Source organism: Actinotignum schaalii, assembly GCF_028864145.1.
Lineage (GTDB): Bacteria > Actinomycetota > Actinomycetes > Actinomycetales > Actinomycetaceae > Actinotignum > Actinotignum schaalii_B.
In genome coordinates, this window is the sequence record NZ_JARBHJ010000016.1 from 1 (window position 1) to 46,927 (window position 46,927).

General features: G+C 61.2%; 39 protein-coding genes. 18 read left to right on the top strand and 21 right to left on the bottom strand.

Features of this window, described 5'->3' with window-relative positions; all coding sequences use genetic code 11:
* Positions 1–533: 533 nt before the first annotated feature.
* On the bottom strand, positions 534–3,161 hold the full coding sequence (gene clpB, locus PWJ82_RS04625; protein WP_274735536.1) for an ATP-dependent chaperone ClpB: 2,628 nt from the start codon (positions 3,159–3,161) through the stop codon (positions 534–536).
* A gap of 196 nt (positions 3,162–3,357) precedes the next feature.
* On the opposite strand from clpB, the gene PWJ82_RS04630 reads away from it, so the two are divergent.
* Entirely contained in the window at positions 3,358–4,377 is a 1,020-nt protein-coding gene (locus PWJ82_RS04630; RefSeq protein WP_274735537.1) for an Fpg/Nei family DNA glycosylase, read from the top strand.
* Here the strand turns inward: PWJ82_RS04630 and PWJ82_RS04635 are convergent.
* Positions 4,331–8,107: an FtsK/SpoIIIE domain-containing protein gene (locus PWJ82_RS04635; RefSeq protein ID WP_274735538.1), complete on the bottom strand. Its 3,777-nt coding sequence runs from the start codon at positions 8,105–8,107 to the stop codon at positions 4,331–4,333. The two genes, PWJ82_RS04630 and PWJ82_RS04635, sit on opposite strands and share 47 nt — an antisense overlap.
* 308 nt (positions 8,108–8,415) lie before the next feature.
* Here PWJ82_RS04635 and PWJ82_RS04640 point away from each other — a divergent pair, with 308 nt between their 5' ends.
* Both PWJ82_RS04640 and PWJ82_RS04645 read left to right on the top strand, forming a co-directional pair.
* A complete protein-coding gene (locus PWJ82_RS04640) occupies positions 8,416–9,855 on the top strand; it encodes a hypothetical protein (RefSeq protein WP_274735539.1) in 1,440 nt (479 codons plus the stop codon).
* A complete protein-coding gene (locus PWJ82_RS04645; RefSeq protein ID WP_274735540.1) occupies positions 9,849–11,234 on the top strand; it encodes a type VII secretion protein EccB in 1,386 nt (461 codons plus the stop codon). The genes PWJ82_RS04640 and PWJ82_RS04645 overlap by 7 nt, the downstream gene beginning before the upstream one ends.
* A gap of 121 nt (positions 11,235–11,355) precedes the next feature.
* Here the strand turns inward: PWJ82_RS04645 and PWJ82_RS04650 are convergent, their stop codons facing one another.
* The 4 genes from PWJ82_RS04650 to PWJ82_RS04665 form a co-directional block, all read right to left on the bottom strand.
* The gene (locus tag PWJ82_RS04650; RefSeq protein WP_274735541.1) at positions 11,356–14,574 is read right to left on the bottom strand and encodes a VaFE repeat-containing surface-anchored protein; all 3,219 of its coding nucleotides are present in this window, start codon (positions 14,572–14,574) and stop codon (positions 11,356–11,358) included.
* Between the two features lie 157 nt (positions 14,575–14,731).
* Positions 14,732–15,019, bottom strand: coding sequence for a WXG100 family type VII secretion target (locus PWJ82_RS04655; protein WP_274735542.1), 288 nt, complete (start codon positions 15,017–15,019; stop codon positions 14,732–14,734).
* Positions 15,020–15,065: 46 nt separating this feature from the next.
* Positions 15,066–15,401 (bottom strand): WXG100 family type VII secretion target, encoded by a 336-nt coding sequence (locus PWJ82_RS04660; RefSeq protein ID WP_274735543.1) that lies wholly within the window; start codon positions 15,399–15,401, stop codon positions 15,066–15,068.
* A 284-nt stretch (positions 15,402–15,685) separates the two neighbouring features.
* Positions 15,686–15,916: a hypothetical protein gene (locus tag PWJ82_RS04665; protein ID WP_016441840.1), complete on the bottom strand. Its 231-nt coding sequence runs from the start codon at positions 15,914–15,916 to the stop codon at positions 15,686–15,688.
* Between the two features lie 85 nt (positions 15,917–16,001).
* Between PWJ82_RS04665 and ybaK the strand changes: the two genes are divergently transcribed.
* Positions 16,002–16,511 (top strand): Cys-tRNA(Pro) deacylase, encoded by a 510-nt coding sequence (gene ybaK / locus PWJ82_RS04670; protein ID WP_039898146.1) that lies wholly within the window; start codon positions 16,002–16,004, stop codon positions 16,509–16,511.
* A 9-nt stretch (positions 16,512–16,520) separates the two neighbouring features.
* Here the strand turns inward: ybaK and gluQRS are convergent, their stop codons facing one another.
* Together gluQRS and PWJ82_RS04680 are read right to left on the bottom strand one after the other, a co-directional pair.
* Positions 16,521–17,453 carry a tRNA glutamyl-Q(34) synthetase GluQRS gene (gene gluQRS, locus PWJ82_RS04675; RefSeq protein ID WP_274735544.1) on the bottom strand — a complete coding sequence of 311 codons (933 nt, stop codon included), beginning with the start codon at positions 17,451–17,453 and terminating at the stop codon, positions 16,521–16,523.
* A 3-nt stretch (positions 17,454–17,456) separates the two neighbouring features.
* Positions 17,457–18,767 carry an aminopeptidase C gene (locus PWJ82_RS04680; RefSeq protein ID WP_016441843.1) on the bottom strand — a complete coding sequence of 437 codons (1,311 nt, stop codon included), beginning with the start codon at positions 18,765–18,767 and terminating at the stop codon, positions 17,457–17,459.
* 97 nt (positions 18,768–18,864) lie between these two features.
* Between PWJ82_RS04680 and PWJ82_RS04685 the strand changes: the two genes are divergently transcribed.
* On the top strand, positions 18,865–19,635 hold the full coding sequence (locus PWJ82_RS04685; RefSeq protein ID WP_274732366.1) for an HNH endonuclease family protein: 771 nt from the start codon (positions 18,865–18,867) through the stop codon (positions 19,633–19,635).
* A gap of 486 nt (positions 19,636–20,121) precedes the next feature.
* Here PWJ82_RS04685 and PWJ82_RS04690 read toward each other — a convergent pair whose 3' ends face one another.
* The 3 genes from PWJ82_RS04690 to PWJ82_RS04700 form a co-directional block, all read right to left on the bottom strand.
* Positions 20,122–23,574 carry an ExeM/NucH family extracellular endonuclease gene (locus PWJ82_RS04690; protein WP_274735546.1) on the bottom strand — a complete coding sequence of 1,151 codons (3,453 nt, stop codon included), beginning with the start codon at positions 23,572–23,574 and terminating at the stop codon, positions 20,122–20,124.
* A gap of 143 nt (positions 23,575–23,717) precedes the next feature.
* Positions 23,718–24,407 (bottom strand): response regulator, encoded by a 690-nt coding sequence (locus PWJ82_RS04695; protein WP_274734327.1) that lies wholly within the window; start codon positions 24,405–24,407, stop codon positions 23,718–23,720.
* A 4-nt stretch (positions 24,408–24,411) separates the two neighbouring features.
* Positions 24,412–25,770 (bottom strand): sensor histidine kinase, encoded by a 1,359-nt coding sequence (locus PWJ82_RS04700; RefSeq protein ID WP_274734325.1) that lies wholly within the window; start codon positions 25,768–25,770, stop codon positions 24,412–24,414.
* Positions 25,771–25,980: 210 nt separating this feature from the next.
* Here PWJ82_RS04700 and PWJ82_RS04705 point away from each other — a divergent pair, with 210 nt between their 5' ends.
* From PWJ82_RS04705 to PWJ82_RS04730, 6 genes are all read left to right on the top strand, one after another.
* Positions 25,981–26,649, top strand: coding sequence for a DUF4352 domain-containing protein (locus PWJ82_RS04705; RefSeq protein WP_274734323.1), 669 nt, complete (start codon positions 25,981–25,983; stop codon positions 26,647–26,649).
* Between the two features lie 166 nt (positions 26,650–26,815).
* A complete protein-coding gene (locus PWJ82_RS04710) occupies positions 26,816–28,183 on the top strand; it encodes an alpha-amylase family glycosyl hydrolase (protein WP_274734321.1) in 1,368 nt (455 codons plus the stop codon).
* A 3-nt stretch (positions 28,184–28,186) separates the two neighbouring features.
* A complete protein-coding gene (locus tag PWJ82_RS04715; RefSeq protein ID WP_274735547.1) occupies positions 28,187–28,984 on the top strand; it encodes a YaaA family protein in 798 nt (265 codons plus the stop codon).
* 57 nt (positions 28,985–29,041) lie between these two features.
* The gene (locus tag PWJ82_RS04720; RefSeq protein ID WP_274734319.1) at positions 29,042–30,115 is read left to right on the top strand and encodes a methyltransferase domain-containing protein; all 1,074 of its coding nucleotides are present in this window, start codon (positions 29,042–29,044) and stop codon (positions 30,113–30,115) included.
* A gap of 125 nt (positions 30,116–30,240) precedes the next feature.
* Positions 30,241–30,546, top strand: coding sequence for a type II toxin-antitoxin system RelB/DinJ family antitoxin (locus PWJ82_RS04725; RefSeq protein ID WP_274734318.1), 306 nt, complete (start codon positions 30,241–30,243; stop codon positions 30,544–30,546).
* Positions 30,543–30,875, top strand: a complete 333-nt coding sequence (locus PWJ82_RS04730; protein WP_274734316.1) for a type II toxin-antitoxin system RelE/ParE family toxin — start codon at positions 30,543–30,545, stop codon at positions 30,873–30,875. The genes PWJ82_RS04725 and PWJ82_RS04730 overlap by 4 nt, the downstream gene beginning before the upstream one ends.
* 80 nt (positions 30,876–30,955) lie before the next feature.
* On the opposite strand, the gene PWJ82_RS04735 is transcribed toward PWJ82_RS04730, so the two are convergent.
* The 6 genes from PWJ82_RS04735 to dnaK all read right to left on the bottom strand — a co-directional run bounded on the left by PWJ82_RS04735 (position 30,956) and on the right by dnaK (position 37,886).
* Positions 30,956–31,150, bottom strand: coding sequence for an antitoxin (locus PWJ82_RS04735; RefSeq protein ID WP_274734315.1), 195 nt, complete (start codon positions 31,148–31,150; stop codon positions 30,956–30,958).
* A 339-nt stretch (positions 31,151–31,489) separates the two neighbouring features.
* Complete coding sequence (locus tag PWJ82_RS04740) at positions 31,490–33,379, bottom strand: ABC transporter ATP-binding protein (protein WP_274734314.1); 1,890 nt, start codon at positions 33,377–33,379, stop codon at positions 31,490–31,492.
* A 9-nt stretch (positions 33,380–33,388) separates the two neighbouring features.
* Positions 33,389–34,066: a heat shock protein transcriptional repressor HspR gene (locus PWJ82_RS04745; RefSeq protein WP_274734313.1), complete on the bottom strand. Its 678-nt coding sequence runs from the start codon at positions 34,064–34,066 to the stop codon at positions 33,389–33,391.
* Between the two features lie 99 nt (positions 34,067–34,165).
* Entirely contained in the window at positions 34,166–35,182 is a 1,017-nt protein-coding gene (locus PWJ82_RS04750) for a DnaJ C-terminal domain-containing protein (RefSeq protein ID WP_274734312.1), read from the bottom strand.
* Positions 35,183–35,322: 140 nt separating this feature from the next.
* Positions 35,323–36,006, bottom strand: a complete 684-nt coding sequence (locus tag PWJ82_RS04755; protein WP_274734311.1) for a nucleotide exchange factor GrpE — start codon at positions 36,004–36,006, stop codon at positions 35,323–35,325.
* Positions 36,006–37,886, bottom strand: coding sequence for a molecular chaperone DnaK (dnaK, locus tag PWJ82_RS04760; protein WP_274734310.1), 1,881 nt, complete (start codon positions 37,884–37,886; stop codon positions 36,006–36,008). Before dnaK ends, PWJ82_RS04755 begins: the two co-directional genes overlap by 1 nt.
* A gap of 278 nt (positions 37,887–38,164) precedes the next feature.
* Between dnaK and PWJ82_RS04765 the strand changes: the two genes are divergently transcribed.
* The 4 genes from PWJ82_RS04765 (at position 38,165) to PWJ82_RS04780 (ending at position 42,187) form a co-directional block, all read left to right on the top strand.
* The gene (locus tag PWJ82_RS04765) at positions 38,165–39,097 is read left to right on the top strand and encodes an ROK family glucokinase (RefSeq protein ID WP_274734309.1); all 933 of its coding nucleotides are present in this window, start codon (positions 38,165–38,167) and stop codon (positions 39,095–39,097) included.
* Between the two features lie 171 nt (positions 39,098–39,268).
* Entirely contained in the window at positions 39,269–39,778 is a 510-nt protein-coding gene (locus PWJ82_RS04770; protein WP_274734308.1) for a general stress protein, read from the top strand.
* A gap of 102 nt (positions 39,779–39,880) precedes the next feature.
* Positions 39,881–41,233, top strand: a complete 1,353-nt coding sequence (locus tag PWJ82_RS04775; RefSeq protein ID WP_274734307.1) for a DUF4921 family protein — start codon at positions 39,881–39,883, stop codon at positions 41,231–41,233.
* Positions 41,234–41,305: 72 nt separating this feature from the next.
* Complete coding sequence (locus PWJ82_RS04780; RefSeq protein WP_274735548.1) at positions 41,306–42,187, top strand: patatin-like phospholipase family protein; 882 nt, start codon at positions 41,306–41,308, stop codon at positions 42,185–42,187.
* Between the two features lies 1 nt (position 42,188).
* On the opposite strand, the gene PWJ82_RS04785 is transcribed toward PWJ82_RS04780, so the two are convergent.
* Together PWJ82_RS04785 and PWJ82_RS04790 are read right to left on the bottom strand one after the other, a co-directional pair.
* A complete protein-coding gene (locus PWJ82_RS04785; RefSeq protein ID WP_274734305.1) occupies positions 42,189–42,425 on the bottom strand; it encodes a hypothetical protein in 237 nt (78 codons plus the stop codon).
* A 13-nt stretch (positions 42,426–42,438) separates the two neighbouring features.
* Positions 42,439–43,032 (bottom strand): hypothetical protein, encoded by a 594-nt coding sequence (locus PWJ82_RS04790; protein ID WP_274734303.1) that lies wholly within the window; start codon positions 43,030–43,032, stop codon positions 42,439–42,441.
* 364 nt (positions 43,033–43,396) lie between these two features.
* Between PWJ82_RS04790 and PWJ82_RS04795 the strand changes: the two genes are divergently transcribed.
* From PWJ82_RS04795 to PWJ82_RS04805, 3 genes are all read left to right on the top strand, one after another.
* Positions 43,397–44,584: a sensor histidine kinase gene (locus tag PWJ82_RS04795; RefSeq protein WP_274734301.1), complete on the top strand. Its 1,188-nt coding sequence runs from the start codon at positions 43,397–43,399 to the stop codon at positions 44,582–44,584.
* Between the two features lie 3 nt (positions 44,585–44,587).
* Complete coding sequence (locus tag PWJ82_RS04800) at positions 44,588–45,250, top strand: response regulator transcription factor (RefSeq protein WP_274734299.1); 663 nt, start codon at positions 44,588–44,590, stop codon at positions 45,248–45,250.
* Positions 45,251–45,469: 219 nt separating this feature from the next.
* Positions 45,470–45,676 (top strand): hypothetical protein, encoded by a 207-nt coding sequence (locus tag PWJ82_RS04805; protein WP_274734297.1) that lies wholly within the window; start codon positions 45,470–45,472, stop codon positions 45,674–45,676.
* A gap of 54 nt (positions 45,677–45,730) precedes the next feature.
* Here the strand turns inward: PWJ82_RS04805 and PWJ82_RS04810 are convergent, their stop codons facing one another.
* Together PWJ82_RS04810 and PWJ82_RS04815 are read right to left on the bottom strand one after the other, a co-directional pair.
* Positions 45,731–46,375, bottom strand: a complete 645-nt coding sequence (locus PWJ82_RS04810) for an ABC transporter ATP-binding protein (protein WP_274734295.1) — start codon at positions 46,373–46,375, stop codon at positions 45,731–45,733.
* Positions 46,359–46,676, bottom strand: coding sequence for a hypothetical protein (locus tag PWJ82_RS04815; protein ID WP_274735549.1), 318 nt, complete (start codon positions 46,674–46,676; stop codon positions 46,359–46,361). Before PWJ82_RS04815 ends, PWJ82_RS04810 begins: the two co-directional genes overlap by 17 nt.
* Positions 46,677–46,927 lie beyond the last annotated feature (251 nt).

The window sequence follows — 46,927 nt, forward strand, 5'->3', positions numbered from 1 at the left end:
TCGAGGATAGGTAAGAGTTGATTCGAAAGGTACCCGCGATGGTCGCCTTTGTGCATGCCGACACGAGGATCACCGCGGGATACAGATACACCACACTAACGGACGCAACCCGCATACACCCCAACATGAGCCTGGTTGAAGTTGCACTTCTTGTAGCCACCCACCTGGATAGCACTGGCCGATGGCATAAACGCCACGATTGATAGCAATGTTGCCGCGAATGCAGCACCTACTTTCCGGATAGTCTTCATGATCTGCCTCCTTTTCACCGTTGAAAGGTTGGGACTTCTGACCCTTGACGGCGCTCGGATAAGCGCCGTTAAAGCTACGCTAAAAGACGTCGTGACGATCTGTCAATACTTTGACACCACTAAATGTCGGCAACCACATCGCGTGCACCAACATCGCAGATAACGGCGCATCTGTCGCAATATCTCACTCAATGGCGTTGCCGCTACCACACTTCACGGAAACAGAACGTCCGGGGTGTGCCGCTTCGGCACACCCCGGACGTAGGTAGGGCGATTTAGTTATTAGGATTCAGTGCTGAGTCGCAGGGCATAGCTACGGCCCAAAGTCCCACTACTGGCCGTGGTATTTTCCTGGGTATCCACCCGGATGGTATCCCCGTCATGAGCGTCACCGGCGAGGATCATGCGAGCTAGCTGGTCACCGATCTCCCGCTGGATAAGCCGGCGTAGCGGGCGAGCCCCGTAGGCCGGATCGTATCCGTCCATCGTCAGGTAATCGCGCGCCGCCGGGCTCACATCCAGGTGCATACGCCGCTCACCCAGCCGCTGCTCCAGCTGCGTGATTTGCAGATCCACAATCTTGCCGATTTCCTCCATGCTCAGCGGATGGAAAACAATCACGTCATCCAAGCGGTTGAGGAACTCCGGCTTGAAGTGCCCCCGCACCGCAGCCATGACCGTGTCATATTGGGCCGCCGCATCCATGGTGGGATCAGCCAAAGCCTGAGAACCCAAATTCGAGGTCAAAATGAGGAGGGTATTGCGGAAGTCCACGGTGCGGCCCTGGCCGTCCGTGAGGCGCCCGTCGTCCAAAACCTGGAGCAGAATATCAAACACATCCGGGTGAGCCTTTTCCACTTCATCAAGCAGAATCACCGAGTAAGGCCGCCGCCGCACCGCTTCGGTGAGCTGGCCACCTTCCTCATAACCCACGTATCCCGGAGGTGCCCCGACCAGCCGCGAAACCGAGTGCTTTTCGGCGTACTCCGACATATCGATACGCACCATGGCGCGCTCGTCGTCGAACATAAAGTCCGCCAGCGACTTTGCCAATTCCGTTTTCCCCACACCCGTAGGCCCGAGGAAGAGGAAAGAACCATCGGGCCGGTTCGGATCCTGCACCCCGGCACGCGAACGGCGCACCGCATCAGAAACCGCCCGCACCGCGTCCTGCTGGCCAATAAGGCGATGCCCGATTTCCTCTTCCATATGGAGGAGTTTCTCCGTTTCGCCCTGCATGAGTTTACCCACCGGCACGCCTGTCCAGGCCGCCACCACTTCGGCGACTTCCTCAGAATCGACCCGTTCGGCAATCATCGGTTCATGATCGCGAGCCTGGCTATCCGCTTCGGCAGCTTCCGCCGCCGCGATCTGGCGTTCCACCTCCGGAATATCACCATTTTGGAGCCGCCCGGCATCCTCATACCGGCCCTCGCGGACCGCTAACTCAAACTCGGTGCGCAGCTCATCAAGCTTGACCCGCAAATCACCCACCCGGTTGCGCCCGGCCTTCTCATTTTCCCACCGATCGGTCAGGGCAGCTAATTCTTCTTTGCGATCCGCCAATTCCGCACGGATGGTTTCTAGGCGGTCGGCGGTAGCTGCGTCGTCGTCCTGAGTTTCAGAAAGATAGGATTCCTCCATGGTGAGGCGATCCACCTGGCGTTGCAACACGTCGATTTCCTCCGGGGAAGAATCCAATTCCATGCGCAGGCGGGAAGCCGCTTCGTCAATAAGATCAATGGCCTTATCGGGAAGCTGACGGCCGGTAATATACCGATTCGACAACTGCGCCGCGGCAACAAGAGCACCATCCGTAATTGTTACTTTATGGTGCGCCTCGTATTTCGGGGCGATACCACGCAAAATTGTGATGGTGTCTTCCACCGAGGGTTCACCCACGAAAATCTGCTGGAAACGGCGCTCCAAAGCCGGATCCTTCTCAATATTTTCGCGGTACTCATCCAGGGTGGTAGCACCAATGAGTCGCAATTCCCCGCGCGCGAGCATCGGCTTGAGCATATTTCCGGCATCCATAGCACCTTCGGAACCTCCACCGGCCCCCACGATAGTGTGGATCTCATCAATGAAGGTAACGATTTCACCCGCGGCCTCCCGAATCTCATTTAGGACAGCCTTGAAGCGTTCTTCGAATTCACCGCGGTATTTTGCACCGGCCACCATCGCGGCCACATCCAATTGGATCAACCGCTTACCACGCAAAGATTCCGGAACATCGCCATTGACCATGCGCTGCGCCAGCCCCTCCACAACGGCGGTTTTCCCAACACCCGGTTCCCCGATAAGCACCGGATTATTCTTGGTACGCCGAGAAAGGACCTGGACCACGCGGCGAATTTCGCTATCGCGGCCGATCACCGGATCCATTTTCCCTTCCCGAGCCATCGCGGTGAGATCCTGACCGTATTTCTCCAGTGCCTGGAATGTGCCTTCCGGATCCGCGCTATCCACCTTCGAGGTGCGTACGCGCGGCAGGGTAGCCCGCAGCGCCTCATGCGAGGCACCCGCGTTCCGGAGGATCTCCCCCGCCTGGGACTGCGAAGCCGCAATCGCCATGAGGAGATGCTCGGTAGAAATATAGGCATCCCCCAAGCTGGTTGCTTCCTTGCCGGCCTCCGAAATCACCCGCGAGAGCGGGCGCGAAGCCCCGGGATTTTGCACCGAATCCCCCGCCGAACGCGGCAGCGAAGCCAGCGCCCCGGATACTCGCTCCGCGATCTCCACCCGATTAGCCCCCACCGCTTCGAGCAGGGCAAGAGCAATCCCACCTTCCTGGGCGAGCAAAGCGCTCAAGAGATGCACCGGCTCCACCTGGGGATTGCCCGCATCCGTCGCCGTGCGAATGGCCTGCGCCAAAGCTTCCTGCGACTTCGTTGTTAGTTTATCCATGACAACTCCTTACATCGGCGGCGGCTACCTGTTCACCACTTCGCCGATCCACTCATAGCAACGCAAGCTTTCTTGAGTCTATTCCACTCAAGTTAGAAGATGTGCTAATTGCGTTGTTCTCCTTACCCCTGCAAGCGACGCACCCAAACCCGTCCGCCTATACTGGATGAATTGCATACCGAATGGAGGAGGAGCGGTGCCGGAAGGTCACGCTATTCATCGTCACGGACGTATTCTCACGGCGCTTTTTGGCGGGGACGCCGTGGCCGCCAGTTCCCCGCAGGGGCGTTTCGCTGAAGGTGCGGCCCTGCTGGACGGATTGCGCGCCGGGCGGGCCCACGCCTGGGGCAAGCATCTTTTCTGGCCTTTCCTTTCCACTTCCGAACAAGCCGCGGCGGGTGGTATTCCTGCCGTTGAGCTTGGCGACCCGCAGGCCACCTGGCTCCATATTCATTTAGGCCTTTACGGAAAATGGGCTTTTGCGGGGCCGGGGGTGGCCGGTTTGCACGGCGCCGGGATTCGGGTGAGCCCCACCGAAGATTCGGGGATGCGCAAAACCATTGATGGCGGGCAAGATGGCACCACGCGCCTGGTGGAGGCCGCGCCTACGGGTGGTCGCGATGGTCTACCGGAAGACAATATTCAAGTCCTGGGAGAATTGGCGACGACGCCGACAACTCGCTTGCGCCTCGCCGGGCCGGAGGCGGTTGCCCAGCTCACCGGCCCTGCCCGCTGTGAGATTCTCAGCGGGGAGGAAGTCCTGGGGGTGATTGCGCGGCTCGGCCCCGATCCTATTCGCAATGAGGAGGGCGACCGGCAGCGGTTCGTGGCCGGGGCGCGCCGCCGGAAAATCCCGGCCGGCCAGGTGGTGATGGACCAGGCTGTTGTGGCGGGCCCGGGCAATATTTATCGGGCTGATTGTTTGTGGCGCACCGGGATTTCCCCGCTGCGGCCGGCCAATAAAGTTTCCGAATCCCGGTATCGCGAGCTGTGGGATGACCTGGTGCTGTGCATGGGCCGCGATGTGGATTCCGGGATTATTGTGACGATCCCGCCCGAATTCCAGCCCGACCCGATTCCCGAAGGGGATCCGGAGCTCTCACGTTTCGCGGTGTATCACCGCACCGGCCGCCCGTGCGTGCGCTGCGGCGCAATTATCCGGGAGGAACTCATGGCGGGGCGGCGCCTCTTCTGGTGCCCGGGCTGCCAACGTTAGCCCGCGGGTTTTTCGGTGCAGGCGGGGTCCACGCAATCTGTACGGTATCTACTGCCGAGCCGATCACGAGCTGGGCTCGGCCCGGAATATCACGGCGGGAACTCACACCGCGATAACGAAAATCTCCGGAAAGCAGGAAGACCGCCGGGGAGGTGGCCAGGAGCCGCCGCCACAGCGGGAGATGGCTGAGGTGCGCCGGTTCCGCGGTGACCAGGATAAGGTGCCACCCGAGTTCCGCAGCATCCACGAATACCTCGGCGAGGGGTGCGAGCGGAAAACTTTGCGGATCGAGAAGCTCGGCATCATCCACCATGACAATAATCGGCACGGGTGACGAAACTGGTGACGATGCGGACTCGATGCGGCCCGCTGTGCCTGGAGTGTGGGGCCGATCCGCCATGCTGTGCGCTTGGGTGCGACGAGCGGCGAGCACCTGGGCGAGGGCTTCCATATCCGCCCGGGCCTGCGCGGCACTGCGGTAACTTCCCGCGATGAGTTCAGGCGGGAGGCACGTGCGCAAGTGGCCATGCGGGTCGATAAGGAAAAGCCGCGGGAGCGGGGATACGTGCGCGAATTGCCGGGCGAGGAGGCGCAGCACCGCGGTTTTTCCCGAACCTGCCTCACCAATAATAAGAGCGTGCCCGGTAGCGGCAAGATCGAGGAGGGCCGGCCCGCGATACCGGGCGCTCAATCCCAGCTGCAGCGACTGTAGCGAAGGCTTGTGGAGGCCTCCTCCTGCGAGTAATTCCTGGTAGGTGAAGTTGGCGGGTAGTTCCCACAATTGGGGTGCGGGCGGCCCGGACCAAGCCGCGCGAATCTCGGCGAGGAGATCGCCCCTGCCGAGGCCGGGTGAGTCCGGGGGCGGCTGGGTGGTGGCGAGCAAAAAATGTTCCCCGGCGGGAGTTATCCCCCGGCCCGGGCAACCCACCGGCACGGTGGCGGCCCGCCGGTGCGGGGCATGGGAGTCATAGGGATCAGCCAGGCGCAGCTCCAGCCGGGTAGTGAAGAAATCGCGCAGGTGCGCGGGGATCTCGGTGGGGCGAGCTGCCGTGGTAATAATGTGGATGCGGCTGGCCGGGCCGCGCTCGATGAGTTCGGTTAAGGCCTCGTCCACCTCAGGGCGTGCCCGTAGCGCCGACCAACCGCGCAGGAAAATAAATATTTCTCCGAAAGGATCAGAGCTGGGCGCTTCCCCGCTGCGTGAGGCTTCGCGAGCGCGAAGTACGTTCCTCAGCTCGACCAATCCGGCGCGCATTCGCTCCGGCTCGGAATGATCTACCCGGAAACATATATGCGGCACATTAATAAGCGCGGTAAGTTCCGCCCCCGAAGCATCGCACAGGGCGTAGTGCGCTTCGGCCGGGGTAAATCCCAGCGCGATGGCCCCGGCAATGGTCCGCAGCGCTTCATCACATCCTGCTCCCGGTGCACCGAGCACCAAAAGATGAGAATCCGCGAGATCAATATGGAGCGCTTCGCGGCGTTGGAGTAGCGGAAGATCGCGTTCGCCGAGCGTGAGCCGGAGCGGGGTGGCGCGCTGGCTCGGCGCATATATCCCAAACCGGGCTGAGGTACGCACCGCGATGAGCTCGGTGAGGTGACGCGCGCAAGTGAGCGGCTCCAACCAAATCGGGTGGGCCCGCGGCCCGATCCCCCGCAGGGGTTCGAGTGCCGCGGCGAGTGCGGATGGTCCGTTCTGAACAGCGCCCAGCCCGGGAACGGCATTAATGGGAGGAGTGGCTGGCGGCCCGGAGCTGCGTCGTCGTACCGCGGGAACCTGAGCCGGGCGGGCCGCGAGCGGCGCAGAAACATAAAACCCGGTGAAGCGATGCGGCGCGCCGCCGCAGGCAAGGAAACCGCAACCGGGCTGGGGCGGGAGGTGGGCGGCATCCGGGGTGCCGATCACCGCGCGGGATTCGTACTCGGAAAAAGTGCGCAGCGCGATCCGGTAGGACAGGTGCGAATCCAGGCCGCGCAACCGGCCTTCGTCCAGGCGTTGAGTGGCGAGCAGCAGGTGGATGCCGAGCGAGCGGCCCAGGCGCCCAATGGCCACGATGGTGTCGATGAGATCGGGGTGGTCGCTGAGGAGCTCGGCGAATTCGTCAATAATAATAAGGAGTGGCGCAAGACGCGGGCCGCTGTGGGCACCGCGAGCACGCGCCGCCTCGTATTCTCCCAGGTGGGAGTGCTGGCCATGCTCAGCAAGCAGGTGTTGGCGGCGGTTCATTTCCCCGCGCAGGGTTTCCTCCATGCGCTCGCTCAGGGACGTATCGCGTTCCAGGTTGGTGACCAGGGCCGCGGTGTGGGGCAGCTCGGCGAAAGGATGGAAACTCGCCCCGCCCTTGTAATCGATCAGAACCAGGTTGAGTTGCTCGGGTGAATGTGTGAGGCAAAGCCCGAGGAGGAGCGTGCGCAACAGCTCCGATTTCCCGGAGCCGGTTGCGCCCACGAGCAGACCGTGCGGGCCCATCCCACCGGCCGCGGCCTCGTTGAGATCGAGCCACACCGGGGCGCCTTGCGGATCGAGCCCGAGCGGCACACGCAGCGGGGAGTCCGTGCGGTGAGTTGGCGAAGGCGGCGTGAGGGATGCCAATCCGAGCAGCTTCGCAAAACCCTGCGCGCCGGTGGAATCCTGCGAAGCCGAGCCGCGAGCCCGGTAGAGCGCCCGGGCACAATAAGCCGCCCCGTCCAGGTCGAGCAGATCGGGAATGCCCCGGCGCACCCCGGTACTATCGGCGAGGTTGAGATGTGCTGGCTCGGCGCCGGCCGGATAATCCACAAGCACAACGAGACTGCCGGGTTCGGGGAGCGGGCCCGGCTCGCGCTGCACCAGCCAATCGCGTGCGAGCGTGCGAGGTTGATCAACCGGGCTAGGTTTTTCCGGATGTAGATTTTCACGCTCGGATTTTTCCCGGAAATGCAAAGTGACGTGGGAAGAGGAACCTGGGCAATCAGGCTCCCCGAAAGACCCCTTAATAATAAGGTATACGACCTTTCCGAGCCCCGGCTCCGAGACGGCGTACGGGGGCAGCCAACTGAGCCAACCCGCCTCGGCCGCGGGCACGTGCTCCCCCGGGGTAATAGCGAGATCACCAGGCGTAATGCTCGCCGCGAGCTGGCAGAGGAGGGCCCGCGCCCAGGCCCAGGCCGCATCCCCCTCCACCGTCACGGTGGAATACGAGGGCAGGTCGAGGAGTGCGGGGCCGGGAATCGGGCGCTGCACCTCCGTGGCACAGCGGTCCCGCGCCCGGCGGGCGGCGGCGTCGCGCTCCCCGGGTGGATCCTCCGCAAGCGTGACGGTATACGGCGGCGCGAGCAACGCCTGCCCCACCCGGACCGGTCCCGGCGGCGCTGGCTTGCTGCGGCCCAGGCGCAGTGGGAGCACAAGCGGGGCAGGATAGCGTTGCGTTTCCTCGCGAACGCAAGCCTCCAGTATGCGCTCGGCTTCGGCTTCGCACCTGGCCAGGGCGGCGAGGTAATCGCGCCGCGCGCCGTCGCGTTCCCCGGCGTTACGCCGCAGCCCCAGGCCCACGTTGAGCAGCGCGAGCGCGAGCATGAGAACCCCGAGCGTTCCCATGAGGAGAAGCAGGTGGGGAGAGCGCCCGGTAGTGGACGTGAGAATCACGAGCATCACCACGGATAGCAGCGCGGGGAGGAACATGACGGCATTCATTTTCTGCCCGCTGCCGTGATAACACGCGGGTGGCGCGGGAATACACAGGGCCTCCATGGCTTCCTCCTTCCGCGAGCGCGCTCTCCTTCCGGCACACCCTAGCGGGGCTATGGATTCTTGGCGAGGTGCTATCCACAGCTTCGGTACGACGACGCACTTCTCTCGCAACGGGCCAGCTGGGCTTGTGGATAACTCTCTGGCCTGTGGATGAGCTCTGGTCAGGTTGCGGCCTTCTTGATACCGTGCCCTCACCCCGCGCACCTGCGGCCGTGCGAGCAGGCTTCCGGGTGCCGAGGGCGAGGGTGCGAGGTGGCGAGAACGCAGGCGAATAGCCGGGATCAGTAACAGCGCAGAAAGGAGGGCAGATGGCCGGAGAGCTCGAAGGAATACGCGGCGCGCGACCGGTGGATACCACGATTCCCGTCTGCGTGCACTGCGCGGGCCGGCGCGACGAATTCGAGCTGGCCAGTTCGCTCTCACTAACCGCGCTCATTCCCGAGGTGCTGCGCCTCCTCGCCCCGGATTTCGCGGCTCCCAGCTGGACGGTTCGTACCGCCACCGGGAAACGCCTGGATCCGAGCCTGCCGGCGGCCGACCAGCTCTCCCCCGGAATCTGCCTTTTTATTGACGGACCCGCGCCGCACACGCCCCCGCGCAGCGACCCGATTCTCAGCTGTATCCGCCATTCCACCCTGACCGAGCGCGGCGAACTTGCTCCGGCTACGATCCGTATCTGCGCTACCGGAACAGCTGCGGTAGCAGGACTGGGCCTGGCCGGATGTAGCGCCCTGGCTCCGCTTCCCCACGCGCTCGCACTTCCTGTGCTAGCCAGCCTTGCGCTCGTTTTTCTCGGTCTTGCCCCCATGAATTGGACGCATGCTCGCAGGCGGGAAGGCCCGAGCGCGAGCGCACGGGCACAGCTGGTGGTGGTAGCACCGCTTGCAGCCAGTGGCTGGGCGGGAGCCGCCTGCGGGTGGCGGGCTGCCCCGCTGGTATTACCAGAGGCGGAAACTGGCGTGGGACTACGCGGGATAGCAGCCGGCTGTGCTCTTCTCGTCATCGCGCTGCTCGCCCGGATGGTAGTCCCCGTGCCGGGTAGCCGCAGTATGCTGCTGCCCTGGGCACTTGCTTTGCTGGCTTGGGGTGGCAGCGCCCTGCTCGACGCCCGGCTTGCCGAACCGGCCGCCCTCGTGATCGTGGTGGCCCTGGTCTGCACGACCCGCCTGATTGCGCCGCTTGTCTTGCGGTTGAGCGCGCCCCCGCCGGAAATACCCGCCACCGGTATAGCGGAATCACCCGCGGAGCACAGTACGGAAAACTGGGCCCGCATCCTCGTCCTGCGCGCCCTGGGCTGCGAAGCCGGCGCCGTCTTCGTGATCGCCGCGCTGCTACCGCTGGCCTACCGCCCGGATATTCTCAGCGCGGCCATATGTTGCACGGGAGTAACTGTGCTCGGGCTGCGTGCCATAACTATGCGCGCCGACGCCGCGTTTGTACTTCGGCTTGTCTTCTTTCTTCTTCTTTTTATGGAGCTCTGCGTGTTGGCCATGCGGAATCCGGCAACGTACGCAGCACCGGGTCTTCTTGCATGCCTGGCAGCTCCAGCGCTGGTGAGTATTCCCGCTCTTTTCCTCGGGTATGGGAGCCACCGGGAAGCCTCGGAAATCCTGGAGTCTACCGAGGATCGGGACCGCGGCGAGCGTTCCGAGGCTCAGCTTCTTCTCACCCAGCGGGTAGAGATCGCTGAGCAGGCTCTCACCGCGCTGCTCGGAGTCGGGATAGTTATTGCGGTCAGCCCATGGTAAACGCGCGCACTATTGTGAGCTCCCGCCGTTTCCGGTGCCGCGGCATCGCGGGCGCGTTATGGTGGGGGCTGCCGGCTCATGAGGAAGCTCCCCGCCCCGGATTAGCTGGGCTAGCCGGAGCTCTTGGGCTTGCTCTCGTAACCGCGGCTGGTACCGGTGCGGCGCGGGTGCTCTCCCCGCAGCTTCCTGACGGTTGGGAAGATGGCGCGATTGTGATCGCCACGGATAGCGGGGCACGCTATCTCAGTTCCGGTGGAATTCTCCATCCCCTCACCACCCTGGCTGCCGCTTACCTTTTGTACCCCGAAGGGCTGGAAACCCATGCGCTCCCAGCTTCGCGGCTCGCAGATGTACCGCGCGGGGTGCCCGTGGGAATTCCGGGCGCCCCCGATTCTTTACCGAGCGCAGCCGAGCTGCGTGACCCGTGGCTGGTGGCTTGCCCCGCAACTGTTACAGCTTCACGGGAGGACGACAAAGAAAATATGCAGGGCACGGCCACGCCGTTATCCCTGGCGGCCTCAGCTCCGCTCCCGGATTATCGGGGCGCGGTGCTGGTACGAACACCGGGAAGTTTGTGGCTCATTGCTACTGGCCAGCGCTACCGGGTGGACATTCCAGAAGCGGCTTTCCGTAGTGAATTTCCGGGCTTACCTGTGTTTGAGGCGCCACCTGCGTGGGTGGAACTCTGGGCGGAAGGGCCGCCTCTCACGCCGCTCCAGGTTCCCGCCGTTGGTGAGCCGGCCGGGTATCTTCCCGGTATCGGGGAGGCGCGGGTCGGTGACCTGGTTGCTTTTGCTGACAGTGCCGGCACCCGCACCTGGTTCCAGATCAGTTCGGGCGGCGTGCTCGAACCGCTCTCCCCCACCGCGTTCCACCTGTATCGACTCTCCGAGCAAAGTGCCCGAGCGCGAGTGTATGCCCTCGATCCGGCAGCTCGTGCTCATCTGAACTTCCGCGAAACCGGCCCCGGAGCCGCCTGGCCCGCTGATCTCACCGCGCTCACCGACCCGGCTGCCGGCGCGGCTACCGAAACCGCGGATCCCGGCTCCGCTCGGGTATGCGCGGCTTTCCACGCGGGACACTCGTTCTTGGTGCACGTACCTGAATCCCCGCTATCGCACGCTGGTGCTGCGCTCGTGGCCAGCACGGATGCGGGGAGTGCCACCCTGCTCCAGGGAAGCACCCCGGTAGCCATCACCGATCTTGACCTGCTGCGCCGAGCCGCGAACTGGGAAAACATCACTCCGCTTGAGCTCCCGCCCGCCTGGCGCATCCTCCTTCCCAATCCGGCCACTCTTCTCTCCGTGGATGCGCTCTGCACCGATCCACAGGGCACTACCCGAACCGATATTGCTGCCTGCACCCGACATCGCCCATGATCCGCCGCGTTCTCATCGTTTCGCGCATGCACAAGCCCGGGGCGGGGTGTAGATTCTTGCTCCCCGGCCCGGGCTGTGAGTGACATACGTCTGGAATAGTTGGTAGCTGGTTACCCCGCCTTTAGCGGGTGGCGCTGGAGCGGGAATTGGCCCGGTAGCGCAAGGTCAAGCCTCCGGCGAGCGCGGTGAGCCCGGCCAGGAGCCAGCCCGCGAGCGCCGCACCGGTGCGTTGCAGCTCCGGAGGCGCGGGGGGCGTGGCCGGCGGAGTGGTGGGCGGGGTGGCCGGTGGCGTAGCGGGCGGCGTCGTCGGAGGTACCGGTGGTTCTTCGAAACGAACCGTTTGTTCACTATCGAGCGGATCGGTGTGCTCGGAAATGAGCCGGTCGCCCAGGTACACCCATTCGAATAGAACCACCTCGCGGCCAGCTAAGCCGCTCGCATCAAAGCCGAGCTTAATGCGGGCGCATTCGCTGGACGAACCGGGAATGAAATCGCTGACTGTGCGTACCGGGGCACCGTCCTTCCCGAGCACCGGCGTGCCATCGGGGAACATGGCAGCCGTTTCAATCCGGTAGGCCTCCCCGGGGATAAGCGCTCCGCTGAGTTCACATACCTCATCGACAATCACCGCATCCGCGACGGCGCTCAGAGTCTGATCGCCGCCGGCATGATCAGCAGCACTCGCAGCGCCATCCCGGGCACGGGTGGCCAAGCGTGTGAAGGTCACCGTCTGGTTGGTATCTTTCAGGTCAGCATGGATCGCAATATCCCGGCCGTCCTGGCGCAGAGTTTCCGTGGTCACCACCTTGGTGCCGGCCAGAGTTGCGGCGTCGACCTCAAAAACCACCTCCACGCTACCGTTGGGGTGCTCGGGCACGAAACGGCTGGTGCCGGTGAGCGCGCTCCCGCTGGCATCGCGCAGCGGCTGGCCGCTGGTCGGATCCAGGAGTGCCCCGTGGACCTCGTATTCCTTTCCGGGAATCAGGTGCTGGTAGGACACGGTATCCACCAGGGTGACGGTACCGGTATTGGGCGCAATATGGGTGTCTTCATGGTGCATGGTGGTGTGAAGGGACGGTTCGCGGGTCACCGTGAACTGCTCGGTCACATCGGTCACGCTGGTGGCCAGCGGAGCCGCCCGATCATCCCCCGCGAAATCGGAAACCACCACGTAAGTACCCGGCAGGTTCTTCCCGGCCGGATCCTGCTCCATGATCCAGGACGGATCGCCCACACTCGGGTAGAAACCGTTGCGGGCGGGAAGTACCACCGGTTGCCCAATCTGGCGGGCGGCCGCGCGGTTCTCATCGGTTACGGCCTGGCCTTCCGGGAAGAAGAGCAGAGTGTGGGTTAACGTCTGAGTATCAGCCCTAAATCCGGCTCCGCCGGTGAAATCGGGATGGTTGGCGGGTAGGCCGCTCACCCAGACGTCATCAACCAGGTAAGTTCCGGACTTCGTTTGGCGAATCGAGAGAGCCGAATCAATCTTCCCGGGATAGCGCACCGATGTTGTTTCATCGGCCAGCCCGAAAGTATCCGACCAGCCGCTCTCAATCCAGGGTGCGAACTCGGCTGGTTGGTCCTCCTCGAGGACTTCCCACACCCAGGTGTACATTCCAGGTTTGCTCACTGGTTCGCTTAATTCTGCGCGGATCGGGCCCGGGCCTTCGGCCACCACTGTCACGGAGCCAATTTTTTCTGAGCTAGCCGGGACCACACCCGGCTCGGGAATGGCCGTGGGAGACACATACCACACGGTGGCCCGGTACGTAACCGGAATAAAGGGACCGTCTTCAAAAGAACCATTGGTTCCCGGGCGGCGGCTCCACTCCCCATCTCGGAAATTCTCATCCGCGCGGGCCACGAAAGTATCGCTGAGGACCGTGCCGGTATCTACCACTTTCGCATCGGCCACGTGGGATATCCCGAGAGGCCGGAAGGGGAATTCTTCCCGGGAGGTTTCTTCCGGAAGGGCGTAACTATCAGCCCAGTCCGCGTGAATATAGCGGGAGTTCTCCCCCTGCTCGTTTTTACGCACCTCCCACACCCAGGTGACGAAACCGCGTTTGGGGGTGGAAAGTTCCGCGGTGAGCGTCTCCCCCGGGCCCTTAGCTTGGACCGTGACCGATCCCAGAACCTCGGCTCCTTCAGGGACGGTATCGCTGCGTTGCGGGGAGGTGCGCCCTGCCCAATAGGCGGTGGCCCGGTAGGTGACGGGCACATTTTTCCCCTTCACCTGGGTCCATTTTCCGTCCCCGTAATCCTCCTTGACGGCGGTGGTGAGAGTATCGCGAATAACGCCATCGGTATTAATAGGGCGGGTGCTTACCTTCGAGGTTCCCAGCGGCTGGAAATCATAAATAACTTCCCAGGTGCGCCCCGGGACATTGCGGGTGAGGGGATCGCTGACCGGGCGGTGGCCGTAGGTGATGGTGTCTTGAACGGTGCCATCGGCCCCGAAAATAGTCAGGGTGGTGCGAACCGGGGTATCGAAAACAGCCGTATAGCTCACCTGGCCATTCCCGGTGGCCGACCACGCCAGCTCCAGCGGCTTGCTATCGGTCACCCCGCTCCAGGTTGCGCTACCGCTCGCGTCAAAAACTGCCGGGCCGCTGAGGGTAATAGCCACGGGGATCCCGGGCAGCCACGCCTCGGAATTATCCGGGTGCACGCCAATACCGCGGATAACACCGCTGCGCTCCCCTTCGCCTTCCACGATTCCGCTCACGTAGCCGACGGCGGCGCTGGCGCGCGCTTCCCGCACGTAGCTTTGGGCCCGTTCCTCAATATCGGGACGCTGGGTACGCACCGCCTGCACCAGCTCGTTCACGGTCTCTTGAGCGCGCCCCGGACGCCCCGGGTATTCCTTTTCGAAATTAACGTGGATGAGGTAGCTCAGCGCAGCTAGGTTGAGGTCGTCCGTGGTATTTCCTTCATAGCGGTTGAGCAGCCAGGCCATTTGCGGGGTGCTCAGCTGCAACTCTCCCGGGCCGAGCGCTCGGGATTCGGTAAGGGTCGTAATATCGATCATCTCCCCGGGACCGGGATCGGCATATTTCGCTTGGATACACCAAATGGGATAACCCTCCACCGCCACCCCGTTAATTGATTGTGTTTCCGCGTAATGCGGCCCGAGGCGGAGGTGGCCAACAATATTCACCCCTTTAATTTCGATGCCGCGGCCAACAGAATGATCCCAATCGGCACGCGCTCCGGCGCCGCCGAAAAGACCGGCGCCCGCCAAAGCGAACACCATGAGAAAAGCAAGACATACCCGAATCACATATGGGGTGGGTTTCGGGCCCGTGGTTATTGCCATGGTGGATACGAGTCCTTTCACAATATTATTTTTATGCATGCTGAAGAGAGTCATGCGAATCTGCATACACGGCGAATGTGCATGCGTAACGAACGTGGAGCATGCGGAAAACGCGGGCAGAAAATTACCACCGGCGCACAGCCGCTAGCCGTAGCTAACCGCAACTAACCGCCGCCCCCTATCCGAAGAGGCGCGCCACCGCCCGGTCAGCTGCGCGGTAGTTCTGCGAGGCGCATTCCACCTGCTGGCCGATACGCGCGTAAATGTCATTCAGGGAGCGGGCCGCGGCATGCCACCGCATTTGTGCGGCTTCGTAAGCTGCCTGAGATTGCCCGTCCCAATCCGCCATCGCGGCGCGGATACGGGCATCTAGCTGCGCGAGTACCGCCTCGATGCGAGAAGCGTGGGCAGCAATATCAGCTGCCCACGCGGAAAGTTCCCCAAAATGTGCACGAAGTTCGGTCATGACAATCCTTTCCATAAGTGCGTGGGAACACCCGGCGCGGGCGCTGTTACGCCGCCGGCAGATCCCCAACTAGTGCGGCCATACGGGAAAAATCCGCGCGGGTGGCCGTGTCTGTTTCGGTAACGGTGGCATCCGCGCGGCCTAGGCGCACTGCGTAATCAGCCAGGAGCGCGAGCAACTTTTCACTTGCCGCGCGGTATTCTTCCAGAGCGGCGGCGAAGGCCACCGGAGCAGCACCGCGCCAACCGGCATGCCAGCCAGCGATGCGATCCACGGTGGAGTGGAGGTGGGCGCGCAAATCCTCCTGGGCCTGGGCAAGAAGCGCGCGAACGGCGAGAATGGAATCGTTACTGACCCGCAATTGTGCGGTAGATACAGCCATACATCCCCCTGAGATGCTTAGGTGGTGGCGCGCGGGTGGTGAGAATTCCGCGCTTCGGATGCCGGCCGGTGAGGACCGGTGTTCCTATGGTGGCTGATGGTAGTGGTGCTTGTCGAGAGGCGAAAAATGTTATCCACAGGTAGCTGCCCGGCCGGCGTGTCGCCCACAGGCAGGCCGGCCGTGACTAGCCTTGCGCGCCCGTGCCCGGCGGCGCCGTCGTACCCAATGCTGACCGTGTTTCAGAGCGACGCCGCCGCGCCGCTCCCGCGGCGCGCTAGCCGGCGTTACAGGAAATAGGCCACGAGAGCGACCATCGAAATAACGAAAGCGATGCCGATGATGGTGGCACGCTGCCAGAAGAGGCGACGGCGCGGGTAGTAGCTCTGCCCCGGCTGGTAGCCGCCGAAATCATAGCCGCCGCTCAGCTCTTCTTCGGATTCGATGGTGGGATCTTCCCCGGTGGCGCTGCCGCGCTGCTGGTCATCATGCCGGCGGCCGAATTGGCGTTTCCTCACGGTTTCCTCCGTCTCCGGGTGGCTGGCTCCCGGTAGGAATATGGTAGTGCATCCATATGAACATGAGGGCTACTATCCTGGACGTATGTCGTCGAAGAAAAATAAGCCGGCCGGGACCCCGGCCCTCCTCGCCCTCACGAAAGCCGGCGTGGAGTTCACGATTCTTGAGTACGAACAAAGTTTGCATCACGAGCACGGATTCGCCCTCGATTCCGCCGCTGAGCTGGGGATGGATCCCCGTGTTATTTTCAAAACCCTGCTGGCGCAGGTGGATGGGAAGCCGGTATGCGCGGTGGTTCCGGCTGCCGCCATGCTCAATCTCAAGTCCTTGGCAAAAGCGGCGGGCGGGAAAAAGGCCGCGATGATGGATCCGCATGATGCCGAGAAACTCACCGGCTATGTGACCGGGGGTATTTCGCCGCTGGGGCAAAAACACCGCAGCCCTATTTTTATTGATGCCTCCGCGCGCGAGCTGCCGGCGATGGTGGTTTCGGGTGGGAAACGTGGGCTCTCGGTGCGCCTGGCGCCGGCGGATTTAGCGGCCGCGGCCCGCGCGGAATTCGCGCCGGTGGCCGATTTTAGCCGGCACATCTAGCCCGCTAGTCTAGCTGGCCCGGCTATCCGGCCCGGCTTCGAGCGCCGCCACATCTACATACCAGGGCCCGCGGCGGCGCAACGCGCGGGCATCTAGCTGCTGGGCGAAATCCGCGGCCGTGCGCACTTCCAACCCTAGCGAGCGCCCAATAAGGGCCAGCACATCGGCCGGGCTCCAGCCGTACTCCGCGAGCGCCCGCATCGTCACGGCACCATCGCGTTTGGCCAGCCGCGCGCCTTCCCGGTTGAGAACCATGGGCACATGCCAGTATTCCGGGGTGGGCGCCCCGAGCAAGCGCTGCAAATACACCTGTCGGGGTGTGGATGGCGCCAAATCGGCCCCCCGCGTCACCTGGGTAATATGCTCGAGCGCATCATCGACCACAGAGGCAAAATTGTAAGCGTAGCGACCATCGCCACGCCGAATCACAAAATCATCGACGACGCCGCTCACCTCCCCGCACACCTCATCGTGAATGGTTAGTTCTTTCACCTCGGTGCGCAGCCGCAGAGCCGGCTGGCGGCCCACCGCCGCGAGTTTGGCGCGGCCGGCCCGCCGGCCGGCCGCGCTCAGATCCCGGCAGATCCCCGGGTATACCCCGGGCGCCCCGTGGGGCGCCCGGGCGGCGTCGGCCAAATCACGCCGAGTGCAATAGCACTCGTAGAGCAGTCCGCGTTCCCGCAGGGACGCGAAGGCGGCGTCGTACCCACCGATGCGCTGGGATTGGATCTGGACCGGGCCGTCCCAGGTGAGGCCGAGGGCCCGCAGGTCCGCGAGCTGGCGCTCTTGGAACTGCGGGCGGGACCGTTCGTCCATATCCTCCACGCGCATGAGGAAGCCGCGCCCGGACCGCCGGGCCAAAGCCCAGGCGAGGAGCGCGGTGCGGAGATTCCCGAGGTGCAGGTCTCCGCTCGGTGAGGGTGCGTAGCGGCCGTACTCCACGGTTTAGGCCAGCGAACCCATCGGATCCCAGGCGGGCAGCACTTCGGGTTCGGTTTCCAGAGCCGCCAGCAGCTCCGCGGAGAGGCGATCCTTGGTGACCGCGACTTCGAAAACGTGCTGGTCGAACCAGGAATCGTTCATGGTCCAGAAGCCCTTATCGGCGTGCTCATCACCCCAGGAGTTTTCGATACGCCAGCGGCGCGGGCTGCCGTCTTCACGCAGATCAACGCCGGTGAACACCATGGCGTGCGTCATCATTGCTTCGCCGTAGTAGAGCTCATCGGCCTTGGACATGGCCAGGTCAATCCCGTAGGTACCTTCGTAATCGTAAAGCTGGCCGTCCCAAATACCGCGTTCGCGATCCGATTGCTTGCCGGTATCGCACCCCATCCACACGGGCTGGCCGTCCTTGAGGGTGGCGATGGTGGCTTCCCGAATCACCTCGATGGGCACATTGAGGTAGGTGACCGGCTTAGCGCCCACCACATTGCCGAGGCGATCCACCGTGTAGAGCTTGCCGTACTCATTACGCGGATCATTGACGATGCACACGTACTGGTCCAGATCCGGCAGGTACTTCTGCGCGAATTCCACCGGGGTCATCTTCCCTTCGCGGTGGAAGTTTCCGTCCTCATCTTCGTACTGCCAGACGAAGCTTTCCGGCGGGGTACCCAGGTGAATCGCCAGCACCCGGTAGACCTGCTCCATGAACTTTTCGCGCACGGCTTCACGCTGGCCGGCTTCTGCCTCGCGAATATCGTGGGCGGCGCGGCGCAGCAGCATTTCCAGGGTGCGGTTCATGAGCTGGGTATTGGAGGAAGATTCCGTTTCCGGCATCGCGAACTTCGGGCAGGCCCCGTACTTTTCCACCAGTGCCACGAACATATTCCACTGCCCGCCGTCCCCGATGGGATCGGAAAGCAGGTAGTGCACGGTGCGGTCATCAACCGGGCGGTCCGCGAGCTCAATCATGGAGGTGAGGAAATAATTGGCCTTTTCCAGCTTGTCGTAGAAATGCTGGAAGGACTGGGAGAACTCGAAGTTCTTCAGGCCGGTGGCGCGATTGACGAGCATCTTCAGCGAGCTGAGCCCGGAGAAAAGCCAGCAGCGCCCGGACTTCTTCTGGTTATTCACCTTCCAGGTGTCCACCTTCACCGACATGGACGGATCAATCGCGTTAATAACATCGCGATCCTGGGCGACCTTCGTGATCGAGGTCTGGGTGACGGCGTTCTGGACGATGCGAGCGGTGCGATCCGCCGCGAAATCCGCCGCAAACTTCTTCACCATATCGGTCTCAAGTGCCTGGGCCATTCATAACTCCTTCATTGTCGTAACTGTGCCAAGGTCCCTCACTATGCTACCTTGCAGGCGCAGGCCCGCCACGGGCCGGTGTCCCGAAAGGTTGGATATGCGTTTTTCGATGGGTCGTTCCGGCGCGCGCCACGGCGATACACAGGCGTCCGGTACCTCTTCTCCGCACCGGCGCATGTGGACGGTCATCACCGCGCTGCTGATGGTCCTTGCCGCCGCACTCCTGCAACTCTCACGTACCGGTTCCGATTCGGAGCCGGGTGGGATCGGTAGCGCGAGCAGCGGCACACTCACCGCCTCCCAGGCACTTTCCGCCCTGAGCGAGCTACCCGGAGGCCGCCCCGATTCCGGGCGTGGCTATTCCCGCGCCGAGTTCGGGCTGGAGGACGGCTGGCCGGATACCGATGGAGACGGATGCACTGTTCGTAACGAGGTGCTGCGCCGCGATCTTGCGGGAGTTACCTTCTGGTCGGGGAAGTCCACGCCGCCCGGCTGCGTCGTCGCCACCGGAACCCTGCGCGATCCGTATACCGGAACGGAGATTTCTTTTGACCGCGCGCGGGAACCTCAGGCCGTGACGATTGATCACGTGGTCGCGCTTTATGATGCGTGGCGGGCCGGTGCGCAGGACTGGGACGCGGATACTCGCGCGCGATTTGCCACCGACCCGCTCAATTTACTCGCGGTCTCCGGGGCGGCGAATAAGGAGAAAGGGCACGCCACCGCCGCGCGGTGGCTGCCGGATAATCCGGCTTTTGTGTGCGAATACGCCGCGCGGCAGGTGGCGGTCAAGCGTGCTTACGGGCTTCGGGTCGACGACGACGAACGTCACGCCCTGCACGAGGTGCTATCCGATTGCGTCCGGTAAGCCGCGGTTGCGGATGACGCTTTCCATAGTCACTCCCGCTAGCGAACTCCGCTCACACACTTTGCAAGGGTTGGATTCTCTCCAGCTCGTCTCCCAGCGCATCCGCTTCTTTCTCAAGGTCATAACGGGTTTGCAGATTGATCCAAAACTGTGCGCTGGTACCAAAGAACTGACTGAGCCGCAGCGGGGCAGTATGTATTTTCAGAGCTGTACTTCATATGTCGTACATGCGAAGTACACCCCAGAAAAACACCCCTCCCGCCAGCGCGGTGGGACGACTCGCATCGCCACCAGCACCGCAAAAAGCAACGTCCCGACGGGAAGCCCCGTAAAAAGCAACGCCTCAACCGAGAGCCACACAGGATGCAAGTCCACGACACCGAAACAATTTCTTAACGTACTTGCAGTTGCACTTTGTGGCAAACGGGTGGGTGCCCGGAGACACGCGGTCCGAGCACCCACCCGTGTTAGTAGGAAATATGGATCTTAGCGGCGCACCGTTGGGGTATCGGTGCCGTTGCCGTCCCAGTCGCCCATGAAGAGCTCGTCGCTCACGCGCCCGTACGGGAGTGCGTAATCAGCGTTTCCGCTCGTCAGAGAGTTATTGACGTGGATGGTATTGCCGCGGCGGATCGAGAGGGTATCCCGGCCATCACCGTTGAAATCCCCCGCAAGGGTGGTATCGCTAGTCCGACCGTAGGAGAAGGAGGCATCTGCTGCGCCACTGGCCAGAGAATTCTTCACATAGAAAACATTCCCCCGCCGCACCGCAAACGTATCAACACCATCACCATCCCAATCACCGACCAGGACCTCATCACCAACCCGGCCATAGGAGAACACGGCATCCGCCACGCCACTGGCCAGAGAATTCTTCACATAGAAAACATTCCCCCGCCGCACCACAAACGTATCAACACCATCACCATCCCAATCACCGACCAGGACCTCATCACCAACCCGGCCATAGGAGAACACGGCATCCGCCACGCCACTGGCCAGAGAATTCTTCACATAGAAAACATTCCCCCGCCGCACCACAAACGTATCAACACCATCACCATCCCAATCACCGACCAGGACCTCATCGCCGGCCCGGCCATAGCTGAAAACGAGGTCGGCCACGGTGGTCTGCCAGTTATTGGATAGGTAGAACATATTTCCGGTGCTCGGTGCCGGCGCGGGTGCCGGTTCGGATGTTGGCGCCGGCACAGGTGCCGGTTCGGATGTAGGCTCCGGCCGCGTGGGTTCCGGTGCAGGCTGAGTCGGTTCGGGCGCGCTCGGCTCCGGTGAAGTCGGCTCCGGCTCAGGTTGAGTAGGCTCAGGTTGAGTAGGCTCCGGCGCAGGCTGCGTAGGAGTTGGCACCGGCGCGGGATCCTCCTGCTCCGGAATCACCTTGAGCCCCACCTTGAAGGGGTCATGATCCGAGGAACGGAAAGCGCTCTCGTCCCACAGATCCTTGATGTTGTAGTTATAGCGGGAGTATTCCAGGGCCACTGCCTCGGGGGAATTAATATTCCACACCTGCCCGCCGGTGGCGAGCTTCGCGGCGGCTGGATTCGCCAGCACGTGATCGAGCGAACCCACCAGCCCCGAGAATTGATAGGTGTAGGTATCCGGCTGGAAATGCGCGTGCAGGTTGGTATACCCGGCCTTCTCAAAGACCCCGATCGGATCTTCCTTCGAATAAGAGTTGAGATCCCCCACCACGAACACCGGTTTATCGGCAAACTCCGCCGCGATCCAATCGCGCAGCGTCTCCGCCTGCTTGGTGCGCAAAAGGTTGTTATTGCCCTGGTACACATCCTCGTCATTCGCGATCTTCTTGGATAGCGACCCCTTGGACTTGAAATGGTTGGCAATCACCACGAACTCCGGGCCCACGCCTTCGCCATCCACAACCGCCTGGAAGCTTTGCGCCAGCGGCTGGCGCGCGGTTCCGGTGTACCACTCGCTATTGAGGATCTGCGAGGGCCCCACCGCCCGCACCTTGTCCTTCTGGTAGATAAAAGCAAGGCGAATATAGTCCTCATTCTCCCCCACCTTCGCCGGGGAAGGAACATAAGCCCAGCGCTCCGCCTTCGCGTCCGCATTGAGGGCCGCGACTAGCTCCCGCACCGCCGTATCACGATCCCCGCCGGAGACCCGGGCGGTATTCTCAATTTCTTGCAGCCCGAGCACGCTGGCGTCCAGTTCATTGATAGCCCGCACAATCTTGGTTTGCTGACGTGCGAAGGACTCCGGGGTATAGGCCCCGCGCACCTTGCACCGATTCGCCGCGATGGGATTACCTTCGCGGTCGGTGTAGGAACGGCATCCCTTCTCATTTTCACCGAGGCTGGTGAAGTAGTTGAGCACATTAAAGGAGGCGAGGGAAATATCCCCGTCCAGTTTCCCGGGCGCGCCCGCGCGGGTGTTCTCAAAAGTGACGACCTCGGTGGAGCGATCCGTCCCATCTTCCAGGGTCACCGGGAAACGCGGCTGCAATTTCCAGGAATTATTACGGAAGTCCATAATGAGCCCGCCCTGGAGAGTGGCGGCGGCCCCCACTCGCACCGGCACGCCCTTGGCGGAGGCATTATCGGCAAAGAGGTAGGGCACCGGCACATTCGTTTGGGCATTGCGCCCGAAGTAGGCCCGCGAGCGCCCATCATCCAATACCAGCACATTCGCCGCGTTATAGGCATCCAGTGCCTGCACCTGCTCCGGATTCTCGCTCGGGTTGAAACGTTCGCTGGGCTGCCACAGCGGCTGGGTGCCGCAGGCCAGGCCCACTTCGCCGTACTGGTTGGTGGCATAGTTATTGGTCACCGTGAGCGGCCCGGTTACCCGCACGAGCATGCCCTCCACCGCTTCGCGCTGCGCGGCCGTGGCATTGCAGGCAATCTCGACCGGCTCAGGAGCGGCCGGTTTTTCCTCCAGCGCCGTGATAGCAGCGGCATTAATTTCGGTCAGTCCGTAAAATTCGGTAACCGCGCCGCGCACTTCCACATAGGCACCGGCCTCCAGCTGGGCAGCCGCCGTTCCGTAGACGAAAATACCGTGGGAGGCATCGGTATGTTCCACCCCGGGTGTTTGGATATAGGCCCCGTTGAGCCCGCCTTCCGGGTAGGCCGCGGTTACGACGCCGCGCGTGGTCACTTCCTGCCCGGCGAGCGGACTTGCCTGCCCATTTCCCTGGATCTGCGCGATGGGCACGGGCACGGCCGGATCGCTTGTGGTTCCCGTGCCGGGGTCCGTTGTTGGATCGGTGCCGGGACCGGTGCTCGGCTCGGGTTGCGGCTGGGTGCCGGGATCCGGGTGGCCCGGAGTTGCGCCGTCGTTCGCCCGTCCCGGCGTAGCCGGAACAACACTAAAATCGGCCGAATTATTATTCGTATCCGAACCGTTGGGAATGCGAGAAGCGGAGTTCGCGGCCATCTGGGAATTGGAGCCCACGCGGGCTGCCTCGCCTTCCGCCACGCTTGCGTTTCCGTATCCAACCAGGTCAATAGCGGTGGCGGGATCGGCCAGAGCCGCGTCAATACGGGACGACGGCGCCAGCACCACAATCCCGCCCTTGGCCCCAAGGTTGAGCGGGGAAGTGACACCCTCCGGGAGCTGAGAACCGTTGGGGCCATTCGATCCGGCACTTACCACCAGATAAGCCCCGGCCTCCAAGCTGCCGCTCAGGGCCACTTTGGAAGAAATGTTCTTCCCGTGGCTCGCTGAATAGCCCAGGGCCAGATCGCTCAGGTCAACGGCCACCGAGCTCGGGTTATACAGCTCAACGTATTTATGAGTGTAGGTGGACCCGGAGGACCCACCCCGCGTATAAATCTCATTAATAACAATTCCGGAACCGTCCGGCGCGGCGAACGCCGGAAGGAGGCAGACGCCGGGAACCATCAAAGCCGTGGCCGATAGTACCGCAACGCCCGCGAGGGCACGTTTTTTCACGTTGCGACCTTTCTGTGCGATCCGCGCGTGGCGGGCGCGGAGGGTGATTCACGCCGCCTCCACGTTAGCGGTGCCGCATCGCCAACTCTTAAACACCGGGTAAACACCCGGTGACTCTGGCGCGCGGGCGCACCCGTTCCAGGCTAGACCGGGTCGTCGTCGAGCAGCCCGGCGCGCGTCATATCCACCGCAACCCCAATGCGTCCTTCCACACCCATTTTCGCCACGATAGCGGCCAGGTGGGTTTTCACCGTGGATTCGGATAGGTGCAGTTTCTCCCCGATATCGCGATTCGACAGCCCCAGCGAGACCTGCCGGGCTACCTCGAGTTCGCGGGCGGTGAGCCGCGCGATTTTTTCCTGGGCACGCCGGCGCGCGCTCACGGTGCGGGTCGCCGCCAAGTATTCGTATACCTGCTTGGCCGCCCGCGGGGAGAGGGCGCCGTCCCCGGCTGCCACATTGCGGATCGCCTGGAGGAGAACCTGGGGGTCTTCCGATTTGAGAATAAAACCGGAGGCGCCGGCTTCCGCGGCTCGCACCGCTTCATCATCAGCATCCAGGGTGGTCACCACGATCACCTGGGGTGGATGCGGGAAACTCCGCAGCTGGCGCGTGGCTTCGATTCCGTCCATCCCTCCGGGCATCGCCACGTCCATGAGCACGACGTCGACCTTCACCGCGGTGAGAGTTTCCAAAGCTTCGCGGGCCGTACCCGCCTGCGCCACAACCTCACTATCCCGCTCCGGGCTCAGGTTAATAATTTGCACCAGGAGACGGCGAACCATCGGATCGTCATCCACGACCATAACGCGAATAGGTGAGGAAATCGGCACCGAGCTATTTTACCATTCCAGGAGTGCCACCCCGGGTACTCCCGTCCCAGGGTAGGTGCACATGAACTGCGAAAACACCGCCCGTGGTGCTGAAGGTGGCGCGCCCGCCCAGGGCCTGGGCCCGCGCCTGCACCCCGCGCAATCCCGAGCCTGCCCCGCGGACGCTTTCGCCCTGTTCACCTTCAGGTGTGGCAGGCATGGCATTGCGCACCGCGATATCGAGCCCCTGCTCGGGACCACCACTCACCCGCACCCGGGTGGTTTCTTCCGGGGCGTATTTCACCGCGTTAGTGAGCAATTCTTGGACGATGCGGTAGCACGCCGTCGTTACCGCGGCCGGGGCGCGTTCCGCATCCGTAATAAAAACATTGGCGACGACGGGATGCCCCGCCGCCAGCACCTTATCGATATGATCCGCTAATTCGGTGAGGGAACGCGGCGGGCGATAGGCCGAGGAACTCGGATCACGCATCACCCGCACGAGGGAACGCAAATCATCGGTGGCCTGCCGGGAAGATTCCCGCAGCGACCTGGCCGCTTCTTCTAAATCGGCATCCCCGCGCGCCAGCAATTCCAAAGAACCGGCCTGCAGGCTCATAATGGCCAGCTGGGACCCGATGGAATCGTGAATTTCCCGGGCCAGGGCATCGCGTTCTTCTTTGCGGGTGAGCTGGGTTTCCAGCTCCTCGGAGGCGGCGGCCGAGGCTTGGAGTTCCTCGCTGGTGGATTCCAGCCGATCATGGGTTTCTTGGAGTTCTGCGGTGGCACTGCGCCACAGCCCCCACCCGATAGGAAGGAGCACCGCCACCGCGTAGAGAACCAGGAGCGGCACAATATTATTCGGGAAATCATCCAGCGGATTCTGGTGGTTGAGGAAGCCCATCACCCAGGACGAGTTGTAATCTTTCCCGGTCAGTTCGCGGGCGAATTGCCAGGCGGTAATGAGGGCATACATGGCGCAGACGCCCAGGGCGCGGCGTCGTCGCCCCTGCACGCGGGCCCCCGCAAGATAGCGCGGCAGCAAAAACCCGACCACGGGGCCGATAGCGCCCAGCGTGGAACACACGGCCGCAACCGCGAGCGCGCGGCGCGGATAGCGTTCCCGGCGCGCCACCCACACGCCCGCCGTAATGCCGCAGCACATGGAGAGGAAAATAGCGGCTTCGTCGAGGGTGCCGAGCCAGCCGGGAAGCGCGCGGATTTTTGTGCGCTCAATCTGGTAGCCGACCCCCACCGCCATGACGATATATATGGCGGCTGTTTTGAGGTAGAAGGGGATGGCGGCCGGCCCGCGCCGGCGCGCTGGATTCTGGCCCGCACGCGCCGCCGCACCGCTGCGATTCTTCGGCGCGTGATCTGTCATGCCTGTGATTGTACGACCCGCCCGCGCGCTCCAGAACCGCCGTTCGGCCCGCGGATAATACCCGAAGGGATGAGCCGGCTCTGCCCATGTGGAGGATGTGCCCGCCGCGCGGCCCTTCTACCCTGGAGGCGATACGTGAGCGACTCTGGCCGCCGGCTTATGACCGGGCCGGGGCGGCGCCCACCGCTGTAGATAAAGAAAGGTTCTCGCATGTCAGCATCCACGCCGCCGGTGTACGGCGCAGTTCCCGCTCCGGAGCAGAAAAAGAATTGGTTTGCGCGCCATAAGCTCCTTACCGCGCTCCTCGTTATTGTGGTGCTCGCGGTTATCGGTGCCTCGCTCTCGAAGCAATCCGATGGCAAGCCTGCCGCCAGCTCCAGCTCGCAGGCCGCCGATAGCGCCGCCGCTGGGAACGCTGCGGATAGCGCGGATAAGGCAGATAAGAAGGCCGAGTCCGAGGGCGCGCAGGATAATAAGAACGACGACGCAACCGTGGGCATCGGCACTCCTGTCATTCTCGGTGATTTTGAAGTGACCGTGACGAATGTGGACAAGGGCGTGAGCCATATCGGCAATGACGTGCTCGGTAAGGATGCCACGGGTCAGTACGTCATTGTGGACGTAACCGTGAAGAACACCGGGAAGGAAGCGGCTGGATTCTCCGAATCGGAGCAGAAGCTCGTGGATACCGAGGGGCGCCAGCATTCGGTTTCCGGCGATTCCCTGTATCTGGGCGATGCGTCGATGATTTACGAGAAGGTCAATCCGGGGAATACCGTGACCGGGAAGCTGCTCTACGATGTGCCAGCCGACGCGGTTCCGGCCAAGCTGGAGCTGGAAACCGGGTGGATCCATAACGCGACCGTCACCTTGCAGTAAACGCTGATTACTTCGCTGATACCGCTGCGCGGTTATCGCCTGGCGTTTATCTTCGCGGCCCTTCGCTCTAGAATCGAGCGAGGGGCCGCAGCACATTCACCCAGCTGAGCGGGCTCCGCGGCAGCACTCTTAGCCATGAAGAAGCGAAGGAAGGCGGCTCTCAGCTATGTCACAGCTCGACACTATCTGGTGGCAGGTTTTTGCCCTGGGCGCCTGCGGGGCGCCCATTCGCGAGGGGCATAACCCCCTAACCGCGGCCGGGGAGATTCCCGAAGCCACTCCCGGTGAACACCGTTTACGAGCCTTGGATCCGTGGCTGGATTATCTTATTGAGCTCGGCGCGAATGGCCTGCTCCTCACCCCGATTTTCGCTTCCGTTTCCCACGGTTACGACACCCTCGATCATTTCCGCCTCGATCCGCGCCTGGGCGATAACGCGGATATCACCCATCTCATTGAAGAAGCGCACCGCCGCGGCATCCGGGTGCTGTTCGACGGGGTTTTCAACCATATTTCCCGCTTCCACCCGCAGGTGGAGGAGCTGGGCCTGCGCACCGAGAGCGGCGATTTCCACACCTGGGAAGGCCACGGGGATCTCATTACCCTCGATCATTCTTCGCCGCACGTGCGCGAGCTGGTCCGCGAGGTCATGGAATTCTGGCTGGAACGCGGTATTGACGGCTGGCGCCTAGACGTGGCCTACGCGGTTCCGACCGATTTTTGGGCCGAGGTGCTCGGGAAAGTCCGCGAGCGATTCCCGGAAGCTCTGTTCCTGGGCGAAGTTATCCACGGTGACTATTCCGATTTTGTGGCGCGGTCCAGGGTGGATACGCTCACCCAGTACGAACTCTGGGCCTCGATCCGCCAATCCATCGCTTCGCGTAATTTCTGGGAGCTGGACTGGAATCTGGGGCGGCACGCGCAGTTCTGCGAACATTTCATTCCCAATACTTTCATCGGCAATCACGATGTGGAACGTATTGCCACGGCGGTGGGTCCGGCCGGCGCGGTGCTGGCCGCCGCGGTGCTGTTCACCGTTCCGGGAATGCCCTCGATTTATTACGGGGACGAACAGGGCTTCACGGGAACTAAACTCGAGGGCTTTTCTGCCGACGACCAGTTGCGCCCGCCCCTGCCCGAACGCCCCGAACAACTCTCTGACCTGGGCGCCGGGATATATAGCGCCTACCGCGCTCTCATCGCGCTGCGCCGCACCCACCCGTGGCTCACCCGCGCCCGCCTTGAGGTCACGGGCAAGGATAATACCTGGATCGAGTACCGCGTGTGGGAGCGTGAGCACGACGACGCAGCCCCCGGCGGTGTGGACTCCGGCCAACCCGCCGAGCTGCGGGTGCGCCTCGATCTCGAGCCGCACCCGCGCGTTCGTATCACCGGCGTTGCTGCCGGAACTGCGGGCGCGAGCGCCACGGGCGATAGCAACTCGGGCGCTGGCGACGCGACTACCACCGCCGGGAATCCGGGCGGCGAAGTTGAGCTCTTCTTCTGGCACGCCGACGCGGAAAGCGGGGAGTAAACAATGCTTATCCTCCTCCCTCCTTCGGAAGGGAAAACCGCACCGGCCAGCGGCCCCACTCTGGATCTCAGCGCCCTGAGCATCCCGGAATTCACCGCGCTGCGCGCCGAACTGGTGGCGGAGCTGGAAGCCGTATCTCGCCGCCCCGATGCCCTTGATATTCTCGGGGTGGGTCCGAGCATTGCTGGTGAAGTCGCCACGCAAATCACGCTGCGGGAACAGCCCTGCGCTCCGGCCTGGCAGGTCTATACCGGAGTGCTCTACCAGGCTCTCGATATGGGAAGCTTTTCTGCCACCCAACTCACCCGCGCCGGCGAGCACACCCTGATTTTCTCCGGTCTTTTCGGAGCCACGTCACCGCTTGACCTCATCCCCTCCTACAGGTTGGGAATGAACGTAGAACTGGGCGGCGCGAAGATTTCGGCCCGCTGGGCACCCCTCTGGCCGGTTCTTAACAGTCGGGCCACCGGTTTGGTCATCGACGCGAGATCCGGTGCCCATGCGGGATGGAAGGTGCCAGCTAGCTGCGACGTCGTGAAAATAACCGCCACCCGCATCACGGGCGCAACGTCCCGTACGATCTCGCACGCCGCGAAATATTTTCGCGGGCGGGTGGCACGCCTGGCTCTCCTGGCCGATACCCCGCCGCGCGAAGCTGAAGAATTGGCGGAATTGTGCCAGCAATTGGTGGGCGAAAGAACCGCGGCCGGGGCGATCACCGGGGTGGAATTAGGACCGGCGCGGCGTGGGGTGCGCGAGCTCGCGGTGGTGGAGACCGTGGATGCGGGGCGCGCCCACTAAGCTGGGACCGTGCGTTGTTCGTATTTTGAGGCGGGGACCTGCCGTTCGTGTACCCGGATGGGTGAGGCATACCCCGCTCAGGTAGCGGACAAAGAGGCGCGCCTGGCTGAATTGCTGGCGCCCTTCGACCCGGTGTGGCTACCGCCGGCGCTCTCCCCCGAATCGCATTTTCGCAATAAAGCGAAACTTGCCGTGGGCGGAACCACGCAGGCGCCAACGCTGGGAATTTTGGATCGGGGCATGCGCGGGGTGGACCTGCGCGCATGCGGACTCTACGAAGAGCCCATTACCGCGGCGCTCCCGGTGCTAACCGAGTTCATCGGGCGGGCGCGACTCACGCCTTTCGACGTGCCGAGCGGGCGCGGGGAATTGAAGAATATTCTCCTCACCGCGGCGCCGAGCGGTGAGCTGCTACTACGTTTTGTGCTGCGCTCAACCGAATCGGTGGTGCGGATTCGCAAGCATCTGCCCTGGTTACGTGCGCAACTCCCGAACGCGCGGGTTATTTCTGTCAATTTGCTGCCGCAGCGCGCCGCCCTCGTGGAAGGCGAGGAAGAGATTGTGCTGACGGCGGAGGATACGCTCCCCTTCCCGCTCGGCACGGTCACGCTCTACCTCACCCCGCGTTCCTTCTTCCAGACGAATACCACGATTGCCCGGGCGATGTACGCACAGGCGCGAGACTGGGCCGCCGGTTTGGAGGGGCTGCGCACGGTATGGGACTTGTATTGCGGGGTGGGTGGTTTCGCGCTGCACGTGGCCGGCCCGGGGCGACGCGTGACCGGCGTGGAGATTTCCGAGGCAGCGGTGGATTCCGCGCGCCGCGCTGCCGCGAACGCCGGTAGTTCCGCGCAGTTTTTTGCCGGCGACGCCGCACGTGCCGCCGGCAAGCTCGGCGGCACGCCCGATCTGCTCATCGTTAATCCACCCCGGCGTGGCCTGACAGATCTCACCGAGTGGATTGCGGTCAATCCCCCGCGCTGGCTCATCTATTCATCGTGCAATCCCACCACGCTGGCCAAAGACCTGGGGCTGCTGGATGGCTTTGCCGTGCACGAAGCACGCCTCATGGACATGTTCCCGCAAACCGGGCACATGGAATGCATGGTGCTGGCCGAGCGGGTGGATTAAGCGGGGCCGCACCAAGCGCTAAGCGCCAAGAGTCACACCGGCCAAATCACACCGCCAGTTCCCGATAACGCCCACTTGCACATGCCAATACATAAGCACCTCCTCTTCTATAGGAGGGGTATTTTATGGCCACGACAGCTAATCTCTACGTCCGCATCGATCCCGATGTCAAAGAGCAAGCAGAGTACATTCTTAATTCTCTGGGACTCCCGCCGTCGAGTGCTATTACCATGTTTTATAAGCAGATTATTCAGCAGCAAGGGCTTCCCTTTGACGCAAAGCTCTCGTATAGAAAACCAGTCGGCATCAGCTCGCTGACTCGAGATGAATTGATGCTCGAATTGGACAAAGGCTACCAGTCAATCCTGTCCGGAGATACCGAGCCGGCAGACGAGGTATTTGAAGCCTTGGACAAGGAATTTAATGCATGAGCTATGCCGTAGTTATTTCACGAGAAGCCAAGGAAGACCTACGGTCCATCTATGCCTATATCGCATTCAATCTTCGGTCTCCCCGAATTCGGTCTCCCCAAACCGCACAGAGGCCAATAAGTAGAATCAAAATGGCGACAAAAGGCCTTAACAACTTCCCGAAGCGGCATAGGCTCGCTAACTTTGAACCGTACAGAAGCCGTGGACTCCGCATTAATTCATGTGATAATTACCTTATTTTTTACTTCACGCAGGAATCGGTCAAAGAAGTTCTTATTTCAAGAGTACTGTGCGCTAAAAGGAATATCGAAAGCGCATTGGCGAACTAAAATACGTTTTCCACATCATATACAATACTGGATTCTCATAACGAGACCAGCTTGCCAAGAATAAGCTACCTTGCAGAACTTCATACCCTATATGCGTCTTTAAGGAGTCGGTCTACTTCATCTGCACTATATGATTTTCCGCTCGCCAGAGAGTCGATTCCTTTTTGCAACTCTACGGTCAGTTCTTCTTGCGACAGATTACCTAAGGCAACTGGTTCAACCGACATCCGAAAATCTGCCGGCACCTCTACAGGCTCATCCTTGGTAGTCGTCATAAAGCCTCCTTTTCACCGCTGCTACAGTACTGTGGTTGTCACGGTAACTCCTTAGAGTTAATCCACAACCACACTGCCGCCTGTTGCCGGGATACCCGCGTTGTACATGCGCGGTTATCCTCCGGTCACTTGTGCTTCCCTGAGTGCGATAGCAGAATCACCACATGGCTACCCCAGAACTCACCAAATCATTGCAGTAGCATCTACCAAATCATTGCAGTAAACCTTACCAGATCATTGCAGTAGAAACTGATCAATCGGCCCAATATCAAGGGAAAACCCGGCCGGCGCCGCTATTGCACACCAACGCAGTTCGCTCCCAGCTCGCGGCTTCCACACTCACCGCAAACCGTAGCGTTTGAGGTGACGCTGGGCGCGCGCGGAGTTGTCATTCTGCAAGGCGAGCAGTTCTGCGTAGATACCCCCGGATTCAGCGAGCTCAGCCGGACTACCCACCTCATCAATGCGCCCGGCGCGCAGAGTAATAATGCGGTCCACGCTGGCGATGGTCGAGAGTCGGTGCGCGATAATAATCGAAGTGCGATCCTTCATGAGTTCTTCCAAACCGGCCTGCACCCACCGCTCGGAGCGAGTATCCAGCGCGGAGGTCGCTTCGTCCAGTACCAGAACCGGGGCGGCTTTGAGCATCGCACGAGCCACCGCGATGCGCTGGCGTTGCCCACCGGAAAGCTTGAGCCCGCGCTCCCCGATGACAGTGTCATAGCCGTGGGCAAAGCGCCGAATAAAACGATCCGCGTGGGCACGGGTTGCGGCGTCGAGAATTTCTTCTTCGGTAGCATCCGGGCGTCCGTAAGCAATATTTTCCCGAATTGTTCCGGAGAAAAGTGCCGGATCCTGGAAAACTACCCCGATAGCGGCCCTCACCTGCCGAAGCGACAAATCCGCGATATCGCTGCCGAAGAGCTCAATGTGCCCGGCCCGCGGTTCGTAGAGCCCCAGAAGAAGCGAGGTGAGAGTGGTTTTCCCACCTCCAGATTCGGAAACGAAAGCCACTCGTTCCCCCGGCTCGATAGTGAAACTAACATCGCGTAAGACATCTGGATCTGTGCCGTATCCAAAAGTCACGTTCTCGAAACGAATTGCCGGCACATCAGGCTGAGCCTCCACCGCGTTGTGGTGGAGCGTGCGGGCCGTACGCGGGCGGGCCGGTGCGGCGTCGTCGTTAAAAGTAGGGTCAGCTCCGCCAGAAAGAGCAGCGGAGTTGGATATAACGGGGCGCTGCCCGCGTTCGGTTTCGGTGAGCTCCATAACCTCGAAATAGTCGCGCGAGCCGGCGATGGCGTGCTGGGTGGTGTCCACGATCCAGCTCATTGACATGACTGGGCGGCGCGCCATCCCCACGAGCTGCACCAAGATGACCATATCTCCCACGGAAAATTGGCCGCGGGCGGTGCGCAGGAAAATAATGGCGTAAATCGCGAAGAAAATAATGGCCATAACCATACGGCGCAGGAAATCCATACCGTGCCAGTGGCGGGATTGCTTGGCGGTGAGACTCTCGGCGTGCTCGTAGTGGCGGGCGAAATGCGCGAGTTCGCCGCGTTCACGGGTGAAGGATTTGACCACGCGGATCTGGCCGATTACTTCGTTGAAGCGCCCGCCGGCCACATCGATATCTTCGTTTTTCTGCGCTTCTAGGCCCTGCCAGCGCCGCGAGGTGAGGGCCGTCAGCCACATGTAGATCGGGAAAATAATAAGCAGAAGGAGGCAGAGTAACGGGGAATATATAAAGGAAATAACCAGGACGGCCAGCACCGTGAGCAGCGTGGTGAAAAAGGAGTTCGCGAAGCTTTTGACGAAATTCGTGACCTCCATAATGGAGCGGTTGAGGCGCGAGGTGATGGTGCCGGTGAGTTCGCGATCAAAATAATCTTGGGGAAGGGTGAGGAGTTTATCGAAATAGCGCACGGAGAGGATGGAGCGCATTTTTTGGCTCATGAGATCTCCGGCGTATCCGCCCAGCGAGTCCACGGTGGTGGAGAAAAAGTCGATGGCGAGGAACGCGCCCGCCAGCAGGATCACCCGCCGCACCGCCACCCCAACGTCGAGGCTGCCGCTCACGGCAGCAACGGCGGTATCGGTGGCGGCCCCGAGCACGAAGGGAACGATAATGGTTCCGGCGGTTACGAGGATGGAGGCGAGTGCCACCGCCACGTAGTAGCGCGACAGCGCGGAGGTGAAACGAAAAATTCTTAGCAGTGCGTGCACATAGTGACCCTAGCAGTACTGCGCGGTGTTCCCGGGACGTTCGCGTGCCGCGCCGCTTTCGTGGTTGTAGTCGCGGCTGTGGTCACGTTCGTGGTTGTAGTCGCGGCTGTGCTCCCGATCCAGCTGCACCGCGAGCGCGGCGAGGAGCAAATCAAGGGTATGGGGTTGGTAGCGAGCCAGTTCGGAACCGGGATGGCGGGTGGAACTCGCCGTGGAGCTTGCGCGAGAAGGCCCGGTAGTTTCTTGGGCGTGTAGCTGCGCGAGGCGCTGAGCAGCCTGGTGGCGCAGATATTCGCGTAGATCTTTATGGCCGCGGGTAAGAACGACGTCGCCATCCGCCCCGGCAGCGAAAATCCGGCGAGCATGGGCGCGCCGCTCGTTAGCGCGTTCCCGCTCCGCCGCGAGTTCTTGTTCGGCGCGCTGGAGGGAGCGGGTGAGCTGGTCAATACGCTCTTGCATCTGGAGGATGCGGGCGATTCCGGCCAGATTGATACCATCTTCCTGCGACATGCGTTGAATTTCTTGGAGTCGTTCCACATCCTCCAGGGAGTAGCGCCGCCCGCCTCCGCGAGTGCGCCTGGCAGATACCAGCCCCAGGCGGTCATATTGGCGCAGCGTCTGGGCATGCATACCCGCAAGTTCGGCCGCTACTGACACCGTGAGTAGCGGTGCGCGTCGATTCGCCATACCTCCTCAACCTCCTTCATTGGGGTTCCGGGCCCGGCCCCGGGTGGGGCCGGGCTAGCCGAACGCCTTGTTCCTTGTGCCGCTTCGCTATTCTGTCGCCTACACCTTCGCCATGCGGATGAAATCCGCCCGCGGGTCGGCGTCGCTTGTGGCTTTGGCGAACAGTTCCACGGTTTTACGGGCATCATCCGAAAGCCGGGTGGGAACCACAACCTTGAGACGCACGTACATATCCCCGGCGGATCCCTTGGCCGTGAGGCCCTTGCCGCGTACCCGCAGAATTTTGTCCGTGGAAGAACCGGCCGGGATTTTCACCCGGACGGTCTTACTTGCCAGCGTTGGTACTTCTACGGTAGCCCCGAGAGCGGCTTCCGGGAAAGATACCGGGACGTTGACGTACACGTCCTTACCCTGCACATCGAAAACCGGGTGGGGTTCCACGTGGACGGTCACGATAATATCGCCGGCCGGCCCACCGTTGAGACCCGGGTGGCCCTTCCCGGCGATCCGAATTTTCTGACCATCGCTCACCCCGGCGGGGACTTTCGCGGTCACGGATTTACCGGAGGCCGTCTGGATTTTCACGGTGGCACCGTCCACAGCCTGACGGAGCGGGAGCGAGACTGCGGCAGTCATATCCGCACCCTTCTGGGCCCGACGCTGGGAGCCGAAGCCGGAGAAGCCACCGCCTCCCTGACCGCCCCCGAAAAGTCCGCCTAGGACATCCTCGAAATTGCCACCGAAGCTACCCCCGCGGGCACCGCCCGCGGAAGATGAGGCGTGGTAGGTTCCGCCGCGGCCGCCGGAGAACATCGAGAAGATGTCCTCAAAACCGCCGCTGCCTTGCCCACCGGCCCGGAAGCGGGGCCCGCCGGCCCCGAGAGCCCGGATCGCATCGTATTGTTTGCGATCCTCCGGGTTGGAGAGAACCTGGTAGGCCTCCCCCACCTTCTTGAACTTTTCTTCGGCGTCCTTCGAACCGCCATTCCGATCGGGGTGGTAACGGCGGGATAGCTTCCGGTAGGCCTTTTTAATATCCTCCTGGGTGGCGTCTTTTTTCACGCCGAGTTCCTGGTAGAAATCCTTATCGAGCCAATCTTGGCTTGCCCCTGCCATATGCTCACCTCCCCTTTCTTATCGTGCTGAGTATGCTCGGTGAAATTAGTGTGTACTCCGTATTGTTGCTACCTACGTACGGGTGGGTGCCGCGCGGGCCGGCCGTGTATGCGGAGCCGACCCGCGCCCACTTCCCCGCGTTATTCCGGCGAAACGACTCCCACCCGGGCCGGGCGGAGCACCTTATCCGCCACGGTATAGCCGGGTTGGATAAGCGTCTCAATAGTTTGAGCGGTCGCTTCAGCCGAGGAACGATTCATGAGCGCTTCGTGGTATTCCGGATCAAATTCGTCACCAACCGCACCGAAGCGCGCCACCTTGAACGTGGAGAAGAGGATCTGCTCCATTTTCTCCGCGATCAAACCGGTGGGCCCTTCCAGGTCACCGTGCTGGCGAGCCAACTCCACATCGTCAAGAACCGGAAGCAATGCTTCGATCACCTTGAGAGTGCCCGAATCGCGGTGCGCTCCAGCTTCCTGCTTGGAGCGGCGCACGTAATTCGTGTACTCCGTTTCGGTGTTGTAGAGCGATGCCTGAGCGCGTTTGAGCTGATCCTCCAGGGTGCTGATGGTGGCCATTGCTTCGCTAAGCGGACCGGAGGCAACACCCTCAGCACCGGCGGATTCGGCCTCGGATGCCCGCGCATCGCCAACCTCGCCCGCGCCAGCTTCATCGGCCACGGCCGCGCCAGCCGCATCCGCAGCAGCCGGTGAGGCCGCGGCGGTAGCTGCGTCGTCGTTCCCAGAAACAGCGCCCGCACCGGAACCGGCGCCGGGCTCCTCCACGCTTTCCGGACCGTTGCGATTCAGATCGTCCTCACTCATTACTTATTCTCCTCATCGTCCACCACTTCGGCGTCGACGATATTGTCATCAGAAGAACCGGCCGCACCGGAACCACCCGCGGCCCCGCCGGACGCATTCGCACCACCGGCCTGCTCAGCAGCCTGGGCCTGCGCGTAAATTTCCTGCCCGATCTTCTGCGACTTCTCGTTGAGTTCGGCCAGGGCGCTCTTGACGTCCTCCACGTTGCCGGTGCCCTTGAGGGTTTCACGTAGCTTGGCGATAGCCCCCTCCACTTCGGTGACGGTGGCATCGGTGAGCTTGTCCTTATTGTCCTTGATCAAACGCTCAATGGAGTACGCGGTCTGCTCAGCCTGGTTGCGAGTATCGGTTTCTTCCTTGGCCTTGGCATCCTCGGCGGCGTGCTCCTCAGCTTCCTTGACCATGCGGTTGATTTCCTCTTCGGAGAGGGCCGAACCGCCGGTAATGGTCATGGACTGTTCCTTGCCGGTGGACTTATCGCGCGCGGATACGTGCACGATGCCATTGGCGTCGATATCGAAAGTGACCTCAATCTGCGGCACCCCGGACGGAGCCGGCGCGATCCCGGTCAGATCGAAAGTGCCCAGCGGCTTGTTATCGCGGGTGAACTCACGTTCGCCCTGGAACACCTGGATGGATACCGAAGGCTGGTTATCTTCCGCGGTGGAGAAGGTTTCCGAATGCTTGGTAGGAATAGCGGTATTGCGCTTGATGAGCTTGGTCATCCTCCCGCCCTTGGTTTCAATACCGAGGGACAGCGGGGTCACGTCAATAAGCAGCACATCCTTGCGGTCCCCGGTGATCACACCGGATTGCAGCGCCGCACCCACAGCCACAACTTCATCAGGGTTCACACCCTTATTCGGTTCGCGCCCGTTGGTGAGTTCCTTGACCACTTCGCTCACGGCCGGCATACGGGTGGATCCACCCACCAGCACCACGTGGTCAATATCGGAAACCTGGATGCCCGCATCGCGAATCACGTTCATGAACGGGGTCTTGGTGCGATCCAGCAGATCCTTCGTCATATCCTCGAACTTGGCGCGGCTGAGGGTTTCATCCACGTGGATAGGCCCGGATTCGCTCATGGAAATATAGGGCAGCGAGATCTGGGTGGAGGTAGCGGCCGAAAGCTCAATCTTCGCCTTTTCCGCGGCTTCCTTGAGGCGCTGCAACGCGATCTTATCCTTGGACAGATCCACGCCGGAAGCGTTCTTCACCTGGTCAACCAGCCAGTTGACGATGCGCTGATCCCAATCATCCCCACCGAGCTTGTTATCCCCGGAGGTGGCCTTCACCTGGATGAAGGAGAAATCATCCTCATCCTTGCCCACTTCCAGGAGGGAGACGTCAAAGGTGCCGCCACCCAGGTCAAAGACGAGAATTGTTTCATCTTCCTTGCCCTTTTCCAGGCCGTAGGCCAGCGCCGCCGCCGTGGGTTCATTGACGATGCGCTGCACATTGAGACCGGCGATAGTGCCGGCATCCTTGGTGGCCTGGCGCTGCGCGTCATTGAAGTAGGCCGGCACGGTAATAACCGCATCCGTCACGGTATCGCCCAGGTAGGCTTCCGCATCCTTCTTCAGCTTCTGGAGGATAAACGCGGAGATCTGCTGCGCGTTGTAATCCTTACCGTCAATATCAACCTTCCAATCATCGCCCATGTGGCGCTTGACGGAAGAAATCGTGCGATCAACATTGGTGACAGCCTGGCGCTTAGCCACTTCACCCACGAGCACTTCTCCGCTCTTAGAGAAGCCCACTACGGACGGGGTGGTGCGCGCACCTTCCGCGTTCGCGATGACCGTGGGTTCCCCGCCTTCGAGGACGGCCACCACGGAGTTGGTTGTTCCCAAGTCAATACCTACTGCACGTGCCATGATTGCTCCTTCTGCATTCGTGCCGCAGATCCGCGGTACCGGCAGTACCGGCCGCGAACCCTTCGACAAAGTTTCCTTCCAAGTCTGAACGATCCGAGAACCTATGTCCAATCGGCTCGCCCTTTCTTGAGTCCACCAAACTCAACCTTGGGGTGCCGGTTTTTATTCCCGCTCTTTTTTCGCGAGCTGCGTCACGCCCGTGCGCACTCTTTTTTCGGCACGACGACGCCGCTGCGCCATCCCGGAATCCGGCGGGCTACGCCAGGTAGACTTGCACCATGACTCTGAGCATCGGTGTGGATGTTGGCGGCACGAAGGTGGCCGCCGGCGTCGTCAATGAACAAGGTGAAATTTTGCAGCGGGTCCGGCGCCCCACTCCGCGCCAGGATTCCGAGGCCTTTATCGCAACCATCGCCGTCTGCGTCAACGACCTCAAATCCTCGGGTGCTACCACCGTGGGAATCGGGCAGGCCGGCTATATCGCCGCGGATCGCGATACGTTGATTTACGGCACGAATGTCCCCCTGCAGAACGGACGGCTCGGTTCGCGTATCGCTGAGCTCACCGGCATGCCCGTCGTCGTTGAAAATGACGCCAACGCGGCGGCCTGGGCCGAATACCGTTTCGGTGCGGCCGCGGATGCGGAATCCGCCGTTGTGGTCACGCTCGGCACCGGGCTGGGCGGCGGCGTCATTATGAACGGGAATCTGCTGCGCGGAGCTTTCGGTTTCGGCGCGGAAATCGGGCACATCCACATGGTTCCCAACGGGCCGCTGTGCGGGTGCGGATCGCGCGGCTGCTGGGAAGTGATGGGCTCGGGCAGCGCGCTGGTGCGTTTCGCCACCGAACGGGCCGCGAATTACCCCAGCGGGGCCGCCCGCATCCTGGAACTGGGTGAAGGGCGAGTGACCGGCCCGGCCGTGACCGCGGCCGCTCAGGAAGGCGATGAAATGGCCCTCGATGTTTTCAATGAGCTCGCGCATTGGAATGCCATCGGCTTGGCGGATATGGCAACCATTTTCGATCCGGAAATCTTCGTAATTGCCGGCGGGGTGAGCGAGGCCGGTTCGCTCGTACTCGATCCGCTGGTACGCGAATTCCCCGAAGTTCTCCCCGTGGCGAAATACCGGACGTTGCCGGAGATTCGCCTGGCGCGGCTCGGGAACGACGCCGGGATTATCGGCGCCGCTGACCTGTCCACCATCGAATAAAGTCGCTGAGTCGCAGCCGTGTGAGCTGCGCGCACGCGCACACTAACACCAACCAGACTGCGCGCCGGAATAACAGCACCGGTTTCCACCGGTAGCGAGTATTTCCGGCGCGCAGCTGATTTTCGTTTCGACGGCGGTTTTTCTGTCATAGGCCAGCTTTAGGATGAGCCTATGAGTGAAAACATAACTACTGGCGCGTCCGCCACCGCGCGCGCCGCTGAACAAAGTGCCGCGGATTACCGCACCATTACGGAAGTTTCTGATTATCGGCGGGCCGAACGCCTGGTGGATACGCTCTCGGATGCCGGGTTCCCGGTGGAAAATGTGCGTATCGTCGGCGTGAATCTGGAAAGCGTGGAGCAGGTGACCGGGCGCCTCACCACCGGGAAAGCCGCGCTATACGGTGCGGCGGGCGGGGCTTCCTGGGGTCTCTTCTTCTCCTTCTTCTTTATTCTTTTCGCGCCGGCCGTGGTGCTCTGGCAGGTCCTCCTCTTCGGGCTCGCCTGCGGCGCGGTGCTCGGGGCCATTATGGGCGCGCTCTCGCACGGTTTCACCGGCGGGCGGCGTGATTTCGCTTCGGTGCGGGCCACCACCGCCAATTCTTATGAAGTGCAGGTGCGGCGGGCTTTCGTCAACGAAGCCTACGCAACCTTGGCGCAGGCCGGGTATTCGCTGAGCTAAACAAGCGCCCGCTACGGCCGCGACATTCGGCTTTACCGTGCTCCCAGCGGAGCTACCCACTACTATGGTGGGTGGCTCTGCTGCCGAACGTGAGGGAAACTTATGGTTGTACGCCACGAAATCCGCCCGCCTATTACCCGGCTTCCAGACGGGACCATCAAACAGATCAACCCGTTTTCCGGCACCGAAGTGTGGACCCAGCCAGGCCGCGCCAACCGCCCCCTCAAGGCGGAAGTTCCCATCGCGGAACCGTTGAGCGCGGACCACCCGGAAAACTTCTGTTCTTTCTGCGCGGATCGGGTACTGGAAACACCGCCGGAAAAGGCTCGCATCGTCGGTAACCCCGCCACGGGCGAAGCTCGGATCACCTATGATGCCCCGGTGGATTCTCTGGCGGATCCGTGGGATTTCCGGCGGGTTCCCAATCTTTTTGAGATTGTTCCCTTCCAGTACTGGACTACCAACTACCAGTACGAACTCACCACCCGCCGCCAGGATGCTTTTGAGCGCTACACCTCAGATGCGGCGGGGCGGGCCCACGTGCTCTCCGTGGCTCATAACAAGGCCATTGCTTCGGGCATGGATGAGGATGCCTGGAATGCGCTTCCGGAGCGGGAGCGCCTATTGAGCGCGCTGCCTTTCTACGGGGGCGGGCATGACCTCATTATCGGGCGCCACCACTATGTACCAGGTTCGGATTCCACCGCGAATCGGGCCGGCTCGGGTACCCTCACCCCGGCTGAGCACTACTGGTACTTCCTACTTACTGCGGATGCCATGCGCGATCTGTACGAACAAAACCGCTACGTCAAATACGTGCAGGTATTCCAGAATTGGTTGCGACCGGCCGGAGCCTCGTTCGAGCACCTGCATAAGCAGCTGGTGTCCATTGATGAACGCACCGTCAATCACCGCTACGAAGTGGACCGGGTGCGCGATAACCCCAATATTTTCAATGAGTACGGGGTGGATTACGCCGGTTACCACAATCTCGTTATCGCGGAGAATAAGTACGCGGTGGCCTACGCCGGGTTCGGGCATCGCTACCCCACTCTCGAAGTATGGTCACGCTCGGAAGCCTCCCAGCCCTTCGAACACACCCGCCACGAATTACGCGCCGTTTCGGATCTGGTGCACGCTATGCACGCGGCCACCGGCCCTGATATTCCCACGAATGAGGAATGGTACGCGCCTTCACGGGATATGGAAGTAGCGACCCCGTGGCGGGTGCTCCTCAAGTGGCGCACCTCCACGCTCGCCGGTTTCGAAGGCGGCACCAAGATCTACGTCAATACCATTGACCCGTGGTCATTGCGGGATCGGGTGGTTCCCCGCTTGCTGGAGCTGCGCGCTGAAGGCGCCATTGCCTCCACGATCAATATCGCCACCGAATGCAGTTGCGAAGTCAATTCGCTGCGTTACGGAATGGGAGAATTAGGAGTGCGCGGCAGGTAGCGTGGGCCGCGGCCCGGCCGCGGCTAGCTAGGGCAGCACCCACTCCGGCCTGGCTCGTAGAAAGGAAACTCCATGTCGCAGATTGCTGAGACCGCCCTCGTTTTTGAGGGCGGTGGTATGCGCGCGAGCGCCACGGCTCCGGTGGTTATCAAACTCATCGAGGCTGGGCTGGAGTTTCCGCACGTTTCGGGCATTTCGGCGGGTTCCAGTCACGTGGCGAATTACCTCAGCCGTGACCCGGTACGGGCGCGGCGTTCTTTCGTGGAGTTCGGAGCGGATCCGAATATTGGCAACTGGCGGACCTTCCTGGCTGGCAAGGGCGCGTTCAACTCGGATTATATTTACCGTCACACCTCACGTCCCGGCGAAGCGCTCCCTTTCGATTTCGCTACGTTCCAGTCCACTCCTGGAGATTTTGATATCAGCGCTTTTCGTTTGAGCGACGGCGCAGCCGTGCACTGGCACCGCAGCGATATTAACGTTCTTGACGATCTGCTGGTGCGGGTGCAGGCATCCTCAACGATGCCTGGCATTATGCCTTTCGTATCACTGGACGGTGAGCTTTATGCCGACGGCGCCCTCGGGCCATCCGGGGGTATACCTATCGATGCCGCTGAGGCTGCTGGCTTCGAGCGCGCCGTCGTTATTATGACGAAACCGCGCGATTATGTGCGCCCGGCGCCTTCCCGGAAGGCCACTGCGCTGATCAGGGCGGCTTTCCGCAAATACCCTCATCTCGTTACCGCGCTGGAGGAACGCGCAGCGAAGTACAACGCCACCCGGGCCCATCTTTTTGATTTGGAAGCGCGGGGGCGGGCCTACCTTTATTTCCCGCGCCACCAGCTAGTCTCCAACCGGGAAACCAATGTGGCGAAGCTAGAAGCTTCCTTCACGGCAGGCACCGCCCAGATCAACGAGGACTTCCCCGCGATCCTGCGCTTCCTCGAGATGTAGGCTACTTGCGCTGATCTTGCCGCCGCTTTGCGTGCAATGCGGAAACCAGCGGAAGCACGATAACCAGCATGAGGCAATACGCGATCAAGTCCGAGCCATAGTCCGCCATCAAGGTCGAGAACTGATCCTTGTTCTTTACGTACATCCAGATAAAGAACAAGCCCGCCATCAGGCAGGTGGACACCAGGGTAACCACGTAAACCCGCAGCCAATCTTTCTTATAAAAAAGCTTCCTCATGGAGCTATCCTACCTATTTAGACCACGGAGTAAGGCACCAAATAGCAGAACCCGCCAACATCGCAGCCAGTCCTACAACACCTCCTTTAATGGCGTTTTTACCCACGATTTTCACGATCTTGATTGCCGCTTCTTTCCATAGACCCCTTTCGATGAGCGACCCAATAGCGCCCGAGAAGAGCCCTCCTAACGCGCCTAAACCGCTCGCGTCGATAATGCATTGGGCATACGGACTCAGACTTCTGGTAGTGTTTCCCGCGCTCCCAGCAAAGCGCGTATCGCCATTCAGCATCGAAACGATCACCGCTAAATCAGATTGTGGCACCTCAGATTCCATGCCGGATTGTGTGATGTACCATTTTCCACTTTTATTCTGCGATAAATAGACAGAAAACAGCGTTTCAATATCCGCAGCCACAGCGTCAATCTCTTCCGCATCAAGGTCAACGCTTTCCACCCCTTGCAACTCGTCAACGCTAAGCACAGCCGAAGAATCGCCGTGCATTGCATTTGGTTGCGCAACCGCAATTGAGGTAGTGCCAAGAGCCAAAGCTATAGCCAATGCGCTCGACACCGTTACCTTTGTCGCAAAAATACGCGTATTCATGAAATGTGTCCTTCCTCTTTGATCGGAATCATGAACGTTTTAAAGCTAGTCACTACAGACGGTTTAGAGATACCGACGAATGTCGGTTAGCTATACCGACGTTCATCAGCCAGAATTTAATAACAGAAGCATCGACTCAAAAATCGATGAAGTCGAAAAGAAAGGAATTCCATGCCCACTCTTAGTGCCGTGGTAGCTCTATGTGCGTTAGTCTTCCCCGCAACTACAATGCCAATTACTACCCCAGCCTGTGCCGGAAGAGAAATGCACTATAGCGTTAACAAAATTTCCGGTGACCACAGCTGGTACATTCCCCAAGCCGCGCCTCCCAGGATCTGCGCGGCAATGCCGAAGCTGCATAGTTGTGAAAAGTATCGGCCGCGGTAAAACGATGCCCTACTTCGTGACACTGCACACCCCTGCCCCTAGTTATACACTCTCATCTAATGAACGGCGGGCACTATTCGTTATCAGTGCGGTTGCCTTCGCGGCAATCGATATTATCACTGCTATATTGGGCTTTTACACTTTCGAGATGTGTTATCTCTTGCCCAATATCTGCTTGTGGACACTATTTGCACTAGCGGGATTTTTCCGAGTGTGCGAACCATTGTTTATAGCAAGTTACATCACGCTTAACGTTTATGATGCTGTTGGCGTCGCTCCTAGTTTTGCCGTAACACTTTTACTCGTCATATGGCTCCTACGATCCTGGATCATTCCGGTCATCGCCACCATGATTGTCGAGGCGACTGTGTCTATCGTTATAAGCCCGACTCCTGGGCTACAAGTATTCAGCTCATTAATTACCAACATAGGCACCTTGGCCGTTGGCTTGGTTCTGCTCTGGCAAAACAATCGCCGTGCTTTGGCAGAAGAAAGAACGAAAGAAGCCTTTGAAGCCGTGCGGCAAACTCGACAAGAGTTAGCACGTCAACTGCACGACAGCACAGCAAAAGACCTGGCTCATGTTGCGATTCTTGCCCAGGATATTGCCATTCGGCATCCCGATCTATCCGAGGAATTAGACAAGCTTGTCAAGGTTGCCACAAGCGCTTCGAGGAGGATCCGTCCGCTCATCCTCTCCATGGATACAACGGCAACCGAAACCCCGCTGTCCGAGGTAATCACGCAAGTATCCAATATGTTGAGCACCAGAGATATAACTTTGGAAGTCAATATCACCGGCGACATTGATACCCTAACGACGCGGCAACAGCGCCGTACAGCGGCTTTAGCAATTCGCGAGTGCGCCTCCAATATTCTTAAATACGCACCCGCCGGCTCGGAAGCAAATCTCGTTATAGAGGTAACAACGGCACCTAATCTGCTCGCACTTTCCCTAAGTAATCAGATCGCTTCACAACCGCAGACTTCACATATGAGCAGTGGATACGGTTTGGCAAATCTGGCTAACCGAATCAGAACCGAAGGGGGAACGATACAATCCAGCGCGGTAGATCAACAGTGGATAACCTATATAACTTTGCCCGCCCACCCATCTGTTCCTTTGGAAACTGCGAGCACGCAAACCGCTATCCCGAAAGAGTAGCGCATGGATAACATTAGAATTTTACTTGCCGATGACGACCCCATTATCCGCGAGGGCCTTGCACGGCTACTCAATGAGCAAGAGGGCGTTACTGTAGTCGCTACCGCTGCTGACGGCGCGCAAGCAATTGATCAACTTAGTCACCAGAACGTGGACCTTGCTCTTCTTGACGTGGATATGCCGGTCATGAGCGGCATCGAAGCCGCTAAACGAATTAGCCACGATTCCCCTCACATCGTGATCGTTATGCTCACCGTATTCGAACACGAAGAATCTCTCGGGGAAGCTATAGGCGCTGGCGTACGCGGTTTTCTCACTAAGGACATCATCGCTCCGGAACTCGCCCAACTGATCCGCAAGGCCTACAGTGGGCAGCAGGTTATGGCACCCCGTCCGACCGAAATCCTGATCACTTCCTACGAGAAAGTCCAGCAGAGCAAAGAGGAATACGCAGATTTCGTTGCTGCGGTAGAGCAATTACCGGATCACTTGCGCCCCGTTTTCCAATTGCTCCTCCAAGCTCTGGCGAACAAGAATATTGCTCGGCGAACCGGACTAACCGAAACTACCGTGCGCTCCTATGTTTCCGATATCCTCAACCGCACCGGGTGCGCAACGCGTGCTGAACTAGGGATCACCGCTATCAAAGCTGGAATCACAGGTTGATGGAAGGATCAACAGTGCGGGTAGGCCAACCCTCAAGCGCCGCCATCCACGCACCTATAAAATCCCGGTAATAATACCGACACTTATCGGTAGTCCAGAAATATCCTTGCGTGGTTAACTGGTATCACCTCTCAACGCAGAGCCGCACCCGTTTTCTCAAGGTGCAGCCCACAACCCGATGAGGGTACATGACCGAAACTAATAGATATGGAACCGCTCATGACTGACAAGACTAGAGCCCGCATAGCGGATATCTGCGCCGGATTGGTCGCTTTGCTTGTGGCTTTCCTGGCAAAAGAGCCGGGCTGGAATATGCATAACGGCTTGATGTGGTTCGCGGTCTTCGCTGCCACATATGTCGCGCTACGCCTATCCTTCATGCTTCCCGGAATTATCAAGGGTGTTCGTCAAGCAAAAGATGACTAGCTGTACTGTTCCGAGAGGTTAGCTAAGCGGGCAAACGCAGCATACCAGCACCACCTACCCCGACATATCAACCAGCCGCCCGCTCTCCATGCGCACCACCCGATCCGCAACGGTCGCTGCTTCGGCGTCATTATGGGTCACGTACACCGCCGTCGTCCCGGCCTTTTGCAGCACCCGGCGCAGGAATACCGCCAGGTCCTCCCGCAGGCGAGTATCGAGGGCGGACAGCGGTTCGTCCAGGAGCAGCACCCGCGGGCGCGCTGCTAGGGAACGTGCCAGGGCCACTCGCTGTGCTTGCCCGCCCGAAAGAGTTGTCACCGCCCGCTTGGCATAACCGCCCAGTTCCACCAGCTCAAGCCAGCGCTCCACTTCCGCCGCCACCTCGGCACGCGAACGGCCCCGCTCAATCCCGTAGGCAATATTTCCACCCACGCTGCGATTCGGGAAGAGCTGCCCGTCCTGGAACACCATACCCACCCCACGCCGATGCGTGGGAACCGCCGTCATATCGGCACCGTCAATCAGCACCTGCCCGGATACGGCTTCCAGCCCGGCAATGCCGCGCAGCAGCGAAGATTTCCCGGAGCCAGAAGCCCCCAGAAGCGCAACAGTGGTGCCCGAATCCACGGTAAGATTCACGCCGCGCACCGCCTCGAAACCGTCCGGGTAACGCACCGATAGGTCACGAAGTTCTAACACGTAGTTTTCCTTTCTGCCGCGGTAATAACGACGACGCAGTTCCGGCAGGCGCCGCCATCTCACTCAGCACCATCAACCCTCCGGTGACCATACCGAGCACCACCGCCCCGGCCATCGCGGTCCCGTAGTTTTCCGCCCCGGGCCTACCCAGGAGCTGGCCGATAAGCACCGGGAGCGTGGTGGAATCACTGGTGGCTAGGAAAGACGTAGCGCCGTACTCCCCCAACGAAATAGCCAGCCCGAAGCCCGCCGCCACCGCGAGCGCGCGGGCAGCCAGCGGCAGGTCAATACTTCTCCACACCCGCCCCGGGCCGGCCCCCAGGGTCGGGGGGGGGGCCCGCCCCCCCCGGGGGGCGGGGGCCCCCCCCCCCCCTCAAAACAACGCCCCCGTCCATATAAAAAAAAAAAAAAACACCCAAAAAAAACCCCCGGGGGGGGGGGGGTTGACACCCGCGGCCGGCCGCGCCCAGGATTAGAAACTACCGCTGCCAGCGGGAGCCTTGCGGGCTTCATCTGGTAGCTGGAGAGGCTTGGCCTGGCGGTAATCCCAGC

Bases quoted from the DNA above. Each gene is read 5' to 3' on its own strand.
- clpB (WP_274735536.1), bottom strand. From the start codon at position 3,161: ATGGATAAACTAACAACGAAGTCGCAGGAAGCTTTGGCGCAGGCCATT.
- PWJ82_RS04635 (WP_274735538.1), bottom strand. From the start codon at position 8,107: ATGGAGGCCCTGTGTATTCCCGCGCCACCCGCGTGTTATCACGGCAGC.
- PWJ82_RS04640 (WP_274735539.1), top strand. From the start codon at position 8,416: ATGGCCGGAGAGCTCGAAGGAATACGCGGCGCGCGACCGGTGGATACC.
- PWJ82_RS04645 (WP_274735540.1), top strand. From the start codon at position 9,849: ATGGTAAACGCGCGCACTATTGTGAGCTCCCGCCGTTTCCGGTGCCGC.
- PWJ82_RS04655 (WP_274735542.1), bottom strand. From the start codon at position 15,019: ATGACCGAACTTCGTGCACATTTTGGGGAACTTTCCGCGTGGGCAGCT.
- PWJ82_RS04660 (WP_274735543.1), bottom strand. From the start codon at position 15,401: ATGGCTGTATCTACCGCACAATTGCGGGTCAGTAACGATTCCATTCTC.
- ybaK (WP_039898146.1), top strand. From the start codon at position 16,002: ATGTCGTCGAAGAAAAATAAGCCGGCCGGGACCCCGGCCCTCCTCGCC.
- PWJ82_RS04680 (WP_016441843.1), bottom strand. From the start codon at position 18,767: ATGGCCCAGGCACTTGAGACCGATATGGTGAAGAAGTTTGCGGCGGAT.
- PWJ82_RS04685 (WP_274732366.1), top strand. From the start codon at position 18,865: ATGCGTTTTTCGATGGGTCGTTCCGGCGCGCGCCACGGCGATACACAG.
- PWJ82_RS04700 (WP_274734325.1), bottom strand. From the start codon at position 25,770: ATGACAGATCACGCGCCGAAGAATCGCAGCGGTGCGGCGGCGCGTGCG.
- PWJ82_RS04705 (WP_274734323.1), top strand. From the start codon at position 25,981: ATGTCAGCATCCACGCCGCCGGTGTACGGCGCAGTTCCCGCTCCGGAG.
- PWJ82_RS04710 (WP_274734321.1), top strand. From the start codon at position 26,816: ATGTCACAGCTCGACACTATCTGGTGGCAGGTTTTTGCCCTGGGCGCC.
- PWJ82_RS04715 (WP_274735547.1), top strand. From the start codon at position 28,187: ATGCTTATCCTCCTCCCTCCTTCGGAAGGGAAAACCGCACCGGCCAGC.
- PWJ82_RS04720 (WP_274734319.1), top strand. From the start codon at position 29,042: ATGGGTGAGGCATACCCCGCTCAGGTAGCGGACAAAGAGGCGCGCCTG.
- PWJ82_RS04725 (WP_274734318.1), top strand. From the start codon at position 30,241: ATGGCCACGACAGCTAATCTCTACGTCCGCATCGATCCCGATGTCAAA.
- PWJ82_RS04730 (WP_274734316.1), top strand. From the start codon at position 30,543: ATGAGCTATGCCGTAGTTATTTCACGAGAAGCCAAGGAAGACCTACGG.
- PWJ82_RS04735 (WP_274734315.1), bottom strand. From the start codon at position 31,150: ATGACGACTACCAAGGATGAGCCTGTAGAGGTGCCGGCAGATTTTCGG.
- PWJ82_RS04745 (WP_274734313.1), bottom strand. From the start codon at position 34,066: ATGGCGAATCGACGCGCACCGCTACTCACGGTGTCAGTAGCGGCCGAA.
- PWJ82_RS04750 (WP_274734312.1), bottom strand. From the start codon at position 35,182: ATGGCAGGGGCAAGCCAAGATTGGCTCGATAAGGATTTCTACCAGGAA.
- PWJ82_RS04755 (WP_274734311.1), bottom strand. From the start codon at position 36,006: ATGAGTGAGGACGATCTGAATCGCAACGGTCCGGAAAGCGTGGAGGAG.
- dnaK (WP_274734310.1), bottom strand. From the start codon at position 37,886: ATGGCACGTGCAGTAGGTATTGACTTGGGAACAACCAACTCCGTGGTG.
- PWJ82_RS04765 (WP_274734309.1), top strand. From the start codon at position 38,165: ATGACTCTGAGCATCGGTGTGGATGTTGGCGGCACGAAGGTGGCCGCC.
- PWJ82_RS04770 (WP_274734308.1), top strand. From the start codon at position 39,269: ATGAGTGAAAACATAACTACTGGCGCGTCCGCCACCGCGCGCGCCGCT.
- PWJ82_RS04775 (WP_274734307.1), top strand. From the start codon at position 39,881: ATGGTTGTACGCCACGAAATCCGCCCGCCTATTACCCGGCTTCCAGAC.
- PWJ82_RS04780 (WP_274735548.1), top strand. From the start codon at position 41,306: ATGTCGCAGATTGCTGAGACCGCCCTCGTTTTTGAGGGCGGTGGTATG.
- PWJ82_RS04785 (WP_274734305.1), bottom strand. From the start codon at position 42,425: ATGAGGAAGCTTTTTTATAAGAAAGATTGGCTGCGGGTTTACGTGGTT.
- PWJ82_RS04790 (WP_274734303.1), bottom strand. From the start codon at position 43,032: ATGAATACGCGTATTTTTGCGACAAAGGTAACGGTGTCGAGCGCATTG.
- PWJ82_RS04800 (WP_274734299.1), top strand. From the start codon at position 44,588: ATGGATAACATTAGAATTTTACTTGCCGATGACGACCCCATTATCCGC.
- PWJ82_RS04805 (WP_274734297.1), top strand. From the start codon at position 45,470: ATGACTGACAAGACTAGAGCCCGCATAGCGGATATCTGCGCCGGATTG.